This window comes from Mesorhizobium metallidurans STM 2683 (assembly GCF_000350085.1).
Taxonomy (GTDB): Bacteria; Pseudomonadota; Alphaproteobacteria; order Rhizobiales; family Rhizobiaceae; genus Mesorhizobium; species Mesorhizobium metallidurans.
On the sequence record NZ_CAUM01000126.1, the window covers coordinates 1 to 43,477 of the forward strand.

Here is a 43,477-nt window from a genome sequence, read left to right on the forward strand (position 1 = left end):
CCTTAGTGGGTGATTGGAGCCTGAACCAGACTATTCACCATTCACCATTGACTTCACGCTGCTTGCTTGGCCTTGCCCTTCGCTCCCTTGGACATCGTCGCCGATGCGGCAAGGATCGCCTTGACGATGTTGTGGTAGCCGGTGCAGCGGCAGATATTGCCTTCGAGCTCGACCCGCACCGTGGCCTCGTCGAGACCTTCGGGGTGGCGGTTGATCATGTCTGTCGCCGCCATGATCATGCCCGGCGTACAGAAACCGCATTGCAGCCCGTGATGCTCCTTGAACGCCGCCTGCACCGGATGCAGGTCAGCACCGTTGGCCAGACCTTCGATCGTGACGATGGTGGAGCCGGAAGCCTGCACCGCCAGCATCGTGCAGGATTTGACCGCCTTGCCATCCACATGAACCACGCAGGCACCGCATTGCGAGGTGTCGCAACCGACATGCGTGCCGGTGAGGCCGAGATTCTCCCGCAGGAAATGAACCAGCAGCGTGCGATCTTCGGCGACGCCGCCGACCCGCTTTCCGTTCACCGTCAACGATACTTCCGACATGAAACCTCCCTGGGTATTTACCTTGGTCGTTCCGTCGCCGATGCGGCCCGAGCGCTCCGGCTGTTCGCTCTTCCTCCACCCGTGTAACACACGGAAAAAGCGGCTCGAAATCCCGAAGTCGTGAGAATGCAGTTCGCCCGAAAGTCCGCATATTGTACTTTCGGTCACGCCGGCTCATTGCCAAAGCGTCGCTTCAAGACAACAATGGTTCGATGCCCCCGCGCCTCAAGCAAACAAAAGAGTCGCGAACAAGGAGAGCGTCGGAGGAACAGGAGGAAGCCGCTGGCCAGTTCACGGACGCGCTATGCATGCGGCCTGTCGGCGCTCACCACCGACAAGCCCGACTCCGATGCGTTCGCCCGGGCGGTGGCACAGGAAGCCGCCGCCATCGATGCCGGCTTCGCCCTGCTCTTCTTCTCGCAAAGCCTTGTCGAGGCGGCTGCCCTGGCGGATGCGCTGAAGACCCATGCGCCAGCGCTAAATTATGCCGGCTGCTCGACCGCCGGCGAAATCACGCCGCAGGGGCTGGAGGACGGCCATATCCTGGCGATGCTGCTTCCCTCCTCATCGTTCTCGGTGGCCAGCACCATGGTCGAAAATTTGTCCTCGTCGGGCATGGACAAGATCACCGGCGAAGTCGAGATGCTCAGGCGTTCGCTGCGCGGGAGCAGGCCCGAGCGGGCCAAAAGCACCTTCGCGCTCTGCTTCATCGACGGCCTGTCCTACGCCGAGGAAGCGGTAACCTCGGCTATCCATTGGGGCCTCGACGACATTCCGCTGATTGGCGGATCGGCCGGCGATGATCTCAAATTCGAGACGACGCGGCTGATCTCGAACGGCAAGGTCGCCTCCGACAGCGCCATCATCGTGCTGATCGCCACCGAAATTCCTTTCCACGTCTTCAAGACCGACAATTTCGTTCCCACCGATGAGAAGCTCGTGGTGACGGCGTCCGATCCCGATCGTCGCATCGTGCGCGAATTCAACGCCATCAATGCGGCGGAGGAATACGCCGCTTCTGTCGGCATCGTCGCGCAGACGCTGACGCCGCTGAGTTTCGCCTCGCATCCGGTGGTGGTGAAGGTTGGCGGCGAATATTACTGCCGCTCGATCCAGAGGATGCATCCGGACGGCTCGCTGTCGTTCTTCTGCGCCATCGACGATGGCGTCGTCCTTTCCATCGCCCAGCCCAAGGATATGGTAGAAGCGACGCGTGCCGCCCTGAGGGACGTCGAGGACAGGTTGGGCGGCATCGACATGATCCTTGGCTTCGACTGTGTACTGCGCCGGCTCGACGCCCGCAACCGGCAGGTCTTTCGCGATATTTCGGAACTCTACCGGGTCAACAATGTCATCGGCTTCGGCACCTATGGCGAACAATACCGGTCGATGCATCTGAACCAGACATTTACCGGCATCGCCTTCGGCGAGCGCCAGGCGGCGGAGTAGGAAATCCGCATGCCGCTAAGGGACATCACCGACCTGGAGAAGCTGAAGAAGATCAACGCCGCCCTGGTCAGCCGCGTCGAGCGGTCGATGGACCAGCAGGGCAACGCCTTCTCGCTGTTCCAGACCGCGATTTCGCTCGAGAATCGCGTGCGTACGCGCACTGAGGAACTTCATTCGACCTTGCGCCGGCTGGAGCAGTCGAACATCGATCTCAGTGCCGCCAAGGAAAACGCCGAGTTGGCGAACCTGTCCAAGACCAGGTTTCTGGCAGCCGCCAGCCACGACGTGCTGCAGCCGCTGAACGCCGCACATCTGTCCGTCTCGGCGCTCGCCGAGGTGCAGACCTCCGACGAAGGCAGGAAGCTGGTCCGGCAGGTCGAGCGGTCGCTGGAGACGATGGAGGATCTGCTCCGCACCTTGCTTGACATTTCCAAGCTCGACGCCGGCGTCGTGCAGCCCGACATCGGCGACGTCAATCTGGAAACACTGTTTTCCTCGCTGCGCTCGGATTTCCTGCCGGTCGCCGATATGAAGGGGCTGACGCTGAAGTTCCGGCCGGTCAACGAACTCGTGCGTTCGGACCGTACCTTGCTGCGCCGCATCCTGCAGAACATCCTTTCCAACGCGCTGCACTACACCCGCTCCGGCGGCGTGCTGGTCGGCACCAGGCATCGCGGCGACACGATCCGCATCGATGTCGCCGATACCGGCTGCGGCATCCCCGACGACCAGCGCGAGGCCGTATTCGAGGAATTCCACCGCGGCACGATCCCGGCTGATGCCGGACTTGCCGGCGGCGGGCTGGGACTGGGCCTGGCCATCGTGCGTCGCATCGCAGCCGCACTCGGCCATCCCGTGACGTTTTCCTCGAAGGTCGGCCATGGCACGATCTTCCATATAGACGTTCCGGTCGGCATTGGCGCGACGGCCGACGCCATCGCCAACGCGGCCGACATGGAGCGGCCCCGCGGCTACGGCCTGTTCGGCACAAAAGTGCTGCTGGTCGAAAACGACGCCGAGGTGTTGCAGGCGATGACGTCCCTGCTCGAACGCTGGCAATGCCTGGTGCGCGCCGCCACCTCGACCGACGATGCGCTCGACCTGCTCGGCGACACCGCCTGGGTCCCTGATATCGTCATCGCCGACCAGCATCTCGACGGCGGCGACCTCGGCACCGCCACCGTCGCCGAGGTCCGCGACTATCTCGGCCGCGCCGTACCGGCGCTGATCGTCACCGCCGACGGTTCGGAGGCCATTGCGAAAGCCGCCCGCGCGGCCGGCATCGAACTGATGCGCAAGCCGCTGAAACCAGCACAATTGAGGGCGTTGCTCGCGCATCTGCTCGCTTAGATATTTTTCAGCTGGTTGCTGACTTCGACCAGGTTCCCGTCAGGGTCTTTGAAATAGACCGACAAGATGGTGCCGACTGCCCCAGAACGTTCGCCAGGCCCGGCGACGATCTCGATGCCTTCCGCCGAGAGCTGCCTCACCACCTCGTCGATCGGCGTATCGGTGAGCACGCAGAAATTGCCGCTGCCCGGCACGGTGTCACGCGCGATGTCGGGAAAGGCGCGTGCGTCCTGAAGACTGATTTTATTGGCGCCGAAATGCAACGACCATTTGCCGGGCCGCTCCTGTCGCGGCTCCATGCCAAGCACCCGTTCGTAGAAGCGGCAGGCGCGCTCGACATTATCGACCGCGAGAACGATATGATCGAGCGCTGTGGCTTTCATCGTGCCCGTCCTGTCGCGCGAACGTCCATCCGCGGCCGATGCTAAAACCCCGCCTGATCGCGAAACAGCTCCGCATTGTCCAACTTCGAAACCTCGATCACCGCTTGCGTGCGGCTGTAGACGTTGAGCTTGCGCAAAATCTCGGAGACATGCGCCTTGACCGTGGTTTCGCCGACCTGCAGCTCGTAGGCGATCTGCTTGTTGAGCAGGCCCTGGCGCAGCATCTGCAACACCCGGAGCTGCTGCGGCGTCAGCTTGGCGAGACGCTGCACCATCTCGGCGCGGTCGGCGCTGTCGGCGGCGGGTGCCTGGCTTTCGTAGGTTTCGGGCACATAGATCGCGCCTTCCATCACCGAGCGGATAGCTGCCGCCAGATCGCTCTTGCGTGCCGATTTGGGGATAAAACCTGCAGCCCCATAGGACAGCGCCTCGGAAATGATCCTGGGCTCTTCATAGCCCGAAACGATGACCACCGGCAGGCGCGGATAACGGGTCCGAAGCTGCAGCAGCCCTTCAAAACCATGCACATCGGGCATACTGAGGTCGAGCAAGGCAAGATCGAAGGGTTTGGCATCCGCCAGAAGCTCAAGCGCCTCGGCGATGGTGCGCGCCTCCACCGTGTCGACTTCCGGATAGGCCATCTGCACGGCGCTGTGCAGCGCCTCGCGAAACAGCGGATGGTCGTCGATGATCAAGAACCGGGCGCGATCACTGGCTGTCATGGGGCTGCGGTCATGTGGCTGCTGTCACTTGGGCTCGTTTCAGTTTCCTCCGGCACAGGATAGCCCCGCGACCATGGCCAGATTATTGCCAAATAGTACATCGCAGTGACGCCTAAAGCACATCGCGTTTGAATGGATTTTGCGATGCAATAGCTTGCCCGACCACCCAAATCGGTCGAATGTGCCGCCAGCAATCGAAGCCGTGACCTGATGAGCGACATCGTCCTTCATAATTACTACCGCTCCTCCACCTCCTACCGCGTGCGGATCGCACTGGAGATGAAGGGGCTGAACTACGAGTATGTGCCACACCACCTGCGGCACGGCGAGCACCTGGAGCCAGCCTATCTCGCGGTCAACCCGCAGGGGCTGGTGCCGGCGCTGATCCTGGGCGACGGCAAGTTGCTGACGCAATCGCTGGCTATCATCGAATTCCTTGACGAAACCAACCCCGAGCCGCCGCTGCTGCCGAAGGATGCGCTGGGACGCGCGCGCGTCAGGATGCTGGCGCAGATGATCGCCTGCGACATCCATCCCGTGAACAATCTGCGCGTGCTGACCTCGCTTCGCATCCTGTTCGGCGCCGGCGACCAGGATGTCGTCAACTGGTTCCGGCACTGGGTGAACGAGGGTTTCCAGCCAATTGAGAAGATCCTGGCTTCGTCGCCGGAAACAGGAGCGTTCTGCCATGGCGACACGCCGAGCCTGGCCGACATCTGCCTGGTCGCCCAGATCGCAAGCAATGCCCGTTTCGGCGTCGACTTGACGCCCTACCCGACAATCTCGCGCATCCACGCCGCCTGCATGTCACTGCCGGCCTTCCAGAAGGCGGCGCCTGAGAACCAGATCGATGCCGAGTAGAGAGGCTGCTCGGTAAAAGCATGAGGAATCGCCTATGAAAGCCGTCGTCTTCGAAAAGTTCGGCGAGGCGCCGACCATCCAGACCGTTGCCGATCCGACGCCGGCACAGGGCGGCGTCGTCATCAAGGTCGAGGCGACAGGGCTCTGCCGCAGCGACTGGCACGGCTGGATGGGCCACGACGATGGCATCCGCCTGCCGCACGTACCGGGCCACGAGCTTGCCGGTGTCGTGGTCGCCACCGGCAAGCAGGTGACCCGCTGGAAACCCGGCGAGCGTGTCACCGTGCCGTTCGCCGTCGGCTGCGGCCGCTGCTTCGAATGCACGTCCGGCAACCATCAGGTCTGCGAGCACCAGTTCCAGCCCGGCTTCAGCGCCTGGGGCTCGTTCGCCGAATATGTCGCCATCGACCATGCCGACACCAACCTCGTGCGCTTGCCGGACAAGATGGAGTTCGCCACCGCCGCCAGCCTCGGCTGTCGTTTCGTGACGTCGTTCCGCGCCATCGTCGACCAGGGCCGGGTGACGCCGGGCGAATGGGTGGCCGTGCATGGCTGCGGCGGCGTCGGCCTGTCGGCGATCATGATCGCCAGCGCCATGGGCGCCAACGTCATTGCCATCGACCTGACCGACGAGAAGCTCGATTTCGCCAGCAAGATCGGCGCCGTGGCGACGATCAATGCCTCTAAGACACCGAATGTGGTCAAGGCGGTCAAGCAGATCACCAATGGCGGGGCGCATATGTCGATGGACGCGCTCGGCCATCCTACCACCTCGTTCAACTCGATCGCCAATTTGCGTCGGCGCGGCCGCCATGTGCAGGTCGGACTGATGCTCGGCGATCACGCCAGGCCGCAGATACCGATGGACAAGGTGATCGCCTTCGAGCTCGAAATCCGCGGCAGCCACGGCATGCAGGCCTACCGCTACCAGGCGATGATGGAGATGATCCGCACCGGCAAGCTCAAGCCTGAACTTTTGGTCGGTAAGAGGATCAGTCTCGAGGAGGCGCCGGCAGCGCTGATGGCGATGGGCGGGTTCGAAGGCATAGGCATCGGCGTGGTCACGAAGTTCCAGTAACGGACGGGACGGTCACTCCGCAGCCACCTCTTGATGCGCATTCTGCTTCGCGAACCTCTTCGCCCCAACGACGCAAAACACCACGGCGACCGTGACGGCGATCATCACAGGACTGACCTGCTCATGCAGCAGCGTTGCCGCCAGCGCGAGGCCGAAGAAGGGCTGCAGGAGTTGCAACTGCCCCACGGCAGCAATGCCGCCCAGCGCCAGCCCGCGATACCAGAAGACAAAGCCGATCAGCATGCTGAACAGTGAGACATAGCAGAGGCCGATCCAGGCGTTGATACCGACGCCGTCAAACGAAGCCGGCTTGGTCATCAGCGTCAGCGTAAGCATCGCCGGCAGCGACAGCACCAGCGCCCAGCAGATCACCTGCCAGCCGCCGAGCCGACGCGACAGTGCGGCTCCTTCGGCATAGCCAAGACCGCATGCGACGATGGCGGCAAGCATCAAACTATCGCCCAGCGGCGAGGCCGCTCCGCCCTGCGCCAGCGCAAAGCCGGCCACAAGCGCGCTGCCAAGGCACGAAAACAGCCAGAAAGCCGGTCTTGGGCGATCGCCGCCGCGAATGACGCCAAAGATCGCGGTCGCCAGCGGCAACAGGCCGACGAAGATGATGGAGTGAGCCGAGGTGACGTGTTTCAGCGCCAGCGCGGTCAGCAAGGGAAAACCGACCACAACACCGAGCGCCACGATGATTAGGGAAAACAGGTCACCACGCTGCGGACGCTCGGCGCGCAAAACGATGAGCAACACAAGGCCGAGGATACCGGCCGTCGCGGCGCGGGCCGCGGTCAAGAAGATCGGGTCGAAATCCATCACGGCTACGCGTGTAGCCGGAAGCGAGCCGCTGAAAATCAGCACGCCTATGAAGCCGCTCACCCAGCCGCTCGCCGTCTTGTCCATTAAACGCTCCCAATGTTCTCGCTCTCTATCGGGCCAAGACATGTGGCATCACCAGAGACAATGCAGTACAATTCCAAGAAACTGTCATGATATAGCGAGCAGTACGGATGGATGAACTGACGACGGAAAGCCGGAACAACGGGACGCTTGTCGAAAGCGTCATGGCAACGATCAGGCACCGGATCGCCGCACGGGTCCTGACACCGGGAGCACGGCTGCCGTCGATCCGCGCCTTTGCCAAGAGCATGCAGGTTTCCAAATCCACCGTGGTCGACGCTTATGAGCGTCTTGCCGCCGAGGGGGATATCCGTTCGCGGCCGGGTTCGGGTTATTATGCCGCCGGGCCAATTGCGCCTTTGTCATTGGCCGAGATCGGTCCCCGGCTCGACCGGGCGGTCGATCCGCTCTGGGTTTCGCGCCAATCCCTGGAGGCGGGCGAGGACGTGTTGAAGCCAGGTTGCGGCTGGCTGCCGGCCTCGTGGATGCCGGAGGGTGGCCTGCGCCGGGCGTTGCGGACGGTGGCGCGGGCCGATGCCGCTACGTTGGCGGATTACGGTACTCCGCTCGGATTGCCGCCGCTGCGTCATCTGCTGACGCGGCGCCTTGCAGCGCAAGGCATCGACGCCTCTCCCGAACAGATCATGCTGACGGAATCGGATACGCAAGCCATCGACCTCCTGTGCCGGTTCCTGCTTGAGCCAGGCGACGCGGTGCTGGTGGATGATCCCTGTTATTTCAATTTCCATGCTTTGTTGCGCGCCCACCGGGTCAAGGTTGTCGGCGTTCCCTACACACCGTCTGGGCCGGATATCGAGTTGTTCGCGCAGGCGCTGGCCGAGCACGGGCCGCGTCTCTACATCACCAATTCCGCCATTCATAACCCGACAGGCGCGATCCTGTCTCCGGTCGTCGCCCACCGCCTGCTCAAGCTCGCCGATCAATCGGGGCTGACGATCATCGAGGACGATATTTTTGCCGATTTCGAACATACGCCCGCTCCCCGGCTTGCGGCATTCGATGGTCTCGACCGGGTTGTCTATATCGGCAGCTTCTCCAAGACGCTTTCAGCGTCGATACGCTGTGGCTTCATCGCCGCGCCCCGGCGCTGGATGGAGGGATTGACCGATCTCAAGATCGCCACGTCCTTTGGCAACGGGCGGCTCGCATCCGAACTGGTGCTGACGCTGTTGAAGGACGGACTCTATCGCAAGCACATGGATTTGCTGCGGGCACGGCTTTCGCGCGCCATGGCCGAAACAACCAACCGCCTGAGAGCCATCGGCATCACGCCATGGATAGACCAGCCGGCAGGCATGTTTCTGTGGTGCAGCCTGCCCGAGGGGATGGATGCCGCCGATATCGCCCGATACGCCTTGTCGGCCAATATTGTGCTGGCGCCCGGCAATGCGTTCAGCCTGTCTCAATCGGCAAGCCGCTTCATGCGCTTCAACGTCGCGCAATCCAGCGATGAGCGTATCTTCAGGACGCTTGAAGCGGCTATGGCGCGTTGTGACTGACGGTCCGGGCTAGGTGCCGCCTCACGCCCCTGCCCGCCTCCGCCGCTCATACAGCATGACCAGCGTTTCGGCGGTCAGCGCGGGCTTCTGCTCGCCTTCGATCTCGACGGTGTTGGCGGCCTTCATCAGGTACTGGCCCGGCCCCCTGTCTTCCATGGACAGAAGCGTCGTGCGCAATCTGATGCGTGCGCCGACCCGGACCGGCGACAGGAAACGCACCTTGTCGAAGCCATAGTTGAATGCGGCCTGCGTGTTTTCCGGCACGATGCCCATGTCGAGCGCCAGCGCGCCGATGATCGACAGCGTCAGATAGCCATGCGCGATGGTGGTGCGGAACGGGCTTTGCCGCCTTGCCCGTTCTGGATCGACATGGATCCATTGATGGTCGCCCGTGCATTCGGCAAACTGGTCGATGCGGTTCTGGTCGACCGTCGTCCAGTCGGACACGCCAAGTTCCTGCCCGGCCATGGCCCTGAGCTGCTCATAGGTCGGCGGCGTCCTCGGCCGTGTTTCCGTCATTCCTGCTTTCCCGATCGCCTGCCCTGCCTCCGGACCACGAACCGGTCGCCTCTGTCAATTCGGCTTATGCGATTCCGTTCCGACTGTTCAGCCCAAATCATGCCGGGGCCTGTCCCTACGAACGGGAGCGGTTTGGCCAGCCAGGAGAAATCCGGCTCGACCGGTTTTGGCAGCGACCGACTACTTCTTCTCGTAGCCGGTGCGGATCTCCGCCATCGCCTCCTTGATGCGATCGCGCAGGATCTCGACCGATTCGGTGCCGGACTTCTTGACCAGTTCGGCGACCTCGCCGGCATTCTTCAGCGCGGTTTCGAAGGATTTCCTGGCGAATTCCGTTTGTTTCGTCACCAGCTCCTGCGGATTGCCCGGCGTCCGGTAGCTTTGCGCCATGTCGGTGATCTCGCGCAGCGTGTCCTGCAGCATCTCGCGCTGCCTGGACATAAGCGACTGCGCTCCGGCGGCACTTGCCCTGGCCGACTTTTCCAGGGCTTCGAGGTTTTTGCGATGATGGCTGAGGATCGCCTCGACATCGACGTTCGGCAACTTCAGGTCACGGCCGAAGCGGCCGAACATGTCCATGAAGGAGTCGGAATCGGGTTGCTTTGCCATGATGGTTCTCTCCCCTGTTGCCGCGAATGCGGCACCCGAAGAGAGAAGAATAGAGCACCGGAGCTTCGCGGTCCATTCGGACAGGCAATGAACGTTTCAAAGCCGTGCGCAGCGCCTCAGTTGACGAGAAACAGCCGCTCCGCCGTATAGAGCACGACGCCGGCAAGGCCGCCGATGACCATGCCGTTGAAACGGATATATTGCAGGTCCCTGCCGATGTTCATCTCGATCAGCCTGGTGAGCTGGGCAAGATCCCAGCGCTTGACCTGGTCGGCGATGAATTTCGACACGCCGCTCTTCTGGCTTTCGACGAAGGAGGCCAGCGCCACGATAAAACCCTGGTTCATGTCGGCCCTGATCTGCGGATCGCCCGCAAGATGGCGGCCAACCTCGACGAACATGTTGGCCAGATGAGCGCGGATCATCGAATTCTCCGCCTTGGCGTCCTGCTCGATGAACAGGCGCAGACTATCCCACATGTCGCCGGCCAGCGCCTTGAGCTCCGGCCGGGCGAGGAAATCGCGCTTCAGTTTCTCGGCGCGCCTTGCATATTGCTTGGATGTCCTCAGCCGCTCGACGAAGCTTTCCACGAAGCGGTCGAATTCGGCGCGCATCGGATGATCGGGATCGGCCCTCACCTCGTCGAGCAGCGAACCGGCTGACGCGACGATCTTCTTCAGGAGATAGGCATCGGCGCGAAACAGGTTGAACAGCGACGGCAATTCCTCGCGGATCTTCTCGCGCATCGTCGCCAGCGCCTCTTCATCGCTCAGGAACCGGCCGACCACCTTGGTGAACTCGTCGAACAGTTTCTGATGGCGGCGGTCGTCGGTCAGGGCCGACAGCAATTCGGCGGCGAGCGGCGCCAGCGGCACCTTTTCGACCTGTTCCAGCATGCGGCTGGTGACGAAGCCGCGCAGACCGGACTGCTCGATTGCCCCCAGCGTCTGAGGCACCAGACGGCCGACGAACCGCGACAGGCCGGCCGCCCGGTCGGCATCCGACAGCCAATCGGCGACGAGCGCGGAAAAGTCGACCTCGGCGAGCTTTTCCCGCACCGGTTCCTGCGCCAGGAAATTGACCTCGATGAAGCGGCCGAGATTGTCGGCGATGCGGTTCTGATTTTCAGGAATGATGGCGGTGTGCGGGATCGGCAGGCCAAGCGGCCGCTTGAACAGCGCCACCACCGCATACCAGTCCGCCAGGCCGCCGATCGTCGCAGCCTCGGCAAAGGCGGCGACAAAACCCAGCCACGCAAAGCGGCCCTCGAACGACTTGGCCACCGCAAAGATGACGACGCAGAGCGCTAGTGCAGCCGTAGCGAGAAATTTGGTGCGCCGGAGCGCCGAAAGCTTGGCGTACGCATCGGCGTCGGACCGGGCGACGGGCGCCAAAGCCTGGGCTGGTTGTGACATGGAACCGCTCCTGGTGGATCTCGCGGACTTACTTAGTAACCCGCCCAGCCGAATGCGCGCCACATTTCATCCCAGCCGTTTTGCGCGGCCGCGCACACAAAGTTGACGATAATATTCAACTATTATGCAGTCCTTGTCTGGAATTATTCCAAGGTATAGGCCATATTCACTGATGTCGCCTAAAGCTGAGCTGCGGTTTTGGGACAACGGCATGGACAAAGACAAGGCCTGAAGCGCGTCGCTCGTTGACGCGGCGTGTTTAGGGTCGAGCCACTGCTTCGCGAGGACAAAATGCGCCTGACACGCCAGACCAACTACGCCATGCGCATCCTGATGTATTGCGCCGCGAACACCGATCGGCTGAGCCGTATCCCAGAGATCGCCGCCGCCTATTCGGTATCCGAGCTTTTTCTGTTCAAGATCCTGCAGCCGCTGGTCGAGAATGGCCTGGTCGAGACGGTGCGCGGCAGGAACGGCGGCGTCCGGCTCGGCCGTGCAGCCGAGCAGATCAGCCTGTTCGACGTCGTGCGGGTAACCGAAGAGAGCTTTGCCATGGCGGAATGCTTCGAGAACGATGCCGCCGAATGCCCGCTGGTCGACAGTTGCGCGCTGAATTCGGCGCTGCGCGAGGCGCTCAACGCCTTCTTTGCCGTGCTTGAGCGCTATACGATCGCCGACATGGTGGCGGCACGACCGAATGTGCGACACCTGCTCGGCATCGACCTGCTGGAGCGCCGGGCGCCGGCCGCCTGATTTCTGTTACGCTGCCGATTGCGGCAGCACGAACGGCATATTCCCCTGCGGCAGCGCGCCGACCTTCAGCCGGCAGCCGAACACTTTTTCGATCAGATCGTCGCTCAGCACGTCCTGCGGGGAACCGTTGGCGGCAAGCCTGCCGCGATGCATGACGAAAATGCGGTCGGCATACATGGCCGTCAGATTGAGGTCGTGCAGGATGGCGACCACGCCGCCGCCCCTTCTGGCGAAATCGCGGGCAATGCCCATGATGATCAGCTGATGCTTGATGTCGAGGCTGGAAACCGGCTCGTCGAGGAACAGATAGCGCGGCTTGCCGTCGAGCACCGGCGCCCAGACCTGGCAGAGCACGCGGGCAAGCTGCACGCGCTGCTGCTCGCCGCCCGAAAGCTCCTGGTAGAAACGGCCGGCAAAGCCATCGAGATCGACACGCGACAACGCCCGTTCAGGCAGGTGCTCGTCCTCGCCGGGCAGTACGCCGGAGCGTCCGCCGACCAGGCCGAGCCTGACGATCTCGCGCACCGTGAAGGGGAAGGACAGCGTCGTCGCCTGTGGCAGCACGGCACGCACTGTCGCAGCCTCGACCGGTTTCATCGCGGCAAGATCGCGGCCGTTGATGGCGATCTGGCCTGAATAGGCAAGATCGCCTGACAACGCCCTCAGGAAGGTCGTCTTGCCCGAGCCGTTGGGGCCGACGATCGCCGCGACTTCACCGGGCCGCATGTCGAAATCGACATTGGCGACGATGCGCTTGCCCCCAATCGCCACCGAAACATCCCGCGCTTCGATCATGAAACCCATCTCACAGGTCGACGACGCCGCGCTTGCGCAGCAGTATCCAGAGGAAGAACGGCGCGCCGGCGATCGCGGTGACGATGCCGATCGGCAGTTCGGCCGGGGCCACGATGGTGCGCGCGACGGCATCGGCCAAAAGCAGCAGGCAGGCGCCGAGCAGCGCTGATGCCGGCAGCAGATAGCGGTTGTCCGGGCCGATCGCCAGGCGCAGCAAATGCGGCACGACGATGCCGACGAAGCCGATGCCGCCGCTGACGGCGACGGACGCCCCGACCGCAGCCGAAACGCCGACGATCGCCGTGTATTTCAGCCTTTGCACCGGGATACCGAGATGGCCGGCGGTGGCTTCGCCGAGCGCCAGTGCATTGAGGCCGCGCGCCAGGAACGGCATCGCCGCCAGCGCCAGCACGATGATCGGCCCGACCGAACCGATCTTCTGCCAGGTCGCGCCGGCGAGCGAGCCGAGTTGCCAGAAGGTCAGATCGCGCAGCTGCCGGTCGTCGGCCATGAAGATAAGGATACCGGTCAGCGCCATGGCGAGCGCCGCCAGCGCGATGCCGGCCAGCAGCATGGTGGCGACCGAGGTTCGGCCATGCCTGGTGGCGACCTGGTAGAGCACCAGTGTCGTCGCCAGCCCGCCGCAGAATGCCGCCAGCGGCAAGGCAAGCGTGCCCAGCGCCGACGTGAACGGCGCCAGCACCGTGGCGCCAAGCACGATGACGGCCACCGCGCCAAGGCTCGATCCGGCCGACACGCCGATGAGGCCGGGGTCGGCCAGCGGATTGCGGAACAGCCCTTGCATGACCGCGCCGGAGACGGCGAGCGCGGCGCCGATCAGCACGCCAAGGATTACGCGCGGCAGACGGATGTCGTAGACGATCAGCCGGTCGCGGGCGTTCAGCATCTCATTGCCGGGCGCAGCACCCACCAGCCAGTCGTGGACGACACCGACGGCCGACGCATCGGACGCGCCCGATGTCAGCGACAACAATACGACAAGGACAAGCCCCAGGCACAAAAACAGGATGACGATGCGGGCGCGTCCCGAACGGTCGCCTTCGGATGCAGTCGCCATAATGCCCGCCGCACCTGCGATCGATTGATCGGCCATCGGCGCTCGCTCAGTCCGTGACCTGCCCGCCATAAAGCGAGACGGCAAGATCATGGATGGCGTCGGCCGTGCGCGGCCCGAAGCCGAGCAGATAGCCGCCATCCATGCGGACCACCTTGCGGGCAACGCCCGCCGGCGTCGATGAAATGGACGGGCTGGCGAACAGCTGGTCGTCCGACACGGCCGGACCGGCATTGTTCATCATCAGGATCACGTCCGGCTTGGCGGTGATGATAGCCTCGTCGGACAATTGCTTGTAGCCGGAAAAACCGTCGATCGCATTGACGCCGCCGGAAAGCTTGATGATGCCGTCGGCGGCGGTCTGACTGCCGGCGGCGAGGATCTTGCCGCCCTGCAAAGACAGGATGAACAGGATGCGCTTGCGGTCCTTGATCGAAGCGGTCTGCTTTTCGGCGGCCTTCAGCTTGGCGTCGATCTCGGCTGCCAGCGCATCGGCCTTGGCGTCGGCGCCGAGCGCCTTGCCGACGATATGGATCTTTTCGAGTATGCCTTCACGATCGTAGCGCTCGGGCACCTCGATGAACGGGATGCTGGTCTTCTTCAGCACATCGACGGCCTCCTTCGGGCCGCTGCCGTGCAGCGCCAGGATGCCCGACGGATTGACCGAAAGCACACCTTCCGGCGAAAGCTGGCGCATATAGCCGACATCGGGCAGGCTGAGCGCCGCCTCGGGATAACGGCTGGTCGAATCGCGGGCGACCAGAAGCTTCTGCTCGCCGAGCGCAAAGACGATCTCGGTGATCGAGCCGCCGATGGCTGCGATCTTCGAATTGTCGGCAAAGACCGCTGGCTCTTCGGTGGCGTGGGCCGGCAGAAGGGCTGCGAAGGCCAGGGAAAGGCCGACCACCGGCGCAAGCGCCCGTTTGAAGAAAGAAACCATCGTCATCGTCCTCAGGCCGCGGTCGGGCTTGGAATGCGCGGCAGGTTTTCGGCCAGGAACCGCCAGTCCTCACGCTCGCTTTCGCCTTCATGGCGCTTGCCGAAGAACTGGATGATCATCTTGCCGTCGGCGCCATAGGCTTCGAGCGAGGTGACATGGCCGTCCTTGGTCGGCTTGCGCACGGCCCAGACCTCATGGATGTGGTCGGTCCGCAAATGCAGGTGGAAGGTCTCGTCCAGCACGTTGATCCAAGGCCCCATCGGCTTGATCGACTTGACCGGGCCGGAATGAATCTGGATGCAGCCGCGATTGCCGACAAAGCACATGATCGGCATCTCGCCCTCGGCGGCATGGTGGAACATGGCGCTGACGGCGTCATTGTCGAGCAGCCAGGCGTAATCCTGGCCGACCATGCGCATCGCCTGGCGGCGGTCGAGCTTCAGCGTCTTCAGCATGCCGAAGAATTGGTGCACGTCGGTCAGCCGGCTCCAGCGTTCACGCAAATCATCGACGCTTGCCGAAGCGTCCGGAGCCTCGGCCTCGTCTTCGAACCCGCTCCCTGAAACCGCAACGGTCGGTTCCTGGTTCGGCGATTCGAGCCCAGCAACCAGCTTCTGATAGGCATAGAGGTTGGATGCGGGCCTGAGATGCACCTTGTGCACCGCCTCGCCTGCGGCATCGAAGAACTGCAGGCTGTGCCTGATGTCACCGCCGTCGCGCTTTTCCACGGCGAAGCCGTGTGCCCAGACTTTCGGGAAGATGCGCAGGTCGATGTTCTCGCCAAGCACCATGGCATTGTGGTTGCCGGTGACGACCTTGTCGTAGACGCCGATCTTTTCGTGCACCGCGCTTTCGTTACGGGTCAGCGCCATGACCTCACCGACAGCCTCCAGCCCGGTCAAAAGGTCGTTGACGCGCGGCTCGACGCGGACGACGCCGTCGCCGCAATGCGCCGCGACCAGTTCGGCCTCCGAAATGCCGAGCTGGACGGCGAGATCGCGCTCGCGCATCTTCGGATTGTCCGCCCGCGCCCGCCGGATTTCATGCGGGGCGGGTTTTACGCGCTGGTCCATGTCTTAACACCTGATTGTCTTACCCATTCGCCTCGGGTCTACTTGTTGAGGATCAGCTTGCCCTGGCGGGTGATCTTCAGCCGGTAGAGCGCGCCATGGTGCTCGATGCCGATCTCGTGCTCGCCCTGGAACAGCGTGTTGCTGGAGAGCGTCCTCACGGCAAGCGGGACCCGGTCGAAACGAGCCGGATTGTCGTCGGAACGGCGGACGCGATAGCGAAAGTCACTGGGATTGTGCGTGTTCATTGGATCGATCCCTTTCCTGTGCCGGGCGTCTGGCTAGGCGTTGCGTAGATGCCGATTCATTTCTTGACTTGAATAATCATGTTTACTAGTCAGTGCAATACCGGAGTAAGTGAGTCAACATTTAAGACGCCGGACACGATCAAAAATGCCAGCGAGCGCCAAGCCAGCCAGCATCGAACCTGGATTTTTGGAGTTGGGGCATGGGGTTGGCGAATTGGGGACGGCTTGGTCTGGAAAATCCAGGCCCGGCGCATCGGTCGACGATAAGGAAAATGGCCGCATTGCTGGCCGGCGCGGCGGCGATCGGCTTGCTGACAGTACCCGCTGGCGCTCAACAGGCGACAGACGAACAGCAGACCGACCAGGCGAAGCAGACTGAAGCTGCCCAGGCGCCGGCGGGCGCGACGCTGCTCGACCAGATCCTGGTCGTCAGCCGCACCGGCGAGACGGCGATCGAGTCCCTGTCCTCTACCAGCCACGTCGACCAGGAGCAGCTGGACCGGCGCATGGCAACGACGCCAAATGACGTGTTCTTCGGCGTCCCGGGCATCACCATGCAGGCCGATGCGAGGCGCGTTAGCTCCAGCGTCAACATCCGTGGCTTGCAAGATCTCGGTCGCGTTCAGGTCATCGTCGATGGCGCAAGGCAGGACTTCCAGCGTTCCGGCCACGGCACGCAATCGACCTTCTGGATTGATCCCGAATTGTTGAAGTCCGCGGATGTGATCCGCGGGCCGGTCGCCAACACCTATGGCTCGGGCGCCATCGGCGGCGTCGTCTTCTTCGAGACCAAGGATGCGGACGACTTTCTTCGCGACGGCGAGACGTGGGCGGCATCCACGACCGGGCGCTATGAAAGCAATGGCAAGGGCTGGACGACCAGTGCCGCCGGCGCTTATCGCTTCAACGAAAATTGGGACGTGCTCGGCAACATCGTCTATCGCGACTATAACGACTACAAGGATGGCGGCGGCGACACGGTAAATGGCACTGGCTTCGACGTACTGAGCGGTCTTCTCAAGACAACCATCCGACCCAGCGAAAACAGTGAACTGAAGTTGGGCTGGAACGGCACCAGCGATAGCTGGCAGGAGACCAGCAGCGGCGTGCCGGTCTATGACGTCGATCTCAAGCAGAACACTTTCACCGGGCGTTACAACATCACCGACGATGTCAAGAGCTGGCTCGATCTGCACATCAACGCCTCCTACGGCAAGACGCAGCTGGACCAGACGAGCCTGATTGCGCTCAACCGCTACAACCCCTCTACCGGCCTGCCCATCCTCGTGCCAGCGGGCTCGCAGTCGACCTACGACATGGACACGGCCAGCATCGATATCTGGAACACGTCACGCTTCGAAACGGGTGATTTCGCCCACGAGCTGACCTATGGCGGCGACTGGGTGAGCGACGATGTCGACAACACAGGCGCGACGGGCAGCGACAGCTTCTACACGCCGTCCGGCAAGCGGCGGGTCTCGGGTGGCTACATTCAGGACAAGATCTCCTGGAACTGGCTGGAGATCGAGGCCGGCTTGCGCTACGACAGCTACAGCCTGAAGAGCGACGAAGGCAATACGTCCGGAGACCGCCTGTCACCCCGGATCACGGTCGGCGTCTCGCCGTTCGACAGCGCAGGGCTCGACGGATTGCAATTCTACAGCACGTACGCCGAAGGCTACCGCTCGCCTTCCATCACCGAAACCCTGATCAGCGGGATGCATCCGGCCGGCGTAGTCTTCCCGTTCCTGCCCAACCCCAATTTGAAGCCGGAAACCGGAAAAACCTGGGAAGCCGGCATCAACTACAAGACCAATGGGATCATCCAGTCCGACGACGCATTGCGCATCAAGGCCGCATACTTCCACAATGATGTCGATGACTATATCGGTTTGAATGACGATGTCGGCGTCGGCAACAACGGATGTCCCTACCTACCAGGCCTGCCACCGATCTGGGTTCCGGGCGGCTACTACATTCCCACTTGCGCTCAGTATCAGAACTTCGCCAACGCCAAGATCCAGGGCTTCGAATTCGAAAGCGTCTATGAGGCGGCATGGGGATTTGCCGGCCTTTCAGCCTCCTTCACCAACGGCCATACGGTGACTTACGAAGGCGTCCGCGAAGATCTTTCGACCATCCCCTCCTCCCAGGTCACGGCGCAGCTCGGCCTGCGTTTCCTCGAGGACAGACTCACCGTCGGCGGCGAGGTGCAATACAACGGCAAGCCGAAGGGCAACGCGGTGGCCAGGGACTATACGCTGGTCAACGCCTTCGCCAGCTACCAGGCGACCGACAATTTCAAGGTGGACTTCCGCGCCGACAATCTGTTCGATGTCAAATACGCCAACCCGTTGAACGGCAGCACGACAGTCGCGGTGTATGAACCCGGCGTCACGCTGAAGCTGGCGGCGACCATGCGGTTTGGAGGTTGATACCAATGACAGGCTTGACGGCATCGCTTCGTCTGCTGACCTCGGCGTTGGCGGTGTCGCTTGCGATAGGCCCGGCGTTGGCGCAACAGGCCGCGCCGGCCCCATCGCTGACCCTTGAGCTCAACGCCGCGCAGCCCTCGGACAAGGGCTGCCGCTTGACCTTCGTGGTCAACAACGGCCTTGGCACGGACCTCGCCAAGGCGGCGTTCGAAATCGCGCTGTTCAACGAGGCCGGCGTCGTCGACCGGCTGACCGTGCTCGACTTCAAGGAATTGCCGGCGGGCAAGACCAAGGTGACGCGTTTCGACCTTGCGGGCACCGACTGTACCAAGCTCAGCCGCGTGCTGATCAACAGCGCGACGGAATGCACGGGCGCAAGCGTCGAGCCGAATGCCTGCATGCGCGGCCTGAAGACCGAGACCAAGACCGGCATCGCCTTCGGGGTCTGAGTGGGATTGCATCCCGCATTCACGCGAAATACCGCGGCATGGCCCGTGTCCGGTCCGTTGCCGTGGGAGGCAACCGATCTTGATTTGACAATCCCATGTCGCTCGCGGCAGTTCTCGTCGCGAGACATGCAGAAAATCAGCTCCCTCCCCGACGCCGGCAGCGAACTGGCGATCACGCCAGCCGAGCCGCTAGCGCAGAAGCAGCCAGCCGAGAGCCGCAAATGGACAGTGGCGATCGTCGCCTCCTGCCTGCTCCATGCCGCTGTGGCGGCGGCGTTTCTGATCGCACCCGCCGGGACATTCGATTCCAGGGATGCGATCCAGATGGAAGGCACCGATCAAACCGGCGCCAACGTGGTCGGCAGCACCTTGGATGGTCAGATGCCGGGCGCAATGAACATTACCTTGGTGCCCGATCCGCAGCCGGCCAGGGTCAAGCCCGAGCCGCCTGCCGACCGACCCGCCAGGGAATTGGCCGCCCAGCCGCCCGCGCCCTCGCCGCAGATTGTCAAACAACCCACGCCAGACATACTGATGGCCGACACCCCACGCCTGGACGAACAGAGCGTGGCTCCGAAGATTGAAACACCGGCAGAGCCGGTTGCTCCGGCCGAAAGCACTGAGGCGCTTCCTGCCGATATCGGACAGCCGCCGATCCCGACCGCAAGGCCAAGCACGGCGGCAGGGCTTGGCGGCGCGGGCGAAACGAACGATGCCCGCGGCGCGGCGGATGGCGAGGAACGCGACGCGGTGACCTCCAGCACGGGCAAAGAGCAGACCGCGGCTGGCAATGCGGTCGAATCCCGCTACAGCGGTGAAATTCAGAAGAAGCTTTCCCGCGCCAACCGTCGCGTTTCGAAATCGATACAAGCGAAGGCTCGCAACAATGCCAGGGTTGTTTTCGTTGTCATGGCCGACGGCGGCATCGGCGATATACAACTGGCCGAAAGCTCAGGTTCTGCCGAGCTTGACCAATTCGCTTTGACACTGGTGCGCCAGCAAGCTCCGTTCCCTCCCATCCCACTCGAGACTGGCAGGTCAAGTTGGGTGTTCAAAGCGCGGATCGGCCCGTTTTGACAACCTCCACCTCGGACAATCCATCAATCCTCGCAGTTCACCAATCCCGAAAGGAACCACCATGTACATCGCCATGAACCGCTTCAAGGTCCAGAACGGCTCGGAGGACGCCTTCGAGGACGTCTGGAAAAACCGTGATTCAAGCCTCTCGGAGATGCAGGGTTTCAAGGAATTCCACCTGCTGCGCGGTCCGGTCAACGAGACCGAGGGCTACACGCTGTTCGCCTCGCACACGGTGTGGGCGAGCCATGATGATTTTGTCGCCTGGACCAAATCCGAGAATTTTCGCGCCGCGCACCGCAATACCGGCTCCAGCAAGGTGCATTATCTCGGCCATCCGCAATTCGAGGGCTTTTCGGTCGTCGAGGGCGCCTGACCCCTCGCACCGGTCAGGCCCTGCCGAACGACCCACGCACGGCCCGCGTGAGGCGCTTGCGCCACCGCCGCCAGCGGCTGCGGCGATCGAGGAACGGCAGCAGGCGCGGATCGTTTCCCAGGTCGCCAAATTTTTTTACATGGTTCGACAGGAATCCGGGCACGAAATGCCTGCCGTTGATGGCGCCTAGCCGTTCCGCATCGGCCAGGACATAGTCGAGGACGTCCTTGCCCATGGTGATCTCGTGCGCCCGATAATTGGGGGATTGCTGCACATGACCGCCGGCATAGGTTGCGCCTGCGGAAACGCTGGCTCCATGCAGGCGATAGAGGCCGAGACATTCCGACAGGATCAGGCTGCCCGCCGCCAGATGCGCACATGTTGCCGCGAGATAGTCGGTTCCGATCCTTGACTTGAACGGGAACGCCAGAACCGGTTCCAGCGCGCCACGCCGGAAAACCATCGACGATGTCGGCGCCCACATCCAGCCATAGGCCTCGGGGCCAAAATAGGTGATCGGATATTCCGATGCATAGGCGATCTCGGACGCCATCTCGCCAAGCTGCTTGCCGGGCGTCGTGGCCGTGCCGGGCGCATCCGTCCGGGAGCGCGGCTTGCGCAACATCGGGTAGGTACCGCCGAGCACGGTGCGGTCGCGGTCGACCAGATAGACGTCGGAGCTGGACAGTGCCGCCGGGCGCGTTGCATTGAGATGCGCGGAAAGATGCGCGACGAGAAAATTCGGCAGCCAGATGTCGTCGGCGTCGAGGAACGCCAGGAAAGGCGCATCGCTCGCGGCAAAACCATCACGGAACGCAGCGAGTTGGCCGCCATTTTGCGAACGCACCAACAGGCTGAGGCGCGGATCGCCGATCGCCCGGAGAAGTTGGCGAATATGTTCGGTCGAGCCGTCGGTCGAAGCGTCATCGACGATGACGCAGGTCCATCTCTGGTAAGTCTGCGCCAGGACCGAGCGGATCGCGTCCTCGACATAGGCGCGATAATTGTGACAGGTGATGACGACGCCGACACGCGGAAGCTCAAGGCGTGGTGGCGCATGTTGCATGTGTTCGGGCCCGGTCGAGTTGTCCCTTCTGTTCGGCCCGGCGCGGCTTCTTGTCAACACAAGGCGATCCCCGACGAGCGAAAAGCCTCACGCCGCGGCCAGCAGGCTGGCATTGCCGCCCGCGGCCGTGGTGTCGACGCAGACAGCCCTTTCATGAGCATAAGCCGCCGGGTTGAGCACCTCGCTGACCAGCGGCACGATCGGCCCGGCGCGGTCGGCGATGACCTTCCGCACGATGCGCGCGGCCTCCGGCGTGCCTGAAAAGGCGACCAATTCGACACGCAGCGAGCGTGCCTCGACCGGGTCGGGGCGGCCGTCGATGGCCGCCAGCGGCAGGCCCTTGCCGGTCAGCGCCGACAGTGCCGCCGGAGCACCTGGTGCCACGGCCAGCACGGCATTGCCTGCGGCGAGCGCCTGAATGGTCTGCGCCAGCAGCGTGTCTTGATCCGGACCGAGACAGAGCACCCGGCCGCGCGGCGACAGCGACAGCGTGTTGGCCTCGCCGGTCGGTCCGGGCAGGTCGACCTGGCCGAAATCGATGCTGGCGGCGGCACCGATCGCCGCCGCGCCCTTGCCGCGCAGATGCTTGCGCAGGATGGCGACGCGGTCGGGTCGTGTCGACCAGCCGCCAAGCGCGGGATCGGGCAGATTGTCGGCGAGCTCCGTCGCCGTCACTTTGTGGCCATCGGCGATGGCGGTGCCGGCCTCGGGTCCCTTGCGGAAGCGCCGGAGATAATGCGGACCGCCGGCCTTCGGCCCGGTGCCTGAAAGCCCCTCGCCGCCGAAGGGCTGCGAGCCGACCACCGCGCCGATCTGGTTGCGGTTGACATAGATGTTGCCGGCATGGATGCCGTCGACGAAATGTTGGACCCGGCCCTCGATGCGGGTGTGCAGGCCGAAGGTGAGCCCGTAGCCTTTGCGGTTGATCCCGGCGATGACAGCGTCAATCTTGTCGGCGTCGAAGCTGGCGACATGCAGCACCGGTCCGAACACCTCGCGCTCCATCTCCTCGATGCCTTTGACCCTGAACACATGCGGCGCGACGAAGCGGCCCCTCTTCGGCGTTTCGAGCTTGGCGATCAGCCGGCCCTGCAAGCCCATTTTGGTGCAATACTCTTGGATCGAGGTTTGCGCCTCGTCGTCGATGACCGGGCCGACATCGGTCGAAATCTGCCAGGGATCGCCGATGCTGAGCGCTTCCATCGCGCCTTTCAGCATCTCCAGCATCTTCTTCTCGACGTCCGTTTGCACATAGAGCACGCGCAGCGCCGAGCAGCGTTGGCCCGCACTCTGGAAGGCTGACGCCAGGATGTCGCGCACCGCCTGCTCGGGCAGCGCGGTGGAATCGACGATCATCGCGTTCAGGCCACCAGTCTCGGCAATCAGCATGGCATCGGGCGCGGCGGTCTCGGCCAATTGCTTCTCGATCAGCTTGGCGACCTCGGTCGAGCCGGTGAAGCAGACGCCGGCAACGCGCGGGTCGGCGGTCAGCGGCCCGCCGACCGACGGGCCGTCGCCGGGCAGAAGCTGGATGACGTCTTCCGGCACGCCGGCCTCGCGCAGCATTTCGACGGCGCGGAAGGCGATCAGCGGCGTCTGCTCGGCCGGCTTGGCGATCACCGAATTGCCGGTCACCAGCGCGGCGGCGATCTGGCCGGTGAAGATGGCGAGCGGAAAATTCCACGGCGAGATGCAGACAATGGCGCCGCGCGCTTGTGTCCCCGCTTCGGCATTGGCCGCTTCGGCTGCGTAGTAGCGCAGGAAGTCGACCGCTTCGCGCACTTCGGCAACGCCGTCGGCCAATGACTTGCCGGCCTCGCGGGTGGCCAGCGCAAAGAATTCGACGGCATTGGCCTCGTAGAGGTCGGCGGCGCGGTTGAGGATGGCGGCGCGCTCGGCGACCGGACGTTTCGCCCAGGTCGGCTGCGCCTCCACCGCGATGCGCACGGCCGTCGCCACCTGCTTGGCGGCAGCCTCGCTGACCGTGCCGACCACCTCGTCAGGCTTGGCTGGATTGACGATGGGGCGTTTCTTGCCGTAGCCGGCGGCGCGAGTGATCGGCTTGGCGTGCCAGCGATCCGGCCCGGCAAACCCCGCTTTGGCCTTGTCGATGGCAGCCAGCGTCACCGTATCGGTGATGTCGAACCCTTTCGAATTGCGGCGGCCAGAGCCGAAGATCGATGCGGGGCGCGCGATCGCCGGATTGGCGGCGGGGCCCTGTTTCTCGACCGTTTCGAGCGGGTCGCGGGCGATATCCTCCGGCTTGACCTCCTCGTCGGTGAGCTGATGGACGAAGGAGGAGTTGGCGCCGTTTTCGAGCAACCGGCGGACCAGGTAGGCAAGCAGGTCGGAATGCGCGCCGACCGGCGCATAGATGCGGCAGCGCGTGCCCTCGGCCTGCCGCACCGTCTCGTGCAGCGCCTCGCCCATGCCGTGCAGCCGCTGGAACTCGAAGGAGTCGCGGTCCGTCGCCATTGACAGGATGGCGGCGACCGTGTGGGCGTTGTGGGTGGCGAATTGCGGATAGATGCGGTCGGTCATCGACAGCAGTTTTTTCGCGCAGGCCATGTAGGAGACATCGGTGTTGGCCTTGCGGGTGAAGACGGGATAGCCGTCGAGCCCAAGCGTCTGCGCCCGCTTGATCTCCGTGTCCCAATAGGCGCCCTTGACCAGCCGCACCATGATGGTGCGGTCGTATTTCTTCGCCAGTGCGTAGAGCCAGTCGATGACGAAAGCCGCGCGCGGACCATAAGCCTGGACGACGACGCCAAAGCCGTTCCAGCCGGCCAGCTCCGGCTCGGCCAGCACCCGTTCGATAACGTCAAGCGAGAGATCAAGGCGGTCCGCCTCCTCAGCGTCGATATTGAGGCCCATGCGCGAATGGCGCGCCGCCAGCGCCAGCGACAAAAGCCGCTCCGCCATCACCGGCAGCATCTTTTCCTTCTGCGCCACTTCATAACGCGGATGCAGCGCCGAAAGCTTGACCGAGATGCCGTGGTTCTGGCGGATGTCGGGGCCGTTGGCGCCAGCATCGAGCGAGGAAATGGCGTCGGCATAGGCCTTGAGATAGCGCAGCGCGTCGGCCTCGGTGCGAGCCGCCTCGCCCAGCATGTCGAAGGAATAGAGATAGCCTTTCTGGGTCATCGGCCGGCCGCGCTTGACCGCTTCTGCGATGGTGCGGCCGAGCACGAATTGCTCACCCATCTCGCGCATGGCGGCCGCCACCGCCTTGCGGATGACCGGCTCGCCGAGCCTGCGCACCATGGCCCGCAGCGTGCCCTCGATGCCGCCCTCGCCCTCGTCGAGCACCCGGCCGGTCAGCATCAGCGCCCAGGTCGAGGCGTTGACGAAGATCGAGCTCGAACCGCCCGAATGCGCCGACCAGTCGTGCGGCGCGATCTTGTCGGCGATGAGGTCGTCCATCGTCTCGGCGTCCGGCACGCGCAGCAGCGCCTCGGCGAGGCACATCAGCGCCACGCCTTCCTTGGTCGAGAGGCCGTAGGCGGAGAGAAAAATTTCCATCAGCCTGGGATCGGACGAACCGCGCACCGCCCGCACCAGATCGGCGGCGCGGACCGAGATCGCCTGACGGTCTTTGGCGGAGAGCCCCGTCGCTTCGGCCAGCCGCTTCACCGCCTGGTCTTCGTCGGGCAGATAGTTGGCGCGGATCTGCTGGCGGATGGGATCGAGCGGCATGGCGGTCCTGCGGAGCAAGCATCAGGGAGCGGGCCGGCGGTGACCGGACCGAATGGCGCAAGCTAGCACAAAGCCAAATTTCAGTCGGCCCAAAGAAATCGACAAGGCAGACCGAATGATCTAGCTTTGAGCCGTATTTCCCTCGAAATGGCCTGCACAATCGATGACAGAAGACCAATTGGACCGCATTGACAGGAACATCCTCTCGGCATTGGCGCGCGACGGCCGGCTTTCCATGTCGGAACTCGCCGCCAAGGTCGGCCTGTCGAAGACGCCGGTGCAGGCGCGGGTCAAGCGGCTGGAAAAGGATGGTTTTATCCGTGGCTACCAGGCGATCATCGACCGCGAGCGCATGGGCGAAGGTCATGTCGCTTTCGTCCAGGTCAAACTGTCCGATACGCGCTCGGCCGCGCTCGACGCCTTCAACCGCGCCGTCCAGGCGGTGCCGGAGATCGAGCAATGCCACATGATGGCCTCGAGCTTCGATTACCTGCTGAAAGTCCGCACCACCGATATCGCCGCCTATCGCCGCGTCCTCGGCGAGCGCATTTCCGCCCTGCCCCACGTCGCCCAGACCTCGACCTTCGTGGCAATGGAGACGGTGAAGGATAGGTAGCGCCTCTGTCGCAAAGCGACATGATGCAAACTGGACCGCTCGCGGCAGGCGAAGAGGTTTATCGTTACGCGGCGGCGCTCACATCGTATTCGAAATGGATACGATCGTAGGGAAACTCGATCCCGCTTGCCGTCCGGTCGATCACGCCCGCGTTAACGAGGGTTGTCACGTCACGATGAACGGCTTGCACGTCGCGATTGATGCGCCGGATGCCTGAGGGACAGAGGCGGCACGAAGGATCGCGATTGATCGGCTTTTGTTCGGCTCTCAAGCTCACTCCGCCAGCGTCTTCAAGAACGCCACCAGCGACGCGCGTTCGCGGTCCGAAAGTTGCAGCGGATGGATCTCGGACACACCTTCGACACTTGCCGGCGCCTTCGAATAATGCGCCACCACCTCGTCGAGCGACGAGAACTGCCCGGCATGCATGTAGGGCGCCCGCGTGGCGGCACCGCGCAGCGACGGCGTCTTGTAGGCGCGGATGAGCTCCGGCCCGCTCTTCACCATGAAGCGCAATTCGCCGCAGGCGCCGGCGCCGCCGTCGCGGAAGTCGCCGAGACAGTTGAACGGATCGGCCTCGACTTGGCGTACCGCGTCCACGCGGCCGCGATCCGGCGGCAAACCCTTGACCGGCGGCACGCCGGTATTGTGGAAACTGTTGTCGGTGAAGCGCGGACCGGTGTGGCATGTCACGCAATTGGCCTTGCCGATGAACAGCTTCAACCCAAGGATTTCCTCGGGCGAAAAGGCGTCTTCGTCTTTTGGCTTGGCGCCGGTGGCCAGATCGATGGCAAAGCGGTCGAAGCGCGTCTGCGGCGGCGCGATCGACCGTTCGAAGGCGGCGATCGCCTTGCCGATATTGGCGAAGACGCGATTGACGTCCTCGGTCTGTTGATCGGACATGGCGCTCCATGCCGCCTTTTCGGCGTCAGTGCCGAGCGGGCTGGCATTGGCCGGCACCTTGGAAAGGTCGGGCAGCGGCCCGAAGATGCGCTCATAGCGCTCGCCAAAGCGCGCCTTGATGTAGTGCGCGAAGGCGGCGCGGTTGCCGGCCTGCTCCAGCGGATTTTCCAGCGGCGTCAGCGCCTGCGCCCACAGGCTGTCGCGGCGTCCATCCCAGAAGAACCAGGGATCATGTGCAACGCCGGCCAGCGGCATGGTGCGCCGGTTGGTCCGGCCGACGCCGACCGCTTGCGGCAGGTCGTCCTGGAACTGCCGGTCTATCTTGTGGCAGGTCGAGCAGGAAACCATGCCATCGCCGCTCATCCCGGTGTCGAAGAACAGCGTCGAACCAAGCGCGGCCGCGGCCGGCACATCGGCGAAGCGGTTGGTGGTGTCGGGCTTCAGTGGCGGCAAGGTGTTGAGTGCCAGCGAGGCGATGGTTTTCTTCTCGGCGTCGGAGAATTCCGGCTGGCCGCAGCCGGCAAGCACGGCCATCGCCATCAGCAGGAAAAGGCGAGAAAGCCAGCTCACAGCAGCACGTTGAAGACGACCGTGTCGGAGCCGGCCGCCGCGGAAATGGCAAAATGCAACTGCCACAATCCGCTCATCGTGAATTTCAGCCCGTCGATCCGATAGCGCCCGTCGCCCAGATAATCGGTCGCCTGCGGGCTGGTCGGCAAGCCATGATTGTGCTGCGGCATGCCGCCGGAAACCGCGATCGCCGCTCCTTGCACCGGCGCTCCCGCAACTGTCTTCAGCGTCAGCAGCCAGGATTGCAGCTCGCCTTGGCGGATGACACCCTTTTCGGGTTCGAAACTTGCCACGAACAACCCGTGCGCCGTGGTTTTCGAACGGGAAATGTCGGCGGCAGCGAGTTGTGGAGCTTGCGGCGCGGTCAGATAGACGACACAGAGAATCCCGGCCAGCAAGGCGGCCAGACCAAGACCAGCCAGAACATAACGCCATAACGATGCCAAACCGGTTCCTCTTCCAGAGATAACGTCTCGGCGAGCGGGTCGCTTCCCGCAGCCCCGGTCAGAAAAAGCTTCTGGCGAAAAAAACCGCTGACGCCAAGCATGGCGCTGCCGGCCGCAAAAAGCTACAGCACCCGTCTTTGGGTTTGTGCATGTCGGTTACCCCAAACGGCTGCGCACCCTCGGGTCAGGCCCAAGGGCAAGCTTTTGAGCGACATGCGCCAGGAGAGAGATTGATGGCAGGAAATGGTGTCGCCTCGATCGGCGAATGCATGATCGAACTTTCGGGCCAGGAGGGGCCGAGCTGGCGCATGGGCTTTGCCGGCGATACGTTCAACACGTTGTGGGCGCTGCATGCGCTGAGCGGCGATCGCCCGGCGACCTATGTCTCGGCCTTCGGCGATGATCCGTTCTCGCAAGGCCAGATCGGGTTTTTCGCCGAAAACGGCATCGGCATCGGCAAAAGTCCGGTCATATCGGGCGCACGGCCCGGCCTCTATGCGATCACGCTGACCGGCTCGGAACGCTCCTTCACCTACTGGCGCGGCGATGCGGCCGCGCGGCAGCTTGCCTCCGATCCGGCCGCACTGGCAAAAAACCTTGAAAACCAGGCGCTTGTCTACTTTTCCGGAATCACTTTGGCAATTCTAGACGATGCCGCTCGCAAGACGCTGCTGGCGGCCGTAGCCGGCGCGCGCGCGGCCGGCTCGCTTGTCGCCTTCGATCCCAACTACCGGCCGCGGCTGTGGCACAGTCCTGAGGCGGCGCGAGCCGCGATCCTCGATGCCCTTGCCGTCACCGATATCGCCCTGCCGACTTTTCCCGACGAGCAGATGCTGTTTGGCGATACGGCACCGCAAGCGACCGCGCAACGACTGGCAAGGCTGGTCGGCGAAGTCGTGGTCAAGAACGGCGAGGAGCCGGCGCTGATCGCCGAAAAAGGAGCCATGCAACCCGTTCCCGCCGTGCATGTCGCCGCCCCTGTCGACACGACCGGCGCCGGAGATTCCTTCAATGGCGGCTATCTCGCCGCCCGGCTTGCCGGCCACGCTCCGGCCGAGGCGGCGCTGCGCGCACATCGCGTCGCCGCTGCTGTCGTCCAGGTGCGCGGCGCGCTGGCGCCGTTCGAGACACTACGAGCGGCGTTCGAAGATTAGGTCTGTCGAGATTCAGGTCAGGCCGGCCTCACCTGAATATCGATAGACCTAAGGCAGCCTAAATCTGTATTCCGTGACCTGATGGTATATCTGGCCCGGCCACAACGTCGCCTGCGGGAAATACGGCCGGTTCGGCGCGTCCGGCCAGACCTGCGCTTCCAGGCAGAAGCCCGAGAAAGCCTTGTAGTGTCGCCCGTCCAGCCCTGACAAAGACGGCTGCAGATACTGACCCGTATAGAGCTGGAGGCCTGGCTCCGTGGTCCAGACCTCCATCTCGACGCCGGAACTCGCACCTTGCGCCCAGGAAGCCTGCCTGAGCGGCCCGCGTGTCGGGGCGAGGCAGAAATTGAGGTCGTAGGGAAGCTGTTCGCCCTCGGTCTCCATGCGCAGCGGCCGCGCCTGGCGGAAGTCGAAGGGCGTGCCGTCGACGGGCTTCACAGCGCCGGTCGGTATCATCTCGCCGTCAACCGGCGTGTAGGCGCCGGCATTCAGCATCAGCCGGTGGTCGAGGATATCGCCGGCGCCGCCATCGTCGAGGTTGAAGTAGGAATGCTGGGCGAGATTGCAGAGCGTCGGCTCCTCTGAGGTCGCGGTCATCTCGATGCTCAGCGTGCCGGGGATCTTCAGCCGGTAGGTGCAGGTCACGTCGAGCGCGCCGGGAAAGCCCATCGTGCCATCGGGATCATGCAGCGTCAGCGTGACGAAATCCCTGCCATGCAGCGAGACCGTCCATGGCCGATGGGAATAACCTTCGGAGCCGCCATGCAGCGTATGCTTGTCGAGGAAATTGCGCTCGCTCTGGTAGCGCTTTCCCGCGATGGTGAAGCGGCCGTCGCGGATGCGGTTGGCAAAGCGCCCGACGACGGCGCCGAAGAAGGCCCTGTCGGTCTCATAAGGCTCGAAACGGTCGTATCCCAGCACTAGCGGCGCGTCGTGGCCGGCCAGGCGCAGGTCCTGGATGATGGCGCCGAGCCCGATGATGTTGGCGGTAAGGCCGCCGCCCCGAATGGTGAAGCGGCGGACCTGGTCGCCCGCCTGTGTCGTGCCGAAGACCTCGCCGTCCTTCATCGCCATGCCCGAAATGCCGGTTGGTTGATCGATGCCCGCCTGACCTTTCGGGCTTACCGGGGTCCGTTATGATCAACAGACCCCGAGGAAATCAGAGGGTGGGAAAATCAGAGGCCGAGGCCACCGATGCAGACATATTTGGTATCGAGATAGTCCTCGATGCCCTGATGTCCGCCTTCCTTGCCGAGGCCCGATTCCTTGACGCCGCCGAACGGCGCTTCCGGCGTGGTGATGAGGCCTTCATTGACGCCGACCATGCCGTATTTCAGCCCTTCCATCACGCGGAAAGCGCGACCGAGATCACCGGTATAGAAATAACAGGCCAGGCCGAATTCGGTGTCGTTGGCGAGCGCTATCGCCTCCTCCTCGGTTTCGAACTTGAACACGGGGGCTACCGGGCCGAATATCTCTTCCTTCATGAAGCGCATCTTCGGCGTTGCATTGGCGATCACCGTCGGCTGGAAGAACGAGCCGCCAAGCGCATGGCGCTTGCCGCCGGCGACGACCTTGCCGCCCTTGGCGGTGGCATCGGCGATCAGCTCCTCGACCTTTTCGACCGCCTTCTCGTCGATCAATGGCCCCTGCTGCACGCCTTCTTCGAGACCGGAACCGACCTTCAGCCCGTTGCTGGCAGCGGCGAGCTTTTCGACGAATTTGTCGTAGACATCAGCCTGCACCAGGAAACGGTTGGTGCAGACGCAGGTCTGGCCGGAATTGCGGTACTTCGCGGTGACGGCGCCGGTGACGGCCCGGTCGATGTCGGCGTCGTCGAAGACGATGAACGGCGCATTGCCGCCGAGTTCCATCGACACTTTCTTGACTGTGACGGATGATTTCTGGATCAGGATCTTGCCGACTTCTGTCGAGCCGGTGAAGGTGATCTTCTTGACCAGCGGGTTGGCGCAGATCTCGTCGCCGATCTCACCGGCAGCACCGGTCAGGATGTTGATGACGCCCTTGGGGAAGCCGACCTCCTCGGCCAGCGCGCCCCAGGCGAGGCCGGAATAAGGCGTCTGCGACGCGGGCTTGACCACCGCGGTGCAACCGGCGGCAAGCGCCGGGCCGAGTTTGCGGGCCAGCATCGAGGACGGGAAATTCCACGGCGTGATGGCGGCGATGACGCCGACCGGTTCCTTGGTCACCAGGATGCGACGGTCCGCCCAGGGCGACGGCACCACATCGCCATAGGTACGGCGGCCTTCTTCGGCGAACCACAGTATGTAGGATGCAGCCGAGCCGATCTCGCCCTTGGACTCGAACAGCGACTTGCCCTGCTCGATGGTCAGAAGTTCCGCGAGCACGTCCTGATTGTCCATCATCGCATCGTGCAGCTTGCGCAGCAGCTTCGAGCGTTCGAGTGCCGTGGTCTTGCGCCAGGTCTTGAAGGCGGCTTCGGCGGCTTCGATGGCGCGGCGGGTCTCCACCTTGCCCGATTTCGGCACGGTACCAATCTTGAGGCCGGTGGCCGGATTGTTGACGTCGACCGTCTGGCCACTGTCGGCCTGCACCCATTCGCCATTGATGAGATTGGCCTGGCGCATGAAATGGCTGGTTTTCTGAAGCATGGTCTGGCCTCCGTTCGGCGCACTGACGGGCCGGTCGCTGGATTTTCTTCGATGAGCGTGCGCAATGGCATCGATGCCCGGCACGCTGGAGCCACTGCTCTTTACCTAGGGCAAGCCCCGCAAGCAATCGCAAGATGGCATATAGGGTTTGAGCCAGCAAAGACTAGCCGAAAATCTGCACAACCACAGCCAGCCAGAAGGCCATGGTGACGACGGCGCTCGCCGTGGCGATGGTCATCTGGTTCGAGGCCAGCGCCTGGCCGGTGTTGAACTGCACGGCGATGAGATAGGAATTGATGCCGGAGGGCAGCGCCGCCACCACCACCGCCACCTTGGCCGTCAGCGGCGGCAAGCCAAGCAGCCAGACCAGGCCGAGCACCAGCGCCGGCATCAGGAACAGCTTCAGCACCGACAGCGCCAGCGCTGGCGCGACATTGCCGGAAATGCCGAAGCGGCGCAGGCTGAGCCCCATTGCGAACAGCGCCACCGGCCCGGCGGTGGCGGCCAGCGTATCGACCAGCCGCATGCCAAGCTCGGGCAGCGGTGCACCGGTGATGCGCCATGCCAGCCCGGCCAGAATACCGATGATCAGCGGGTTGAGGAACAATCTCCTCAGAAAGCCGCGGACGACGCGAAGCGGATGGACGGGCTCGCTGCCGCCGCGGCCGAACATCTCGAACAGGATGATCGAGGCCATCATCATGATCGGCAAATGCACGGCGACGAGCAGCGACAGCACCTCGAATCCGTCCGGTCCGAATACGCCAAGGATGAAAGGAGCGCCAAGAAGAACGATATTGGAATAGGCCGACGAGACGCCGCCGACGACACCCGCGCGCGCGTCCCGCCCGAAGATCCGCGTGGTCACCAGATGGCCGGCGGCCCATGTCAGCGCGGCTGCCGTGAAATAGGCACCCCACAGCGACCAGGGCGCAGCACCATGGAAATCGGATTTGACCATCGTCTGAAACAACAAAAGGGGAATTGCCACGTTGATGGCGAATTCGGATATGCCCTCGCCGCTCGCGGGCCGGAGATAGCCGGTGAGCCCGGCGAGATAGCCGAGCGCGACAAGACTGAAGACAAAGAGAACGGTTTCGGTGAGCGGGGACATTTTTCCCGTGATAGGCGAGCCCGCCTTGCCGTGCAATCGCCTGCCCTCGGAAACAGTCCTTGATCTGGATAGCCAGGAAATGGGCCACCATGCCCCTGCGCTTGTCTTTCGACCGGCTTTGCCATCCCTATATGCCGGTCACCGGGGCCTACCTCCGGCGACCGGGAAAAGGACGTCCGATGTTTCGATTTGCCCTGGCGCTGTTGCTGCTCGTCGTTCCCGTCGCAGCGCATGCGACGGAGGCCGGCTGGGCGCTGTTGCGCGACGGCGGCCATGTGGTGCTGCTTCGCCATGCCATGATCACCGGCACGACCGATCCGGCGAATTTCGACATCGCCAAATGCGCAACCCAGCTCAATCTCTCGGCGCGCGGCAAGCAGCAGGCCAGCAGGATCGGCGCGCTGCTTGGCGCCCGTGCGGCCCCCATCGAGCGCGTGCTGTCCAGTCGCTACTGCCGCTGCCTCGACACCGCCCGCATCGCTTTCGAAGCAGAGCCCGAGCCCTTCGCGCCACTTGATCTGCTGAAGACCGACGGAAACGAGAAAGCCGCCCAGATCGCCGCAATCATGAACGAGATCCGCGGCTATTCCGGCTCCGACAATCTGGTCATGGTCACCCATCTGGAAAACATCGTGGCCCTCACCGGCGTCTCTCCGCGCGAAGGCGAAGCCGTGGTGGTCGAGCCGCAGGGCGACGGCCTACGCGTGCTTGGCCGCGTTACGTTCTGACAGGACGGCCATCTTTGGCAAATGTTGCAAAAATGCCACTGAAGGGGTTCGATGCTCTGGAGGCTGACCTCGCGTCAAATGGAAAGGCCGCCGGGCCAACCAACGGCCCTTCTTGTCTTTTCCAGACCCGCATCCCATCTGCGCCCGGCGTTTCAGGCCTTTTCCTGCCCGGAAAAACCGATTAGACAGCGCGCTGAACATGCGGACAGATTCCGCCCGCAACCGAAGGAAAAGCCCTTGTCCACCACGTTCGACAAAGTCGCCAAGATCATCGCCGACACCAGTGAGATCGATATCGACACGATCACCCCTGAAAGCCACACCATCGACGATCTCGGCATCGACAGCCTCGACTTCCTCGACATCGTCTTTGCCATCGACAAGGAATTCGGCATCAAGGTGCCGCTGGAAAAGTGGACGCAGGAAGTCAATGACGGCAAGGCCTCGACCGACGACTACTTCGTCATGAAGAACCTGTGCGCCAAGATCGACGCGCTGGTCGCGGCCAAGAACGCCTGATGGAGGCAGGGAGCGTGACCTTGACGCGCTTGGCGCATGACCCCGAAAATCGGCATCGATTTTCGGATAGGGATCATGCGCAGAATCAAAAAAACTCGCCTGACCCACAAAGCCGCTCATGAGCAGTCCCCACGACGTCGTCATATCAGGCATCGGCCTTGTCTCTTCGCTGGGAGAGGGTCCAGATGCACACTGGCAAAAGCTCACTCAGCCGGGTGTGCGGCCGGTGCTGGAAGCCTCGCGCTTCGCGCCCTATACCGTTCATCCGCTGCCGGCGATCGACTGGAACTTGCAGATCGCCAAGCGCGGCGACCAGCGGCAGATGGAAACCTGGCAGCGGCTTGGCACCTATTCCGCCGGCCTGGCGCTCGACGATGCCGGCATCAAGGGCGATGACGGGCTTTGCGCGACCATGGACATGGTGGTGGCCGCCGGCGGCGGCGAGCGCGACGAGGCGGTCGATGCCGCGATCCTCGCCGCTTCGGAAAGCCGCAACGACCGCGACGTGCTGCTCAACGAGAAACTGACCACCGAATTGCGGCCGACGCTGTTTCTGGCGCAGCTTTCCAATCTGCTCGCCGGCAACATCTCCATCGTCCACAAGGTGACCGGATCGTCGCGCACCTTCATGGGCGAGGAAGGTGCCGGCGTCGCCGCCGTCGAGACGGCGGCAGCCCGCATCCGCTCCGGCCAGTCGACGCATATTCTGGTCGGCGGCGCCTTCCAGACCGAACATTCCGACATGCTGCTCGGCTATGAGCTGGCCGGTTACCTGCATCGCGGCGCCTGGAAGCCGGTCTGGCAAAGGCAAGGCGGCGAAGGCGGCGGCGTGGTGACCGGGTCCGGCGGCGCATTCCTCGTTCTGGAGCAACGCGAGCACGCGGTGAAGCGTGGGCGCAAGATCTACGCCGAACTCGGCGCGGTCGTTTCCGGACGCGCCAGGCGCCCGCGGGGCGGACTCGATAACGAGATCGCCGCGTTGCTCAAGCAGGCTGCATTGCCGAACGGCGAGCTGCTTGCCATCTCCGGTGCTTCGGGCGCCCATGCCGCGACCGCAGCCGAGAAGTCGGTGCTCGACGCCAATCCGGCGATTGCCGCGCGCGCCTTTTCATCGCTGACCGGCCATATGAAGGAAGCGCAGTTTCCCTTTGCCGTGGCGCTGGCGGCGCTGGCCGCCGACCGCAAGGCCGCCTACCCCGTCTTTGACGCCGCCAACGAGAAGCCGTTCAGCGGCATCCCCAGGGCCGTCCTTGCAACGGCGATCGGCTATCACCAATTCGAGGGCGTGGCGCTGGTCAAGGCTGCCGATTAAACTGTTTCAGGGAATAAAGATGGCCAATCTCAGAGATCACATGGGCAGGTCGATCGTTGCTGTTACCGGCATCGGCGTGGTGACATCGCTCGGCGTCGGCAAGACCGACAATTGGGCAGCACTCACCTCAGGCCGGTCCGGCATCCATCCGATCACCCGCTTTCCGGTCGATCATCTGAACACCCGCATTTCCGGCATGGTCGACTTCCTGCCGTCCAGTTCGAAGGGCGCCAGCCTTCTCACCTATGAGCTGGCCGAAACCGCTGCACAGGAAGCGGTAGCCGAATCCGGCCTCGATGCCGACGATTTCGGCGGACCGCTTTTCCTCGCTTCGCCGCCGGTTGAACTCGACTGGAGCGAGCGCTTTTCGCTCTACAATTCCGACAGCCAAGACATCGGCTCCGAACGGCTGCTGCGCGTGGCGCGGGGCCTCAAGGTAACAGACATTTTCGAAACCACCCAGTTCGGTTCGATCGCCGACCGGCTGGCCGACCGTTTCGGCACGCGCGGCCTGCCGATCACGCTGTCGACGGCCTGCGCCTCCGGCGCCACCGCCATCCAGCTCGGCGTCGAGGCGATCCGTCGCGGCGAATGCGACAGGGCATTGTCGATCGGCGCCGACGGCTCGGCGACCGCCGAGGCGCTTATCCGCTTTTCGCTGCTTTCAGCACTTTCCACCCACAACGACCTCCCCGAAAAGGCCTCGAAACCCTTTTCCAAGGATCGCGACGGGTTTGTTCTCGCCGAAGGTTCCGGCGCGCTGGTGCTGGAGTCGCTGGAGGCCGCACTTGCCCGCGGCGCGACCATCCTCGGCATCATGCGCGGTTGCGGTGAAAAGGCCGACGATTTCCACCGCACTCGCTCGAAGCCCGACGGTTCGCCGGCGATTGCCGCCGTTCGCGCCGCTCTTGCCGATGCGGGCCTGAGCGAAGACGAGATCGACTATGTCAACGCGCATGGCACCTCGACGCCGGAAAACGACAAGATGGAGCATCTGTCGCTGTCGACGGTGTTCGGCGAGCGGATCGGCTCGATGCCGATCTCGTCGAACAAGTCGATGATCGGCCACACGCTGTCGGCCGCCGGCGCCGTCGAGGCCGCGTTCTCGCTGATGACCATGCGCGAGAGCGTCATTCCACCGACCATAAACTACGACAATCCCGATCCGGCGATCGTGCTCGACGTGGTGCCGAACCAGAAGCGCAACGCCGAGGTTGGCAGCGTTTTGTCGAATTCCTTTGGCTTCGGCGGCCAGAACACCTGCCTTGTCATGGCGCGGGAACCGGTTTAAGCGAGCGCTCTTTCCGCTCAACAGAACCGACAGGCTCCATGCGCGCACTGCAACTTATCGAGGATCGCCGTCTTGAGACGGTGGACCTGCCGCCCCCACCGCCGCCTTCGCTCGGCGAAGTGACGCTGCGCATCAAGGCGGTGGCGCTGAACCATATCGACGTCTGGGGCTGGCGCGGCATGGCCTTCGCCAGGCGCAAGCTGCCGCTGGTCGTCGGCGCCGAAGCCTCCGGCGAGGTCGAGGCCGTCGGCCCTGGCGTCTCCAGCCTGGCGCCGGGGCAATTGGTGTCGATCTATGGCGCGCGCACTTGCGGGCTTTGCCGCGCCTGCCGCGAAGGCCGCGACAATCTCTGCGAGCATGTTTCCGGCGTTCACGGCTTCCATCTCGATGGCTTTGCGCAGGAGAAAATAAACCTGCCGGCGCGCCTGCTGGTCCCTGCCCCGCCCGGCGTGACCGACATCGGCGCTGCCGTTGCACCGGTAACCTTCGGCACGGTCGAGCATATGCTGTTCGACAACGCCAGGCTGCAGCCCGGCGAGACCATCCTCGTCCATGCCGGCGGCTCGGGCATCGGCTCCGCCGCGATCCAGCTCGCCAGGAAAATGGGCTGCACCGTGATCACCACGGTCGGTTCCAACGAGAAGATCGACAAGGCCAAGGCACTTGGCGCCGATCATGTCATCAACTACCGCGACGACCGTTTCGAAGGCATCGTGCGCAAGCTGACCAAGAAGAAGGGCGTCGACGTCGTCTTCGAGCATGTCGGCGCCGACACCTTTGCCGCCTCGATGCTGTGCCTGAAACGCGGCGGTCGCCTGGTGACCTGCGGCTCGACCTCGGGCGTGTCGACGCAGATCAATCTGATGCAATTGTTCCAGCAGCAGCTGAAACTGCTCGGCTCCTTCGGCTGCCGCATGGGAAACATGGCCGACGCCATGCAGAAAATGGCGGCGGGGCTGGTCTCTCCGGTCATCGACACCGAGGTCGGCTTCGATGGCATTGACGCGGCCTTGAAGCGCATGGAAGGCCGCGACGTGTTCGGCAAGATCATCTTGCGTGTCGGCTGAGAATGCTCGGCAAGGCTTTCAGGAAGGTCCGCCGCGACCTGGCGTTTCGCCACGGCAGGCGGCTTCGCCAGTTCAATTACTGGCTGGTAGCGCGCGCCGCGATGGCGATGATTTCGCTGCTGCGTCTGCTGCCGGTCGACAGCGCGCTCAATTTCGCCGACCGCGTCGCCCGCCGCATTGGTCCCTGGGTCGGTCGCCACAACGTCGCCATCGACAATTTGCGCAAGGCCTATCCGGAAAAGAGCGAAAGCGAGATCCAGGCTATCGCCTCCGACATGTGGGGCAACATGGCGCGCCTCGCGGCGGAATACATCTTTCTCGACGCCTTGTTCGACTTTGATCCGGCCGCGTCGAAGCCGGGCCGCGTCGAGGTCAAGGGGATAGACCATTTCGTAGAGATCGCCGGCGAGGAAAAGCCGCATATCATCTTCACCGGGCACCTCGGCAATTTCGAATTGCTTCCGGTCGCTGCCGCCACCTTCGGCATGAACATCACGGCGCTGTTTCGCCCGCCCAACAATCCTTATCTTGCCGACTACATCCTCTCGACGCGCCGCTCGACCATGGGCTCCCTGCTGCCCTCCTCGACCGGCGCGTCATTCGCTCTGGCAGGCATCCTGGAGAAGGGCGGCAATATCGGCGTCCTCGTCGACCAGAAATTCTCGGGCGGGCTCGAAACGACCTTTTTCGGCCGCCCTTGCGAGAGCAACCGGATCCTGGGCACCCTGGCACGGCACTATGACTGCGATGTCTATCCAGCGCGTTGCGTGCGCCTGCCGGGCAACCGCTTCCGGCTCGAGATCGAGGACAGGCTGACCTTGCCGCGCACCGCCGGCGGCAGCGTCGACGTCCATGCCACCACCCAGCTTCTCAACGACGTCGTCGAGCGCTGGGTGCGCGCGGATCCCGGCCAGTGGATGTGGTTCCACAAAAGGTGGGAAATCAGCACTCGCCGCAAAAGGCGGCGTCAGCAGGCGACAGAGCAAGGCGAAGCCGCCTGAGCAGAAAACCGCGATGCGGGCATTTCGCGGTGACGGCATTTATGCTATTGATGTGTGCACGGTGCTGATTTGCGCCAACGACCCGCCTGCCGTGGCGGGTTTTTTGTTTCCGACCGCTCGATGGCCGCCAGGCAGCTTGGTTTCAAGTTTCGGTCCTTTCGGCATGGTTTCACCGCCAGGTCCTTGGCGCCGCCGCAGATGGCGTCGCTCCGTTGGTGGGAATCTGATCGGTCAAAGCCTTGCCCCATCGGCCGTAAGTGCGTGCTCTCGCGTGCCGGAGACGATGATCTCCAGGACCTCATGCTCGTCGGTGTTCCTGATGTAGCGATCACCGACGTTCTCGCCGCGCTTCAGCACCATCACGCGGTCGCCCACAGCGAAGATGTCAACGAGGCGGTGGGAAATGATGATCTGGGCAACGCCCTGCTTTTTCAGTTCCAGCATGGTCTCGAGCAGCCGCTCGGTCGCCATCACCGAGAGATTGGCGGTCGGCTCGTCAAGGATCACCACGCGCGGCTGGAAGGAGATGGCGCGGGCAATCGCCACAGATTGCTGGCGGCCGCCCGACAGGCTCTCGACCTTTTGATAGACGGAGTTCACGTCGACCTTGAGTCGCTTCAGCACGCTGTCGGCTTCCGCGTACATTTTCCGCCGATTGACGAAAAGGCCCTTGCGCGGCCAACGGCCAAGAAAGATGTTCTGACCGACATCCATATTCCCGCAAAGAGCGAAATCCTGGTAGATCATCTCGATGCCGGCGTCGCGGCTTTCGTGCGGGCTCTTGAAGTGCACCGGCTGCCCGGCGACGAACACCTCGCCGGCGTCGCGCTGATAGGCGCCGGTCAGGATCTTCATCAGCGTCGACTTGCCGGCCGAGTTGTCACCGACGAGGCCCAGGATCTCGCCGGGATAGAGCACGAGGTCGACGTTGCGGAGCGCCTGCACCGCACCGAAGGCTTTTTCGATGCCCCGCATTTCTACGATCGGTGCAGGCGTGGTCGCGTCACGCATGGGTGGTTTCCGCCGTTCTTGTGCGCCGCGCAAGGCGCGCCCGCAGGTGGCCGAAGATGTTGGCCTGGCGCACCCAGATATCGATCAGCACCGCCACGATCAGGATGCCGCCGATGAAGACGTTGATCCAGTGCTGCGGCATTGTGAAGCCCTGGACATTGAGCTGCAGCAGCCCCCGGATCAGGGTGATCACCGCCGCCCCGGCGAGCGCCCCGATCACAGTGCCGTAACCGCCGAAGATCGAACCGCCGCCGATGATCACCGAGGCGATGGCGTCGAGTTCGCGGAACTGGCCGGCCACCGGGTTGAAGCTGCGGAAGTAGGCGACGTTGATGATCCCGGCCATTGTCGCGCAGAACGCCGCCAGCATGAGCGCGAGGAACCGCACCCGGTTGGTATTGATCCCGGCATAAGCGGCGGCGCGAATATTGCCGCCGGTCGCATAGACCTTCTGCCCGAACGGCATGTAGGCGAGCACGACGCCGGCAAGCAGGGCGACGAACAGCATCCAGATGGTCTGGACGCTCACCACCTCGGCGACCGAGCGCAGGAGCCCGTCCGGCAGCGAGATGCGGTAGTGCAGCAGGATGTCGTACACCTTGCGGCCAAGCAGGTTGTAGCCTTCGGGCCAGCCGGTAAGCTGCTGCCCGGCGACGAACCAGGCGGCGAGGCCGCGGGCGATGTAGAACATGCCGAGCGTGGCGATGAAGGCCGGCAGCTTGAAGCCGACGGTAACAATCGCGTTGACGAGGCCGGCGCACATGCCCGCGAGCAGGCCCATCGCCACGGCGGTCACGGGGTCGGCGCCGAGGACCTTGAGGAAATAGGCTGCGGTGCTGCCGGCGAGAGCGAGCACCGCCCCGACGGAGAGGTCGATATCGCCGGCGGCGATGACGTAGGTGAGCCCGATGGTGATCAGCGCAAGCTCGGTGTAATTGAGCAGGATCGCGAAGCTGTTGGACAGGTTCCACCAGTAGTCCGGTCGGAGCGCGAGGCCGGTCAGCCACAGGAGAACGGTCAGGACGATGGCGAGCGCGTCGCGCCGGGCGAGGAACTTGCCGAACCTGGTGGCCGACAGCGCCATGTCGGTGGCCATCGCGCCCTTGGTCTGCACCCCCTCGATCGCGATGCCGCCGATCTCGTAGGCTGGCGGCGGCGGTCGGCCGCGGAGCCAGGCCCAGAGGCGCCCTGCCACCTGACGACGGATGAGATAGGGCTCGATGAGCACCGCGACGATGAGCAGCAGCCCGAGGAACACCGGCACCGCGCCGACAGGTAGCGAGAAGACGGCGTTGACCGTGATCTCCTCGTCGCCGATCTTGATGATGCGCGTGATCGGCCAACCCTCGCGCAACACCTTGTCGAGCAGCACCACCAGCAGGGCGCCAAGGCAGGATCCGACGACCCGGCCGCGGCCGCCGAGGATCGAGGCGCCGCCGATGATCACGGCGGCGATGACGGTCAGCTCACCGCTGACGCCGTAGAGGGGCGTCACGCCCTTGTCCTGGGCCGCTGACATCAGGCCGGCAAGCGCCGCGCAGAGCGAGGAGATCAGGTAGGCTCGGATGCGCACCCAGTTGGTCGGGATGCCGGCATAGGACGCCGCCTGCTCGTTGCCGCCGGTGGCGAAGGTCTCGTAGCCCCAGCGGGTCTTGGCGAGCACATGGGCGCCGATCACGGCGACAATGGCGAAGATCGCGATCTGGTTGTTGAAGCCGAGGAGGTTCGTCTCGCCAAGGTGGAAGAACAGCGGATGCTCGCTCGCTTTGGCGGGATAGTAGATCGACTGGCCGTGGGTCAGCGCCAGCACGAAGCCGCGGCCGATGAAGAGGATGGTCAGCGTGGCGATGAACGCCGGCACCTTCAGGATGGTGACGAGCACGCCGTTGATCAGCCCGATCAGCGTGCCGAGCAGCAGGCAGAGGACCACCGAGGGGACGATGCCGAGATCGAGGAAGCTCGGGGCGAACAGCCTGGCGAAGACGACGGCGACCAGGCCGTAAGTGGAACCGACCGAAAGATCGAGGTCCTTGTTGACGATGACGAAGGTCACTCCGACCGCGATGATGGCAACCCGCGAGGTGTCGCGGAGTAGCGAGTGAAAGGCCCCTGTTGACCCGAAGAACGCGGGATTGACGAGAGCGCCGCCGAAATAGAGCAGCAAAAGCAAGGCAAGGAGGCCCACCTCCCAGCCGCCGACAATCTGGGACGGCGCACGGCCGAGCGATATGGTCGCGGTGGGCGCCATGGGTCCCCCTCTGGTTGTTGCCGTCGCTGCGGGGGAGTTCGCACCCTCCCGCACCGATTTTAAACGTTCCGAGCGGACTCAGTTCTCGAAGCGCTTGCCGACTTTCCCGACGGTCTCCTGCGTCACGAGTTGGGCGCGTGTGTCGAGGTTGGCTGCCGCGATGCCGCGATCGATCTGCAGATAGAGCTGCATGACCGGCCAGAAGCCCTGCAAGAAGGGCTGTTGCCCGAGCGCGCCGGTCAGATCGCCGCTCTTGATCGCATCCTGCTGGGCCGGGCCGAGGTCGAAACCGTAGGCGCAGATCTTGCCGGTCATTCCGGTCTGAGCGACGGCCTTGGCAAGCGCCGGCGTGAACACGTTGTTGCCGGCGAATGCGCCAACGACGTCGCCGCGCGATTCGAACAGCGTCACGATGCCGTTCACCGGATCATTCGGATTGGTGTCGATACCGGTGTTCTCCGGACCCGCGTCGACCTTGAAGGCATCAAGCTTGCCGGCATCCCTCAAGCCCTTGACGATGGCGTTGAAAGCCGAAGTGACACGATTGTTCACCTCGATGTTGCCCATTGCGGTCGACGACGGCAGGACGATCGAACCCTTCTCGATACCCTTGTCCGCGAGGCACTTGACGAGCGCCTCGCCGGCGATTGCGGCAGCGGAGGCGTCCTGGCCGGTGTGGCCGATGCCGCTGCGGTTGAGGATCGTGCCGTCAAAGGAATTGGTCGTGGCGACCGGTATGCCCTTCGCCTCGGCGGCCTTGACGATGTCGTTATAGGCGCCGACCTGGGGCGTTGTCATGATCAGCCCGTCGATCGTCGGATCCTGCACGATCTGGTTCAGGATTTCGATCTCGCGGGCAGGGTCGTCGGTCGGCGATTCCGAGCCGAGCAGCAGGATCTTGGCGCCGATCAGGTTGCCGGCGACGGTCGCGCCGACGTAGACCGGATCGAAGAAGCCATTGCCGGCGGTGTGTGTCACGATAGCGAAAGTGAGGCGACCATCGGCCGAATGGAAGTCCTTGGTACCGGGGGCTTCCTTTGCGGCTTCTTCGAAGCTGTAGCCGCCGACCGCCTTATCGACGCCGCCCGATTGTGCGTAGGCGTTCGATACGTCGAGCGATAACGCCGCGGCAAACGCCGCGAGCACGAAAATGCGTTTCATGATTATCCTCCCTTGCAATCAACGGTCGGAAGCCGTTCGGGCGCATTTATTCAGGGATTCCGAATGCTTCCTCCCACCCCGTATATTCTGCCCAATACCTGCCCACGTAAATAGTGCTCCTACGTTCACCGACGAATTGGTTCAGAGCGGAAGTCGGCATCGCTTCACACGAGTCCCCCATTCCGACTTCTTGCTGGAGCTGCGAACTCTCGACTTTCCCGCTTCCTTCGCTTGCAGCCGGCACAGTTAGTCGGTGACGACGATCCGCGTATTGCCGAAGCCGGCTTGCCGCACCATGGAATAGAAGGTGGCCGCGTTGGCGGTGCGCAGCCGAACACAGCCATGCGACGCCGGGCGCCC

At 63.5% G+C, this 43,477-nt stretch carries 41 protein-coding genes and 1 pseudogene; 18 read left to right on the plus strand and 24 right to left on the minus strand.

The features are described from left to right. Window positions 1–53: 53 nt before the first annotated feature. A complete protein-coding gene (locus tag MESS2_RS20445) occupies window positions 54–554 on the minus strand; it encodes a (2Fe-2S)-binding protein (RefSeq protein WP_008876345.1) in 501 nt (166 codons plus the stop codon). 204 nt (window positions 555–758) lie between these two features. Here MESS2_RS20445 and MESS2_RS20450 point away from each other — a divergent pair, with 204 nt between their 5' ends. Further along, window positions 759–2,003, plus strand: a complete 1,245-nt coding sequence (locus MESS2_RS20450) for an FIST signal transduction protein (RefSeq protein ID WP_008876346.1) — start codon at window positions 759–761, stop codon at window positions 2,001–2,003. 9 nt (window positions 2,004–2,012) lie between these two features. Then, on the plus strand, window positions 2,013–3,353 hold the full coding sequence (locus tag MESS2_RS20455; RefSeq protein WP_008876347.1) for a hybrid sensor histidine kinase/response regulator: 1,341 nt from the start codon (window positions 2,013–2,015) through the stop codon (window positions 3,351–3,353). Here the strand turns inward: MESS2_RS20455 and MESS2_RS20460 are convergent. Then, a complete protein-coding gene (locus MESS2_RS20460; protein WP_008876348.1) occupies window positions 3,350–3,736 on the minus strand; it encodes a VOC family protein in 387 nt (128 codons plus the stop codon). The genes MESS2_RS20455 and MESS2_RS20460 overlap by 4 nt on opposite strands. Before the next feature lie 41 nt (window positions 3,737–3,777). After that, the gene (locus MESS2_RS20465; RefSeq protein ID WP_008876349.1) at window positions 3,778–4,458 is read right to left on the minus strand and encodes a response regulator; all 681 of its coding nucleotides are present in this window, start codon (window positions 4,456–4,458) and stop codon (window positions 3,778–3,780) included. Window positions 4,459–4,668: 210 nt separating this feature from the next. Here MESS2_RS20465 and maiA point away from each other — a divergent pair, with 210 nt between their 5' ends. Together maiA and MESS2_RS20475 are read left to right on the plus strand one after the other, a co-directional pair. Beyond that, window positions 4,669–5,319: a maleylacetoacetate isomerase gene (maiA, locus tag MESS2_RS20470; RefSeq protein WP_008876351.1), complete on the plus strand. Its 651-nt coding sequence runs from the start codon at window positions 4,669–4,671 to the stop codon at window positions 5,317–5,319. A 34-nt stretch (window positions 5,320–5,353) separates the two neighbouring features. Next, the gene (locus tag MESS2_RS20475) at window positions 5,354–6,397 is read left to right on the plus strand and encodes a zinc-dependent alcohol dehydrogenase family protein (protein WP_008876352.1); all 1,044 of its coding nucleotides are present in this window, start codon (window positions 5,354–5,356) and stop codon (window positions 6,395–6,397) included. A 12-nt stretch (window positions 6,398–6,409) separates the two neighbouring features. Here the strand turns inward: MESS2_RS20475 and MESS2_RS20480 are convergent, their stop codons facing one another. Next, a complete protein-coding gene (locus MESS2_RS20480) occupies window positions 6,410–7,303 on the minus strand; it encodes a DMT family transporter (protein WP_008876353.1) in 894 nt (297 codons plus the stop codon). A gap of 107 nt (window positions 7,304–7,410) precedes the next feature. On the opposite strand from MESS2_RS20480, the gene MESS2_RS20485 reads away from it, so the two are divergent. Further along, the gene (locus MESS2_RS20485) at window positions 7,411–8,820 is read left to right on the plus strand and encodes an aminotransferase-like domain-containing protein (RefSeq protein WP_008876354.1); all 1,410 of its coding nucleotides are present in this window, start codon (window positions 7,411–7,413) and stop codon (window positions 8,818–8,820) included. Window positions 8,821–8,841: 21 nt separating this feature from the next. On the opposite strand, the gene MESS2_RS20490 is transcribed toward MESS2_RS20485, so the two are convergent. The 3 genes from MESS2_RS20490 to MESS2_RS20500 all read right to left on the minus strand — a co-directional run bounded on the left by MESS2_RS20490 (window position 8,842) and on the right by MESS2_RS20500 (window position 11,363). Next, window positions 8,842–9,339: a MaoC family dehydratase gene (locus tag MESS2_RS20490; RefSeq protein ID WP_008876355.1), complete on the minus strand. Its 498-nt coding sequence runs from the start codon at window positions 9,337–9,339 to the stop codon at window positions 8,842–8,844. A 180-nt stretch (window positions 9,340–9,519) separates the two neighbouring features. Beyond that, complete coding sequence (locus tag MESS2_RS20495) at window positions 9,520–9,948, minus strand: phasin family protein (protein ID WP_008876356.1); 429 nt, start codon at window positions 9,946–9,948, stop codon at window positions 9,520–9,522. Window positions 9,949–10,064: 116 nt separating this feature from the next. After that, window positions 10,065–11,363, minus strand: coding sequence for a DUF445 domain-containing protein (locus MESS2_RS20500; protein ID WP_008876357.1), 1,299 nt, complete (start codon window positions 11,361–11,363; stop codon window positions 10,065–10,067). Window positions 11,364–11,654: 291 nt separating this feature from the next. On the opposite strand from MESS2_RS20500, the gene rirA reads away from it, so the two are divergent. After that, on the plus strand, window positions 11,655–12,116 hold the full coding sequence (gene rirA, locus MESS2_RS20505; RefSeq protein ID WP_008876358.1) for an iron-responsive transcriptional regulator RirA: 462 nt from the start codon (window positions 11,655–11,657) through the stop codon (window positions 12,114–12,116). Window positions 12,117–12,122: 6 nt separating this feature from the next. Here rirA and MESS2_RS20510 read toward each other — a convergent pair whose 3' ends face one another. From MESS2_RS20510 to hemP, 5 genes are read right to left on the minus strand one after another with little or no spacing between them, the layout of a single operon-like run. Beyond that, window positions 12,123–12,911 carry a heme ABC transporter ATP-binding protein gene (locus tag MESS2_RS20510; RefSeq protein WP_040593591.1) on the minus strand — a complete coding sequence of 263 codons (789 nt, stop codon included), beginning with the start codon at window positions 12,909–12,911 and terminating at the stop codon, window positions 12,123–12,125. A 10-nt stretch (window positions 12,912–12,921) separates the two neighbouring features. Then, window positions 12,922–14,025, minus strand: coding sequence for a FecCD family ABC transporter permease (locus tag MESS2_RS20515; protein WP_008876360.1), 1,104 nt, complete (start codon window positions 14,023–14,025; stop codon window positions 12,922–12,924). A gap of 10 nt (window positions 14,026–14,035) precedes the next feature. Further along, the gene (locus MESS2_RS20520) at window positions 14,036–14,932 is read right to left on the minus strand and encodes a heme/hemin ABC transporter substrate-binding protein (RefSeq protein ID WP_008876361.1); all 897 of its coding nucleotides are present in this window, start codon (window positions 14,930–14,932) and stop codon (window positions 14,036–14,038) included. A gap of 5 nt (window positions 14,933–14,937) precedes the next feature. Next, the gene (locus MESS2_RS20525) at window positions 14,938–15,999 is read right to left on the minus strand and encodes a hemin-degrading factor (protein WP_008876362.1); all 1,062 of its coding nucleotides are present in this window, start codon (window positions 15,997–15,999) and stop codon (window positions 14,938–14,940) included. A 38-nt stretch (window positions 16,000–16,037) separates the two neighbouring features. Beyond that, entirely contained in the window at window positions 16,038–16,244 is a 207-nt protein-coding gene (gene hemP / locus MESS2_RS20530) for a hemin uptake protein HemP (RefSeq protein ID WP_008876363.1), read from the minus strand. Between the two features lie 200 nt (window positions 16,245–16,444). On the opposite strand from hemP, the gene MESS2_RS20535 reads away from it, so the two are divergent. From MESS2_RS20535 to hmuQ, 4 genes are all read left to right on the plus strand, one after another. Then, the gene (locus tag MESS2_RS20535) at window positions 16,445–18,679 is read left to right on the plus strand and encodes a TonB-dependent hemoglobin/transferrin/lactoferrin family receptor (RefSeq protein WP_051069134.1); all 2,235 of its coding nucleotides are present in this window, start codon (window positions 16,445–16,447) and stop codon (window positions 18,677–18,679) included. A 5-nt stretch (window positions 18,680–18,684) separates the two neighbouring features. After that, on the plus strand, window positions 18,685–19,128 hold the full coding sequence (locus MESS2_RS20540) for a hypothetical protein (RefSeq protein ID WP_008876366.1): 444 nt from the start codon (window positions 18,685–18,687) through the stop codon (window positions 19,126–19,128). A gap of 126 nt (window positions 19,129–19,254) precedes the next feature. Then, window positions 19,255–20,205 (plus strand): energy transducer TonB family protein, encoded by a 951-nt coding sequence (locus MESS2_RS20545; RefSeq protein ID WP_008876367.1) that lies wholly within the window; start codon window positions 19,255–19,257, stop codon window positions 20,203–20,205. 61 nt (window positions 20,206–20,266) lie between these two features. Next, on the plus strand, window positions 20,267–20,581 hold the full coding sequence (gene hmuQ, locus MESS2_RS20550) for a heme-degrading protein HmuQ (RefSeq protein WP_008876368.1): 315 nt from the start codon (window positions 20,267–20,269) through the stop codon (window positions 20,579–20,581). 13 nt (window positions 20,582–20,594) lie between these two features. Here hmuQ and MESS2_RS20555 read toward each other — a convergent pair whose 3' ends face one another. Then, window positions 20,595–21,647 (minus strand): glycosyltransferase, encoded by a 1,053-nt coding sequence (locus MESS2_RS20555; RefSeq protein WP_008876369.1) that lies wholly within the window; start codon window positions 21,645–21,647, stop codon window positions 20,595–20,597. 87 nt (window positions 21,648–21,734) lie between these two features. Then, window positions 21,735–25,343, minus strand: a complete 3,609-nt coding sequence (gene putA / locus MESS2_RS20560) for a bifunctional proline dehydrogenase/L-glutamate gamma-semialdehyde dehydrogenase PutA (RefSeq protein ID WP_008876370.1) — start codon at window positions 25,341–25,343, stop codon at window positions 21,735–21,737. Window positions 25,344–25,506: 163 nt separating this feature from the next. On the opposite strand from putA, the gene MESS2_RS20565 reads away from it, so the two are divergent. After that, on the plus strand, window positions 25,507–25,959 hold the full coding sequence (locus tag MESS2_RS20565; RefSeq protein ID WP_008876371.1) for an Lrp/AsnC family transcriptional regulator: 453 nt from the start codon (window positions 25,507–25,509) through the stop codon (window positions 25,957–25,959). A gap of 64 nt (window positions 25,960–26,023) precedes the next feature. Here the strand turns inward: MESS2_RS20565 and MESS2_RS20570 are convergent. The 3 genes and pseudogenes from MESS2_RS20570 to MESS2_RS20580 all read right to left on the minus strand — a co-directional run. Further along, window positions 26,024–26,167: pseudogene (locus MESS2_RS20570) on the minus strand (HVO_A0114 family putative DNA-binding protein); the annotation flags it as partial. A 65-nt stretch (window positions 26,168–26,232) separates the two neighbouring features. Beyond that, window positions 26,233–27,402 (minus strand): cytochrome-c peroxidase, encoded by a 1,170-nt coding sequence (locus MESS2_RS20575; RefSeq protein WP_008876372.1) that lies wholly within the window; start codon window positions 27,400–27,402, stop codon window positions 26,233–26,235. Between the two features lie 26 nt (window positions 27,403–27,428). After that, a complete protein-coding gene (locus MESS2_RS20580; RefSeq protein WP_008876373.1) occupies window positions 27,429–27,878 on the minus strand; it encodes a FixH family protein in 450 nt (149 codons plus the stop codon). 233 nt (window positions 27,879–28,111) lie between these two features. On the opposite strand from MESS2_RS20580, the gene MESS2_RS20585 reads away from it, so the two are divergent. Next, window positions 28,112–29,032, plus strand: a complete 921-nt coding sequence (locus MESS2_RS20585; protein WP_008876375.1) for a sugar kinase — start codon at window positions 28,112–28,114, stop codon at window positions 29,030–29,032. Between the two features lie 48 nt (window positions 29,033–29,080). Here the strand turns inward: MESS2_RS20585 and MESS2_RS20590 are convergent, their stop codons facing one another. The 3 genes from MESS2_RS20590 to MESS2_RS20600 all read right to left on the minus strand — a co-directional run bounded on the left by MESS2_RS20590 (window position 29,081) and on the right by MESS2_RS20600 (window position 32,779). Next, window positions 29,081–30,106 (minus strand): aldose epimerase family protein, encoded by a 1,026-nt coding sequence (locus tag MESS2_RS20590; RefSeq protein WP_008876376.1) that lies wholly within the window; start codon window positions 30,104–30,106, stop codon window positions 29,081–29,083. A gap of 101 nt (window positions 30,107–30,207) precedes the next feature. After that, on the minus strand, window positions 30,208–31,665 hold the full coding sequence (locus MESS2_RS20595; protein ID WP_008876377.1) for an NAD-dependent succinate-semialdehyde dehydrogenase: 1,458 nt from the start codon (window positions 31,663–31,665) through the stop codon (window positions 30,208–30,210). 163 nt (window positions 31,666–31,828) lie between these two features. Beyond that, window positions 31,829–32,779, minus strand: coding sequence for an AEC family transporter (locus MESS2_RS20600; RefSeq protein WP_008876378.1), 951 nt, complete (start codon window positions 32,777–32,779; stop codon window positions 31,829–31,831). A gap of 179 nt (window positions 32,780–32,958) precedes the next feature. Between MESS2_RS20600 and MESS2_RS20605 the strand changes: the two genes are divergently transcribed. The 6 genes from MESS2_RS20605 to MESS2_RS20630 all read left to right on the plus strand — a co-directional run bounded on the left by MESS2_RS20605 (window position 32,959) and on the right by MESS2_RS20630 (window position 38,697). Further along, entirely contained in the window at window positions 32,959–33,507 is a 549-nt protein-coding gene (locus MESS2_RS20605; RefSeq protein WP_040593592.1) for a histidine phosphatase family protein, read from the plus strand. Window positions 33,508–33,744: 237 nt separating this feature from the next. After that, window positions 33,745–34,026 (plus strand): acyl carrier protein, encoded by a 282-nt coding sequence (locus MESS2_RS20610; RefSeq protein ID WP_006335407.1) that lies wholly within the window; start codon window positions 33,745–33,747, stop codon window positions 34,024–34,026. Between the two features lie 118 nt (window positions 34,027–34,144). After that, window positions 34,145–35,338: a beta-ketoacyl-ACP synthase gene (locus MESS2_RS20615; protein WP_008876381.1), complete on the plus strand. Its 1,194-nt coding sequence runs from the start codon at window positions 34,145–34,147 to the stop codon at window positions 35,336–35,338. Window positions 35,339–35,357: 19 nt separating this feature from the next. Next, the gene (locus tag MESS2_RS20620) at window positions 35,358–36,629 is read left to right on the plus strand and encodes a beta-ketoacyl-ACP synthase (protein ID WP_008876382.1); all 1,272 of its coding nucleotides are present in this window, start codon (window positions 35,358–35,360) and stop codon (window positions 36,627–36,629) included. Between the two features lie 38 nt (window positions 36,630–36,667). Then, window positions 36,668–37,696 carry a zinc-binding dehydrogenase gene (locus tag MESS2_RS20625; protein WP_008876383.1) on the plus strand — a complete coding sequence of 343 codons (1,029 nt, stop codon included), beginning with the start codon at window positions 36,668–36,670 and terminating at the stop codon, window positions 37,694–37,696. 2 nt (window positions 37,697–37,698) lie between these two features. Then, window positions 37,699–38,697 (plus strand): lipid A biosynthesis lauroyl acyltransferase, encoded by a 999-nt coding sequence (locus MESS2_RS20630; RefSeq protein ID WP_008876384.1) that lies wholly within the window; start codon window positions 37,699–37,701, stop codon window positions 38,695–38,697. Window positions 38,698–38,928: 231 nt separating this feature from the next. Here the strand turns inward: MESS2_RS20630 and MESS2_RS20635 are convergent, their stop codons facing one another. The 4 genes from MESS2_RS20635 to MESS2_RS31305 all read right to left on the minus strand — a co-directional run. Further along, window positions 38,929–39,708 (minus strand): ATP-binding cassette domain-containing protein, encoded by a 780-nt coding sequence (locus MESS2_RS20635; RefSeq protein ID WP_008876385.1) that lies wholly within the window; start codon window positions 39,706–39,708, stop codon window positions 38,929–38,931. After that, the gene (locus tag MESS2_RS20640; RefSeq protein ID WP_008876386.1) at window positions 39,701–41,956 is read right to left on the minus strand and encodes an ABC transporter permease; all 2,256 of its coding nucleotides are present in this window, start codon (window positions 41,954–41,956) and stop codon (window positions 39,701–39,703) included. The genes MESS2_RS20635 and MESS2_RS20640 overlap by 8 nt, the downstream gene beginning before the upstream one ends. 78 nt (window positions 41,957–42,034) lie before the next feature. Further along, entirely contained in the window at window positions 42,035–43,117 is a 1,083-nt protein-coding gene (locus tag MESS2_RS20645; RefSeq protein WP_008876387.1) for a substrate-binding domain-containing protein, read from the minus strand. 246 nt (window positions 43,118–43,363) lie between these two features. Next, on the minus strand, window positions 43,364–43,477 hold a 114-nt coding region (locus MESS2_RS31305), incomplete at its 5' end, for a L,D-transpeptidase (RefSeq protein WP_040593586.1).

Bases quoted from the DNA above. Each gene is read 5' to 3' on its own strand.
- MESS2_RS20445 (WP_008876345.1), bottom strand. From the start codon at position 554: ATGTCGGAAGTATCGTTGACGGTGAACGGAAAGCGGGTCGGCGGCGTC.
- MESS2_RS20450 (WP_008876346.1), top strand. From the start codon at position 759: ATGGTTCGATGCCCCCGCGCCTCAAGCAAACAAAAGAGTCGCGAACAA.
- MESS2_RS20455 (WP_008876347.1), top strand. From the start codon at position 2,013: ATGCCGCTAAGGGACATCACCGACCTGGAGAAGCTGAAGAAGATCAAC.
- MESS2_RS20460 (WP_008876348.1), bottom strand. From the start codon at position 3,736: ATGAAAGCCACAGCGCTCGATCATATCGTTCTCGCGGTCGATAATGTC.
- MESS2_RS20465 (WP_008876349.1), bottom strand. From the start codon at position 4,458: ATGACAGCCAGTGATCGCGCCCGGTTCTTGATCATCGACGACCATCCG.
- maiA (WP_008876351.1), top strand. From the start codon at position 4,669: ATGAGCGACATCGTCCTTCATAATTACTACCGCTCCTCCACCTCCTAC.
- MESS2_RS20475 (WP_008876352.1), top strand. From the start codon at position 5,354: ATGAAAGCCGTCGTCTTCGAAAAGTTCGGCGAGGCGCCGACCATCCAG.
- MESS2_RS20480 (WP_008876353.1), bottom strand. From the start codon at position 7,303: ATGGACAAGACGGCGAGCGGCTGGGTGAGCGGCTTCATAGGCGTGCTG.
- MESS2_RS20485 (WP_008876354.1), top strand. From the start codon at position 7,411: ATGGATGAACTGACGACGGAAAGCCGGAACAACGGGACGCTTGTCGAA.
- MESS2_RS20490 (WP_008876355.1), bottom strand. From the start codon at position 9,339: ATGACGGAAACACGGCCGAGGACGCCGCCGACCTATGAGCAGCTCAGG.
- MESS2_RS20495 (WP_008876356.1), bottom strand. From the start codon at position 9,948: ATGGCAAAGCAACCCGATTCCGACTCCTTCATGGACATGTTCGGCCGC.
- MESS2_RS20500 (WP_008876357.1), bottom strand. From the start codon at position 11,363: ATGTCACAACCAGCCCAGGCTTTGGCGCCCGTCGCCCGGTCCGACGCC.
- rirA (WP_008876358.1), top strand. From the start codon at position 11,655: ATGCGCCTGACACGCCAGACCAACTACGCCATGCGCATCCTGATGTAT.
- MESS2_RS20510 (WP_040593591.1), bottom strand. From the start codon at position 12,911: ATGATCGAAGCGCGGGATGTTTCGGTGGCGATTGGGGGCAAGCGCATC.
- MESS2_RS20515 (WP_008876360.1), bottom strand. From the start codon at position 14,025: ATGGCCGATCAATCGATCGCAGGTGCGGCGGGCATTATGGCGACTGCA.
- MESS2_RS20520 (WP_008876361.1), bottom strand. From the start codon at position 14,932: ATGACGATGGTTTCTTTCTTCAAACGGGCGCTTGCGCCGGTGGTCGGC.
- MESS2_RS20525 (WP_008876362.1), bottom strand. From the start codon at position 15,999: ATGGACCAGCGCGTAAAACCCGCCCCGCATGAAATCCGGCGGGCGCGG.
- hemP (WP_008876363.1), bottom strand. From the start codon at position 16,244: ATGAACACGCACAATCCCAGTGACTTTCGCTATCGCGTCCGCCGTTCC.
- MESS2_RS20535 (WP_051069134.1), top strand. From the start codon at position 16,445: ATGGGGTTGGCGAATTGGGGACGGCTTGGTCTGGAAAATCCAGGCCCG.
- MESS2_RS20540 (WP_008876366.1), top strand. From the start codon at position 18,685: ATGACAGGCTTGACGGCATCGCTTCGTCTGCTGACCTCGGCGTTGGCG.
- MESS2_RS20545 (WP_008876367.1), top strand. From the start codon at position 19,255: ATGCAGAAAATCAGCTCCCTCCCCGACGCCGGCAGCGAACTGGCGATC.
- hmuQ (WP_008876368.1), top strand. From the start codon at position 20,267: ATGTACATCGCCATGAACCGCTTCAAGGTCCAGAACGGCTCGGAGGAC.
- MESS2_RS20555 (WP_008876369.1), bottom strand. From the start codon at position 21,647: ATGCAACATGCGCCACCACGCCTTGAGCTTCCGCGTGTCGGCGTCGTC.
- putA (WP_008876370.1), bottom strand. From the start codon at position 25,343: ATGCCGCTCGATCCCATCCGCCAGCAGATCCGCGCCAACTATCTGCCC.
- MESS2_RS20565 (WP_008876371.1), top strand. From the start codon at position 25,507: ATGACAGAAGACCAATTGGACCGCATTGACAGGAACATCCTCTCGGCA.
- MESS2_RS20575 (WP_008876372.1), bottom strand. From the start codon at position 27,402: ATGGCGATGGCCGTGCTTGCCGGCTGCGGCCAGCCGGAATTCTCCGAC.
- MESS2_RS20585 (WP_008876375.1), top strand. From the start codon at position 28,112: ATGGCAGGAAATGGTGTCGCCTCGATCGGCGAATGCATGATCGAACTT.
- MESS2_RS20590 (WP_008876376.1), bottom strand. From the start codon at position 30,106: ATGGCGATGAAGGACGGCGAGGTCTTCGGCACGACACAGGCGGGCGAC.
- MESS2_RS20595 (WP_008876377.1), bottom strand. From the start codon at position 31,665: ATGCTTCAGAAAACCAGCCATTTCATGCGCCAGGCCAATCTCATCAAT.
- MESS2_RS20600 (WP_008876378.1), bottom strand. From the start codon at position 32,779: ATGTCCCCGCTCACCGAAACCGTTCTCTTTGTCTTCAGTCTTGTCGCG.
- MESS2_RS20605 (WP_040593592.1), top strand. From the start codon at position 32,959: ATGTTTCGATTTGCCCTGGCGCTGTTGCTGCTCGTCGTTCCCGTCGCA.
- MESS2_RS20615 (WP_008876381.1), top strand. From the start codon at position 34,145: ATGAGCAGTCCCCACGACGTCGTCATATCAGGCATCGGCCTTGTCTCT.
- MESS2_RS20620 (WP_008876382.1), top strand. From the start codon at position 35,358: ATGGCCAATCTCAGAGATCACATGGGCAGGTCGATCGTTGCTGTTACC.
- MESS2_RS20625 (WP_008876383.1), top strand. From the start codon at position 36,668: ATGCGCGCACTGCAACTTATCGAGGATCGCCGTCTTGAGACGGTGGAC.
- MESS2_RS20630 (WP_008876384.1), top strand. From the start codon at position 37,699: ATGCTCGGCAAGGCTTTCAGGAAGGTCCGCCGCGACCTGGCGTTTCGC.
- MESS2_RS20635 (WP_008876385.1), bottom strand. From the start codon at position 39,708: ATGCGTGACGCGACCACGCCTGCACCGATCGTAGAAATGCGGGGCATC.
- MESS2_RS20640 (WP_008876386.1), bottom strand. From the start codon at position 41,956: ATGGCGCCCACCGCGACCATATCGCTCGGCCGTGCGCCGTCCCAGATT.
- MESS2_RS20645 (WP_008876387.1), bottom strand. From the start codon at position 43,117: ATGAAACGCATTTTCGTGCTCGCGGCGTTTGCCGCGGCGTTATCGCTC.